This is a genomic window from Roseateles sp. P2_H4 (assembly GCF_056403315.1).
On sequence record NZ_JBFUFR010000009.1, the window covers coordinates 115,343 to 163,724 of the forward strand.

Sequence of the window (48,382 nt, forward strand, 5' to 3'; positions counted from 1 at the left end):
GGCGACCGGTCTCGTCGTGCTGCTGGCGGCCGTAGGCAGCACGCGCGAGGCGCGCACGCGGGAGTTCGGGCTGATGCGGGCCCTGGGCGCACCGTCGCGCCTGCTGGCCCAGGTGCAGCGTGCCGAGCTGCTGGGTGTGGGCGCCTTGGCCGGCTTCCTGGCCGGCGCCGTGGCCCTGGTGCTGGCGGCCCTGCTGGCGCGCTTCGTCTTCGAATTCGAATGGCATATGAAGCCGTGGGTGCCGCTGATCAGCGCCGTCTGCGGTGCGCTGCTGGCGTGGAGCGCTGGCTGGTGGAGCCTGCGCGGCGTGCTGCAGCGGCCCGTCGTGCAGACGCTGAGGGAGGCCCAGGCCGAATGAGCCTCGCACGCGCCCGCGAAATCGGTCGCTATCTGGCGCTGTCGGCGGCCGTCGTCGGCGTCTATTACCTGCTGGCCCGGCTGGGCCTGCTGATGGTGCTGCCGCCCTACCAGGTGGCGCCCATCTACCCGGCAGCCGGCTGGGGCCTGGCGGTGCTGCTGGTCTGGGGCCTGCGCTACACGCCAGCCGTGGCCCTGGGCTCCTTCATCGTGCAGGCCACGACGATGAACGAACAGGCCGGCGTGCTGCCGCTGGCCCTGGGCATCGGCCTGGGTGCCGCCACCCAGGCGGTGGTGGGCACGCTGCTGGTGAGGCGCTGGTGCGGCCGCCCGCTCGTGCTGGCCTCGCCGCGCGAGATCGCTGGTTATCTGGCGGCGGCGGCGCTGGCCGGCTGCATCAGCCCGAGTTGCGCGACGCTGCTGCTCAAGGTGTTCGGCGTCATCTCGACGGCGCAGGCCACGCTGGTCTGGACGGTGTGGTGGACCGGCGACCTGATGGGCGTGCTGATCGCCACGCCGATCACGCTGGCCCTGATCGGCCAGCCACGCGCGGCCTGGGCGACGCGGCGCTTCAGCGTCGGCCTGCCCATGCTGCTGACCACGCTGATGGTCGGCCTGGGTGTGGCAGCCACGATGGAATGGGACCGTCAGCGCAACCGCGCCGACTTCACGCGCGACGCGACGAGCGCGGCCCAGGACCTGGCCGGCCGCCTGCGCGAGCCGCTGCTGGCGCTGGAGGGCGTGCACGGCCTCGTCAAGGTCAAGCCGCGGCCGACGCGCGACGAGTTCGCCCGCGCCACGCGTGGCTTCCTGACCGAGGAAAGCCCGCTGATTGCCCTCGGCCTGACGCTGCGCGTCGCGCGCGCCGACGTCGACCGCTTCAACGCCGCGGCCGCGGCCGACGCCTTCCCCGGCGGCTACCAGGCGCGCGACCGCCTGCGCGCCGGCGACCTGCGCCCGCCGCCGGACGAGGACATGCTGGCCATCCGCCTCATCGAGCCGCTGTCGCGCAATGCCGGCGCGCTGGGCATCAATGTGCGCACCATTCCCGGCGCCCGCGCCGCCATCGAGAAGGCCGCGAGCCTCGGGCGGCCGCTCGCGTCGGCGGGCTTCCAGCTATCGCAGGACAAGGAGGCGGCGCTCGGCGTCGTGGTCTACCAGCCGCTCTACCGCGGCAGCGCCGCGCCGAGCGAGCAGGCCCTGGACGGCGTCGTCTTCGCGACGCTGCGCCCGGACCTGCTGCTGTCACGCCTGTCAGCCAACTGGCCCGAACACCTCGCCGCCTGCCTCGTCGACCTGGAGCCCGGCGCCCTCTTCCCGCGCCTGGGCGGCCGCGTGGGCTGCGAGGCGGTGCAGCGCGGCGACGATGCCACCCTGCCCCTGGTCAAGCTGCCGCTGGAATTCGGCGGCCGGCAATGGGAGGTGCGCGTCTACGACCTGCCCGGCCTGGTGCAGGCGCCGGGGCGCAGCTGGGCCTTCGCCCTCGTCGGCCTGCTGGCCACGGCCATGGTGGGGGCGCTGCTGCTGCTGATGTCGGGCCGCACCCAGCATGTCGAGGCCCTGGTGCGGGAGCGCACGGCGGCGCTGGAGCGCGAGGTGGCCAGCCGCACCCAGGGCGAGCGCGCGCTGAGCCAGAGCGAGCAGCGCTTTCACAGCATCTTCGAGACCGCGCCCATCGGCATTGCCTTCACCGACCTCAACGGCGGCTTCCAGGAGGTCAATGCGCACTTCTGCAACCTGATCGGCTATACGGCCGAGGCGCTGATGCGCCAACGTTCCATCGACGTGACGCATGCCGACGACCGCCGCGAGGACATCCGCCTGGCGCGCCGACTGATGCGTGGCGAGATCCCCTACTACCGGCGGCTGAAGCGCTACGTCCGCCCGGACGGCAGCCTGGCCCATGCGCGCGTGCTGGTCAGCCTGCTGCGCGGCGCCGACGGCCGGCCCCACCGCCTGGTGGGCGTCGTCGAGGACATTACCGACCAACTGCGCATCGAGGAACTGGACCGCGCCCGCGAGGCCGCCGAAGCGGCCAACCAGGCCAAGAACGAGTTCCTGTCGCGCATGAGCCATGAGCTGCGCACGCCGATGAACGCCATCCTCGGCTTCACGCAGCTGATGCAGATGGACGCGAGCGAGCCGCTGCCGCCCAGCCAGCGCGTGCGCGCCCAGCAGATCGCCCAGGCCGGCTGGCATCTGCTGGAGATGATCAACGACACGCTGGACCTGTCACGCATCGAGGCCGGCTCGCTGCGCCTGGAGCCGGTGCTGCTGGAGCTGCCGCCGCTGCTCGCCCGCGCGCTGGCGCTGGTGCAGGGCCAGGCGGCCGAGCGCGGCCTGGCCATCAGCCAGCGCGTCGACCCCGCGGCCGTGCGCCTCGTGGGCGACCCGACGCGGGTCACGCAGATCCTGACCAATCTGCTCAGCAACGCGGTCAAGTACAACCGCCCGGGCGGCAGCGTCAGCATCGAGGCGCGCAGCTGGGAGCCGGGTTGGGTCGAGATCGCCGTGCGCGACACCGGCCTGGGCCTCACCGCCGAGCAGCGCGCCGCCCTCTTCCAGCCCTTCAACCGCCTCGGCCGCGAACGCAGCGGCCTGCCCGGCACCGGCATCGGCCTGGTCATCAGCCAGCGCCTGGCCGAGATGATGGACGGCAGCCTGCGCGCCGAAGAGCAGGACGGCCCGGGTGCCTGCTTCGTGCTGCGCCTGCCGGCCAGCGGCGCTCCCGCCGCGCTGGCGAGCCGCGAGGCGCCCCCCGACGAGCCGACCAGTCCGCGCGCCAGCCCGCAGCGGCGCCTGCTCTATGTGGAGGACAACCCGCTCAATGCCGAGGTCATGCGCGGCATCCTGGACCAGCGCCCGGGGATCGAGCTGGAGATCGCCCCGACCGTGGAAGCGGGCTTGCGCGCGCTGCGCGAGCGCCCGCCGGCCCTGCTGCTGCTGGACTGGCAACTGCCCGATGGCGACGGGCTGACGCTGCTGAGCCGCATGCGCGACCTGGGCCGGACGCTGCCGCCCGTCATCGTCGTTTCCGCCAATGCCCAGCCGGAGCAGATCGCCGCGGCCCAGGTGGCGGGCGCCCAGCACTACCTGACCAAGCCGCTGGACGTGCGTGAATTGCTGGCCCTGGTCGACGAATTGTTGGCGGCAGGAGGCGGCCTGGCGGGGGCAGAATGAGGGCCCAGACCCCAACACGCATCAGCGCCCGATGAGTTCCACAGACCTCGTTCCCAGCACCGGTGCCCAGGCCGTGCAGGCCCTGGCACGCACCAATGGCCGCCAGTTCCTGACCTTCCGCATCGCCGAGGAGGAATACGGCCTCGACATCCTGCGCGTGCAGGAAATCCGCTCCTATGAGCCGCCCACCCGGGTTGCCAATGCGCCGGCCTTCGTCAAGGGCGTCGTCAACCTGCGCGGCGTCATCGTGCCCATCGTCGACCTGCGCATCCGCCTCGGTCAGGCCGGCGAGTACAACGCCTTCACCGTCGTCATCGTGCTGAACGTGGCCAACCGCGTCGTCGGCGTCGTGGTGGACTCGGTCTCCGACGTGCTGGAACTCAGCGCCGACGAGATCAAGCCCCGCCCCGAAGTGGCGGCCGCCCTGGACGCCCGTTTCATCACCGGCCTGGGCAAGCTCGGCGAGCGCATGCTCATCCTGCTGGACATCGAGGCGATGATCAAAAGCCCGGATTTCGGCCTCGTCGACTAGCCAGATCCGGCTGAAAGTTAGCGATCGCTGACTGTTTCACCGTTGGAAACATTGCATTCCACCGGATGCACGACTGGTCTTAGCACTCATCAAACCAGAGTGCTAATATCCTGCTCACCGCGGCATCCCGCGCCGCGGTTTAGCAAGGATTCATGACGATGTCCGCCTCTTCTGCCATTGCCGTCCGCGACCCCTGGGCCCTCGTGCCCTCGCTGGGCAATCTGGACGCATACATCTCCGCCGTCAACCGCCTGCCGCTGCTGACCGCCGAAGAAGAAGGTTCCGCTGCGCGCAGCCTGCGCGACAAGGGCGACCTGGAAGGCGCCGGCCGCTTGGTGCTGTCGCATCTGCGCCTGGTGGTGGCCATCTCCCGCCAGTACATGGGTTATGGCCTGCCCCAGGGCGACCTGATCCAGGAGGGCAATGTCGGCCTGATGAAGGCCGTCAAGCGCTTCGACCCCGACCAGGGCGTGCGCCTGGTGAGCTACGCCATGCACTGGATCAAGGCCGAGATCCACGAGTACATCCTGAAGAACTGGCGCATGGTCAAGGTCGCGACGACCAAGGCCCAGCGCAAGCTGTTCTTCAACCTGCGCTCGATGAAGCACCAGCTCAAGGCCGGCAATCCCGACGCTGCGACGCACCGCAACACGCTGACCGAAGCCGAAGTGGCCCATGTGGCCAGCACGCTGAACGTCAAGCGCGAGGAAGTGCTGGAGATGGAGACCCGCATGTCGGGCGGCGATGTGGCGCTGGAGCCGCAGACCGACGACGAAGGCGAGAGCTTTGCGCCCATCGCCTACCTCGCCGACGACAGCCATGAGCCGACCCGCGTCATCGAGGCCCGCTCGCGCGATGCGCTGGCCGGCGACGGCATCCAGCGCGCGCTGGAGGTACTGGACCCGCGCAGCCGCCGCATCGTCGAGGAGCGCTGGCTGAAGGTGAACGACGACACCTCGGGCGGCATGACGCTGCATGAGCTGGCCGCCGAGTACGGCGTGTCGGCCGAGCGCATCCGCCAGATCGAAGTGGCGGCGATGAAGAAGATGAAGAAGGCGCTGACCGAAACCGCCTGAGCTTGCGGTGCGCCAAACAAAAGGCCCCTCGCGGGGCCTTTTTTCATTTCTTGCCGGAGGAGGCCTCGGCCAGCAGCAGCTTGATGTCGTCCGCCAGCGGTTGGGCGCCGGCGCCGTAGCGGGCGTAGACGCGCACGCGGCCCTCGGTGTCGAAGATGAAGCTCGCCGCCGTGTGGTCCATCGTGTAGGTCTCGGGCGTCTTGCCCGGCACCTTGGCGAAGAAGACCTTGAACTCCTTGGCCGCGGCCTGGGTCTGCTCCTCGCTGCCACGCAGGCCGACGAAGCTCGGGTCGAAGCTGGCCAGATAGGCCTTCAGCAACTGGGCCGTGTCGCGCTCCGGGTCGATGGTGACGAAGACGCCCAGCACCTTGTCGCCATCGGCACCCAGGCTGCGCTTGACCTCGGCGACCTCGGCCATCGTCGTCGGGCAGACGTCGGGGCATTGGGTGTAGCCGAAGAAGACCACCAGCACCTTGCCCTTGAAGTCGGCCAGCGACCGGGCGCGGCCGTCCTGGTCGCTCAGGTTCAGCGTCCTCGCGTATTCGGCGCCGGTCAGGTCGATGCCCTTGAAGGCCAGCTTGTCGGGGCCGGACTTCTGGCAGCCGGCGAGAGCGAAGGTGATCAGCGCGGCCAGCGCGAAGCGACGGGTGTTCATGCGATGTAGTGGTCGATCAACAAGGCCGCAAACAGCAGCGACAGATGCCAGATGGAGAACCAGAAGGTCCGCCTTGCCAGCATCTCCGAATACGAGCGCCACAGCCTGAAGGCATAGCCGCAGAAGCCCAGGCCCAGGATGATGGCGCTGGCCAGGTAGAACCAGCCGCTCATGCCGGTCAGGAAGGGCAGCAGCGTGGCCGCGAACAGCACCCAGGTGTAGAGCAGGATCTGCAGCCGCGTGTAGTCGTTGCCGTGGGTCACCGGCAGCATGGGCAGGCCGGCGCGGGCGTAATCCTCGGCGCGGTACAGCGCCAGCGCCCAGAAGTGCGGCGGCGTCCACAGGAAGATGATGAGGCAGAGCAGCCAGGGCTCGGGGCCGAGGTCGCCGCGCAGCGCGGCCCAGCCCAGCACCGGCGGCATGGCGCCCGAGGCGCCGCCGATGACGATGTTCTGCGGCGTCATCGGCTTCAGGATGACGGTGTAGATGACGGCATAGCCGATGAAGGTGGCGAAGGTCAGCCACATCGTCAGCACGTTGACGTAGAAGCCCAGCAGCGCCATGCCGATCGCGCACAGTGCGGCCGAGAAGGCCAGCGTCTGCGGGCGGCTGAGCTCGCCCTTGGCCGTGGCGCGCCAGGCGGTGCGCTTCATGCGCGCGTCGATGCCATCCTCGATCAGACAGTTGAAGGCCGCCGCCGCGCCGGCCACCAGCCAGATGCCGGCTATTGCCGCGAGCATGGTCAGGCCCTGGGCCAGCGACGGCAGGCCGGGCACGGCCAGGGCCATGCCGATGGCGGCGCAGAAGACGATGAGCTGGACGACACGCGGCTTGGTCAGCTGGTAGAACTGCTGCCAGCGCGGGCTGTGCACGAAGGCGCTGGCGGTGGATGAAGAAGTGGAAGCCATATCAGTTGTCCAGGGCGATGGCGCGTTCCGGGCCGAGCGCCGGGCCGCTCCCTAGCCGGCCCGTCTGGCGATGTGCTTGCCGGTCAATCCGGCAAGCATCGCCGTCCCCGCGGGGGACCGACTGGGCTTGCCCGCGCGCAGCGGGGCAAGACTGGGCGAGGGGTCGTTTCATCTCAAGCGCGCGAGCAAGGTGGTGAGCAGGGCGAGCAGCACGGCGGCGCCGGCGGTGTGGGCCAGGGCAGCCACGATAGGCCAGTCGAGCACGACATTGGACAGGCCCGAGGCGAGCTGCCAGCCGGCAGCGGCGAGCAGCCAGCGTGACCAGTTCGAGGCATGCCGATGCAGCGCCCAGGCCAGCGCCAGGATGGCCGCGAAAACGAAGCCCGCGCCGATGCGATGGGCCATGTGGATGGCGGCCAACGCCTCGAAGCCCAGCCAGCCGCCGTCGGCGCGCTGGCCCAGCTCGCGCCAGAGCTGGAAGCCCTGGGCGAAGTCCAGCTGCGGCCACCACTGGCCGCCGTGGCAGGTCGGGAACTCATCACAGGCCAGCACCGCGTAATTGGTGCTGACCCAGCCGCCGAGGGCGACCTGAGCGAGGGCGAGCAGCAGCACGGCCGCGACGCCGAGCCGCAGCGCCGCCGGCAGCCGCAGCGGGCGCGGCTCGTAGGCCTCGTGCTGCCAGGCCAGCAGCATCAGCAGGCCCATGCCGAACAACAGGTGCAGGGTGACGATGGCCGGGAAGAGTTTCATCGTGACCGTCAGCGCGCCAAAGGCGCCCTGCACGCAGACCCAGACCAGCGTCAGCGTCGGCAGCCAGGGCGAAGGCGCGGCGGTTCGATCATGACGCTTCAGCCGCCAGCTCAACACCGCCATGACGAGGATGAGCAGGCCGACGCCGCTGGCCAGGTAGCGGTGGACCATCTCTATCCAGGCCTTGCCATGCGTGACCGGGCCGGTCGGCATCGCGGCCTGGGCGGCCTCGATGTGGCCGTGGGCACCGACCGGGCTGGCGGCGCTGTAGCAGCCCGGCCAGTCGGGGCAGCCCAGGCCCGAATCGGTCAGGCGCGTGAAGGCGCCGAAGACGATGAGGTCGAAGGTCAGGAACAGCGTCAGCAGCGTCAGCGCGCGCAGCCGCCCCGCCGGCGTCGCGCTGCGCGAGCGCTGGCGCCACCACAGCAGCGGACCAAGGGCGACCGCACCGCCGATGGCGGCGACCTGGCCGAGCGGGAGCAGCAGCTCGTTCATCTCGGTACCCCGGGCATTCCGGGCCGAGCGCCGGGCCGCTCCCTAGCCGGCCCGCGCTGGCGATGTGCATGCGGCTCGATGCCGCATGCATCGCCGTCCCCGCGGGGGCTGAGGCCGGACACATGGCGCCCAGCGGGCGGCATGTGCCTGCCGAAGAGCTGCAGCTCATGCCGCAGCGCGGTCTGCAAGACCGACCGGGCTCGCCCGCGTTCAGCGGGGCGAGATTGGGCGAGGGGCACGTTCATCTTCCCGCGGTGTCCCAGAAGGCGCTGGCCTTCAGCAGCTTGTCGAGGTCGGCCTTGAGCTTCTTGGGCTCGGGTTCGGCCGGCGCGCGCTCCATCCAGCGGTTCATCGGGTCGATGACGTAGAAATGATCGCTGGCCGCCTTGCCCACCGCAGGCTGCAGCCAGGTCGCGAGGCGCTCGGCCGGCACGCGCAGCACGGTGACCTCGGCGCCCTTCTGGCTGATGGCCGCCATGACCTCGGCGCGCGGCATGCCGGTGTCGGGAATGAGCCAGAGCTTGTCGACGCGCGCGCGCTCCTTGCCCAGCATCTCGCGCAGCTGGCGCTGCACGAAGAGCTGGCGTTCGCAGGCCGTCGGGCAGTCGGAACCCTGCACGACGGCCAGCAGCCACTGGCCACGCAGTGCAGCCGGCGCCACCGGGCGCCCCTGCAGATCGGTCAGCGGCAGGTCGGTGGGCATGTCGACGGCGGGCGCGATCAGCTCGCCATAGGCCGAACCGCTGGGCTTGATGACGTAGAAGGTGAAGTAGGACGCGACCACCGGCGCGGCGCACATGGCCAGCACGAGCAGCATCTTCCAGCGGCCGGCGCGCTGCTGCGGCACCGCGCGCGGGTCGGGCAGGCTGTGCACCGCGAAGCTCAGCGGCGTCATGGGATCACGGCTGCTTGCGGAGCCGGGGGCGGACGAGTTGGAACCAGACATAGAGACCGGCGATCAGCGCGCAGAGCGCGAACCATTGAAAGGCATAGCCATAGTGTTTTTGCAGGCCGAGATCGGGTGCCGGCCAGTGGCGCAACAGGCCATCGTCGGCCGGGGCGGTCTGGACGACGGTCAGCAGCAGCAGCCTCAGGCCCGACTCGACGGCGAAGGCCGCAGGGTCGAGATTTTGCCGGATCGCGCCGGACGAGCCTTCGCCGAGCTCGAAAAGCCTCGACGGTGACGCCGCCAGCCGGCCCTCGACGACGACCTCGCCCGCGGGCGTGACCAGCGGCGGCAGCTGCTGGCGGTCGCGCTGGTTGCGCGGCGCCCAGCCACGCTGCACGAGGATGGCTTCGCTGCGGCCCGCGAGCCGCAGGGGCGTCACGACGAAGAAGCCCGCGTGGCCGTCCATGGATCGGTTGTCCAGCCAGACGGTGCGCTCTGCGAGCCAGGTGCCGCGCAGCGCCACGCGGCGATGCAACGGCCCCGCACCGCCCAGGGCGGCGTTGTCGATGGCGGGCTTGACGGCTTCGGTGTCGATGGCCGCCTGCAGTGCGATCTTCTGCGCGGCGCGGTCGAGCTGCCAGACACCCAGCCGCGCCGTCAGCGCGGCACCCAGCAAGGCCGCCAGCAGCACCAGCCAGCGTCTGCCGGTCATGCGGGGACCCCGAGCGGATAATTCGACACCATGAAATTCGTGATCCTGATCGCCTTCATCGGCATCCTCGGCGCGCTGGCAGCAGCGGGCTTCTTCATGCTGCGCAAGGGCGGCAACAAGCGCAGCCCCAATATGGCAAAGGCGCTGACGGTGCGTGTCGGCGTGTCGGTGGCGCTTTTCCTCATCATCCTGCTGAGCTGGAAGATGGGGTGGATACAGCCCACGGGCCTGCCAGTGAAGAGTGCATAAAAAAAGCGCCGCGACTGCGGCGCTTTCTCATTGCGGTGACGTCACAGCCAGTAGACGATGACGTACAGGCCCAGCCAGACCACGTCGACGAAGTGCCAGTACCAGGCCGCGCCTTCGAAGCCGAAGTGGCGCTCGGGCGTGAAGTGGCCCTTCATCAGGCGGATGGTGATGAACAGCAGCATCAGGGCGCCCACGCAGACGTGGAAGCCGTGGAAGCCGGTCAGCATGAAGAAGGTCGAGCCGTAGATGCCGGAGTTCAGCTTGAGGTTGAGCTCGGTGTAGGCGTGGTGGTATTCATAGGCCTGGAAGCCCAGGAAGGTCGCGCCCAGGATGACGGTGATCCACATCCAGGCAATCGTCTTGGCGCGGTTGCCGGCGATCAGCGCGTGGTGGGCGATGGTCAGCGTGACGCCCGAGGTCAGCAGCAGGGCGGTGTTGATCGTCGGGATGGGCCACGGACCCATGGTGCTGAAGGCTTCGACGGTACCGGCCGGCGCGGCGGTGAAGCCGGGCGCGGTGCTGGGCCAGACGGCCTTGAAGTCGGGCCACAGCAGCGCGTTCTCCAGGCTGCCGAGCACCGGCACCGAGTACAGGCGGGCCCAGCCCAGTGCGCCGAAGAAGGCGGCGAAGAACATCACCTCCGAAAAGATGAACCAGCCCATGCTCCAGCGGAAGGAGACGTCGATGCGGTCGCTGTACAGGCCGCCCTCGCTCTCGCCGATGGCCTGGCGGAACCACTGCTGCAGCACGAAGGCCCAGAAGGCCAGGCCGCCGAACAGCGAGTACATGCCCCAGCCGTGGCCGTTGACCCATTGGCCGGCGCCGAGGATGACGAAGAACAGGCCGGTGGCGGCCAGCACCGGATGCCGCGAAGGCGCCGGGACGAAGTAGTACGGGGCTTTGCCCGGGGAAGTCGCTGCCGACATATTGTTCTCCTAGTACTCGCTCGTTCTGAACTTTGTTGCGGCGCGGGCCCTCAGGCCCCCGCCACGCCACTGCTGATGACCCAACGGACCAGCAGCACCAGCACCAATACAAACAGGGCGGCGCCAAGCACGCCCGCGATCAATACATGCACCGGGTTGAGCTTGGCCATGTCTCTCTCATGGTCCCGGCCCCGGCGCACGCCGAAAAAACTCCAGGCCACGGCCGAGATCGTCTGGGCGAACGAGGCCTTGCGGCCCACCGCTTCCTTCAGATCCTGACCGGGTTCGCTCACAGCGCCGCTCCCATGGCCTTGGGCGCCTGGCCCAACTTCACACCGCCCTTGCCCGCCACCTCGAAGAAGGTATAGGACAGGGTGATGGTCTTCACATCCTTGGGCAGCTTGGGGTCGATGACGAACACGACCGGCCACTGCTTGCTCTCGCCCGGCTTCAAGGTGTACTCGTTGAAGCAGAAGCATTCCAGCTTGTTGAAATGCGCGCTGGCCTGCATGGGCGCATAGCTGGGAATAGCTTGCGCGGCCATGGTGCGGTCCTGCTTGTTGCGGAACTCGTACATGACCTGGGTCAGCTCACCCGGATGCACCGTCAGGTGGCGCACCGCCGGCTTGAAGTCCCAGGGGCCGCGGGCGTTGGTGTCGAACTCGACCGTGATCTCACGGCTGAAATCGATCTGGCCATTGCCATCGGCGATGCCCTTGCCGGCCAGCGCCGTCTGGCGTTCGGCCAGCGACAGCACGTTGATGCCCAGGGCATTGCAGATCGCCCTGTACAGCGGCACCAGCGCATAGCCAAAGCCGAACATCAGCGCGACGATCACCGCCAGCTTCATGACGAGCTGGCGGTTGTCGCGGTGAAGTGCAGCCAGGAAGCGCATGTCAGTGGGCCAGCATCACCATCTTGGCGACGAAGCCGACGCCAAAGACGAGGGCGATCGACAACAGGATCAAACCCAGTCGGCGGTTGGCCTTGCGCTGTTCGGGCGTCATGACGATCAAGCGACGATCTTCGTGGCCGAAGCATTCAGCTTGGGCGGGGTCTCGAAGGTGTGGAAAGGGGCCGGCGACGGCACTTCCCACTCCAGGCCTTCAGCGGCTTCCCAGGGCTTCTGCGGCGCCTTCTCACCCTTGCCGCGCATCGCCGGGACAACCACGAACAGGAAGAAGTAGACCTGCATCAGACCGAAGCCGAAGGCGCCGATGGACGCGATCATGTTGAAGTCGGCGAACTGCATCGGGTAGTCGGCATAGCGACGTGGCATGCCGGCCAGGCCCAGGAAGTGCATCGGGAAGAAGGTGATGTTGAAGAAGATCAGCGAGCCCCAGAAATGGATCTTGCCGCGCGTCTCCGAATACATCACGCCGGTCCACTTCGGCGCCCAGTAGTAGTAACCGGCGAACATGCCGTACAGCGAACCCGCCACCAGCACGTAGTGGAAGTGGGCCACGACGTAGTAGGTGTCCTGCAGCTGGATGTCGACCGGCGCCATGGCCAGGATGAGGCCGGTGAAGCCGCCCATCGTGAACACGAAGATGAAGCCGACGGCGAACAGCATCGGCGTCTCGAAGGTCATCGAACCGCGCCACATCGTCGCCAGCCAGTTGAAGATCTTCACGCCCGTGGGCACGGCGATCAGCATGGTCGCGTACATGAAGAACAGCTGGCCCGTCACCGGCATGCCGGTCACGAACATGTGGTGGGCCCACACGATGAAGGACAGGATGGCGATCGACGCCGTCGCATACACCATGGACGCATAGCCGAACAGGCGCTTGCGGGCGAAGGCCGGCACGATCTGGCTGATGATGCCGAAGGCCGGCAAGATCATGATGTAGACCTCGGGGTGGCCGAAGAACCAGAAGATGTGCTGGTACATGACCGGGTCGCCGCCGCCAGCCGGGTTGAAGAAGGCGGTGCCGAAGTGGCGGTCGGTCAGCGTCATCGTGATGGCGCCGGCCAGCACGGGCATGACGGCGATCAGCAGATAGGCCGTGATCAGCCAGGTCCACGAGAACATCGGCATCTTCATCAGCGTCATGCCGGGGGCGCGCATGTTGAGGATGGTCACGATGATGTTGATCGAGCCCATGATGGACGAGGCGCCCATGATGTGCATCGCGAAGATGCCGGCGTCCATCGACGGGCCCATCTGCAGCGTCAGCGGCGCGTACAGCGTCCAGCCGGCGGCGGGGGCACCGCCCGGCATGAAGAAGCTGCCGACCAGCATCAGGGCCGCGGGGATCAGCAGCCAGAAGCTGAAGTTGTTCATCCGCGCAAAGGCCATGTCGGCGGCGCCGATCTGCAGCGGGATCATCCAGTTCGCGAAGCCGACGAAGGCCGGCATGATGGCGCCGAACACCATGATCAGACCGTGCATGGTCGTGAACTGGTTGAAGAGTTCCGGGTTGAAGAACTGCAGGCCAGGCTGGAACAGCTCCGCGCGGATGCACAGGGCCAGGATGCCGCCGATCATCAGCATCGTGAAGGAGAACAGCAGGTAGAGGGTGCCGATGTCCTTGTGGTTGGTCGCGAACACCCAGCGGCGCCAGCCGTGGGGTGCATGGTGATCGTCGTGATGGTCGTGATCGTGGGCGTGGCCGTCATGGCCACCGACCGCGCCGTGGGGGGGGAGCACTGCACTCATGTGATTTCCTCTGATTCGGCGTTCGGTCGATTACTTGCGGGCGGCCAGCACTTCGGCCGGCTGCACCGTCTGACCCGTCTTGTTGGACCAGCTGTTCTTCGTGTACGTGATCACGGCGGCGATGTCGGTGTCGCTGAGCTGCTTCCAGGCGGGCATGCCCTTGTCCATGCGGCCGTTCAGCACGACGTTGATCTGCTGCAGCTTGTCTTCGGCAAGCACCACGGGCGACTTGTCCAGCGGCTTGATCGGGCCGGCGCCGGAGCCATCGGCCTTGTGGCAGACCGCGCAGTTGGCGGCGTAGACCTTCTCGCCACGGGCGACCAGGGCGGCCTGTTCCCAGACCTTGTTCGGGTCGTCGGCCTTGGCGGCGATTTCCTTCTTCTTGCCATCCACCCACTTGGTGTAGTCCTCGGCGGACACGACCTTCACGTGGATGGGCATGTAGGCGTGTTCCTTGCCGCACAGCTCGGCGCACTGGCCGTAGTAGTCACCGATCTTCTCGGCCTTGAACCAGGTGTCGCGCACGAAGCCGGGGATGGCATCCTGCTTGACGCCGAAGGCCGGCACCATCCAGGCGTGGATGACGTCGTTGGCCGTCGTGATGATGCGGACCTTCTTGTCCACCGGCACGACCAGCGGGTTGTCGACCTTCAGCAGGTAGTTGTCGACCGGCTCGGGCTTGCCGGTGTTGGATGACTCGCGTTGGGCGGTGTCCAGCGTGGCCAGGAAGCCGATGCCCTCGCCTTCGCCCTTCAGGTAGTCATAGCCCCACTTCCACTGGTAGCCGGTGGCCTTGATGGTCACATCGGCGTTGGTGGTGTCCTTCATCGCGACGACCACCTTGGTGGCCGGCAGGGCCATGCCGATGACGATCAGGAAGGGCACGACGGTCCAGGCGATCTCGACGGCCACGCTCTCGTGGAAGTTGGCCGACACCGCACCCTTGGACTTGCGGTGCTTGAAGATGGAATAGAACATGACGCCGAACACGGCGACGAAGATGACCAGGCAGACGATCATCACGAAGTTGTGCAGCCACATCTGGTCGTGGGCGATGCGCGTGACCGGCTCGTGCAGATTGAGCTGATTGACGCCGGGGCCGCCCTTGAGGTCGTTGACCGCCAGGGCCGGGCCCGCTGCCAGGGCCGCCATCGCCGCCGTGGCCCAACGGCCCCAAGCGCGTGAGGCGCTATGCACTCGTGCGTTCATCATCGTCATGGTTGTCACTTGGTTCTTTGAAGAGCGGGGCTTGCAAACCAGCCCAACGGCCGGATTTGGGAGGCAAGTTCCGTGGATTGGGCCGGGTGTTGCCCCAAAGCCCTCTATGCGGCGCGGGATTTTAGCCCAGGCTCCGGGAGGGACGACCCAGGCCGCCCCCGGGGATTCACCCCCTTCATCCCGATTCGCGCCCCTTGCGCAGCGTCGCACGCATGGCGTCGATGGAAACATGGGTCTCGGCAGCCATTGTGAGGCGTGGCGCGGCCTTGAACGCATGGCCGAAAACAAGTTCCAGCGTCAGCGCCAGCCGCCCGTCCGCATCGCGCAGCGTTTCCAGCCGGGCCAGCAGGGCGGCCTTCCAGGCGCGGCCGCGCAAACCGGCAAAGCGGGTCGGTGCCAGATTGCCACCCAGGCTGCGCAGATCGGCCAGCAGGCTTTCGGGCGTGGCCCAGGTCAGGCGCAGCCGCTGCTGGTCCATGACGGGATCGGCAAAGCCGGCCTTGAGCACCAGATCGCCGATGTCGTGCATGTCCCACCAGTCCGGGGCCGGTCGGCCCCAGCCGGCGCGGGCATACAGCGTGCGCAGCTCGACGAAGCTGTCCGGGCCCAGGCAGGAGAACATGACGAAGCCGCCGACCGCCACGCTGGCCTGCCAGGCGTCGAGCAGGGCCGGCAGGTCGGCGCAGGCGTGCAGGGCCATGTTGGACCACAGCAGGTCCACCGGCGGCTGAGCCGGCAGCGCATCCATCTGCCCCGACGAGGCGCCGCGCAGCTTCTGCCACCAATTGCGCTGGCGCTTTTCAGCCGCGCGCGCCGCCAGCGCGGGGTCGGCTTCATGCCAAAGCACTTCGGCGTTCGGGTAGGCCAGGCGCAGCAGCTCGCCACTGGCACCCAGGGCGGGCGAAGCATCCAGCACGCGCGCCGGCTGCAGCTTGATATAGGTCAGGCGCTCGGCCATGCGGCTGGCGACCTCGCCATGCAACCAGGGCGGCTCTGCGGCGGCTGCAAGCCGGCGCGCCTGGTGGCGCACGGCTTCGGCGTCGAGAGCCTGGGGCCGCGGCCCCTTGTTTGAAGTAGGGGTCGATGCCGGTTCACTCATGGAGCGGTCAGTATATTGAGCCGATGCCCGAGCGCTCCCTGTCGGCAACCAAGCCTGCGTTGATCGAGAAAGTCCTGCTGCGCTGCGCGGGCCAGTGCGCCGTCTGTCGTGCCTGGAGCCACCAGACCATCTGCGAGTCCTGCCTGGCCCTCTACGCCCGACCCCAGCCGCGCTGCTGGACCTGCGCCGCCAGGCTGCCGCTCGAACTCGTCGGCAAGCCTCGCCCCCAATGCGGGCGCTGCCTGCACGCCGCACCGCCGCTGGACCGCACCGTCGCGGCGCTGGACTACCGCTTCCCCTGGGACGGCCTGCTGCAGCATTTCAAGTACCACCAGGCCCTGGAGCTGCGCGAGAGCCTGCTGGAGCGGCTGAACACCGCGCTGAATGCGGCCGAAGTGGGCGCGCCCGACTGGCTGCTGCCCGTGCCCCTGTCGGATCGACGCCTGCGCGAGCGCGGCTACAACCAGGCCCATGAACTCACCAAGGCCCTGGCGCGGCGCCGCGGCCTGCGCTGCGAGCCCGACCTACTGCTGCGCGTGCGCCACAACGAGCGCCAGGCGGGCCTGAAGCTGGAGGACCGCGCGGCCAATGTGCGCGGCGTCTTCGCCGTCGAGCCGCTGCGAGCGGTTCGACTGCGCGGCACCAATGTCGCCCTGCTGGACGACGTGATGACCAGCGGCGCGACGCTGTTCGAACTCGCCAGCGTGCTGCTGCAGGCCGGCGTCATGAGCGTGCAGGCCTGGGTCATTGCGCGGACCCCTGAACCCGGCGACGAATGAGGCCCCTCGCCCAGGTTCGCGCCGCTGAACGCGGCGAACCTGATCGGTCCCCCGAGGGGACGGCGATGCACGCGGCCTCGAGCCACGTGCACATCGCCAAGCGGGCCGGCTAGGGGCGGCCCGGCGCTCGGCCCAAATGCACGCGCGAGATACTGCGGCGATGTTCAACATCGTCCTCGTCCAGCCGGAAATCCCGCCCAACACCGGCAACGTCATCCGGCTTGCGGCCAACACCGGCTGCAGCCTGCACCTGATCGAGCCGCTGGGCTTTTCGATGGAAGACAAGCTGCTGCAACGCGCGGGGCTGGACTATCACGAGTACGCCCGCGTGCAGCGCCATGCGGACTGGGCGGCCTTCCTGGCGGCCGAGACGCCCGACCCGGCGCGCCTGTTCGCCTTCACGACGCGCGGCAGCCGGCCCTTTGGCGAGGTGGCCTGGCAGCCGGGTGACTACTTCGTCTTCGGCAGCGAGACCGCCGGCCTGGCGCCCGCGCTGCGCGAGACCTTCCCCGCCGAGCAGCGCGTACGGCTGCCGATGCGCGAGGGCCAGCGCAGCCTCAATCTGAGCAACAGCGTGGCCGTGGCGGTCTTCGAGGGCTGGCGGCAGAACGGCTACGCCGGGGGCGGCTGAGCTATTCGGCGCGCGCCTCGCGCCCCATCAGGTGCTCGACCGCCTCGCCAACGCGCAGGCGCCCGTCCAGCAGCGCCACCATGCCCTCGGTGATGGGCATCTCGACACCCGCCTCGCGAGCCCGCGCCAGCACCGTCGGCGCGCTGTAGACGCCTTCGGCCACATGGCCGAGCTGCTGCAGGATTTGCGGCAGGGCCAGGCCCTGGGCCAGCATCAGGCCGACGCGGCGGTTGCGCGACAGGTCGCCGGTCGCCGTCAGCACCAGGTCGCCCAGGCCGGACAGGCCCATGAAGGTCTCGGCCTTGGCACCCAGGGCCAGGCCCAGGCGCAACATCTCGGCCAGGCCACGCGTGATGAGGGCGGCGCGGGCGTTCAGGCCCGGCGCGTCCGGGGCCGCGGCCGACAGCCCGTCGCAGACACCGACCGCGATGGCCATGACGTTCTTGACGGCGCCGCCCACCTCGACGCCGACCGGGTCGCTGGACGTGTAGACCCGCAGCCTGTCGCCATGGAAGGCATCGACGGCGGCCTGGGCCAGGTCGGCGTCCTCGCTGGCCGCGACCAGGGCCGTGGGCCGGCCGGCGGCCACTTCCTGCGCGAAGCTGGGGCCGGACAGGATGCCCACGCGCATCGCCGGCTGCAGTTCGCGGGCGATCTCGTGGCCCAGCCGCCCGGTGCCGGCCTCGAAGCCCTTGCACAGCCACAGCACGCGCTGGCTGGACGGCAGGGCGGCGAGGGTCTCGCGCAGGCCGGACATCGGTGTCGCGACGATGGTCAGCCCCGCGGCGGCATGGGCAATGGATGCGCTGCGATCCGCCGTCAGGCCAAGGGTGGCCGGCAGTTCGCTGTCCGGCAGATAGGCCGCATTGCGGCGGCTGGCGCGCATCTGCCCGATGGCCGCGGCATCGCGCCCCCACAGGCTGACGTCATGGCCGGCCTGCGCAGCCTGGATGGCCAGCGCAGTGCCCCAGGCACCGGCGCCGAGCACGCTGATCTTCATCGTCGTCATGCGCAGAGTTTCACCCAAGTAAAACGCCCCGCACTCGGCGGGGCGTCGTCAGCGAAGCCGCTGAATCAGTTGACCGCTTGGCCGCCTTGCGCAGCGCGTTGCGCCTGCTGGGCCTCGAACATGGCCTGGAAGTTCACTTCCGTCAGCAGCACGGGCGGGAAGCCGGCGCGGGTGCAGACGTCGGACACGATGGCGCGCAGATAGGGGTAGACCATCTGCGGGCAGACGATGCCCAGGATGCCTTCGAGCTGGTCCTGCGGCACGTTGCGGATCTCGAAGATGCCGGCCTGCTTGGCTTCGACCAGGAACAGCGTCTTGTCGCCGACCTTGGTATTGACCGTGGCGGTCACGCAGCATTCGAAGATGCCGTCGGTGACATTCTCGGCCGACAGCGTCAGGTTGATGTCGACTTGCGGCTGCGATTGCTCCAGCAGGATGTGCGGCGCGTTCGGCTGTTCCAGCGACAGATCCTTCAGGTACATGCGCTGGATCTGGAACACGGGGGTGCCTTCGGCGGCAGCTTGGATCTCGTCGGCCATGGAATTCTTTCTAGCGAAGCGTCAAACAAAAGCCCGCAGGCGGCGCGCTGCGGGCGGTGGCTGGATTATGGGCGAGGCCCCATGACAAAGCGCCGGGGGCTTGCCCGGGCTTGAAATCAGGCAGCCTGGAGCAAGGGCAGCAGTCCGCCCTTCTGGTCGAGGGCGATGAGGTCGTCACACCCCCCGACATGGGTGTCGCCGATGAAGATCTGCGGCACGGTGCGCCGGCCGGTCCTGGCCATCATGTCCTGGCGCTCGGCGGGGTTGAGGTCGACGCGGATCTCGTCGATCTGCTCGACGCCACGCTGCTTGAGCAGCATCTTGGCGCGCACGCAGAACGGGCAGACCAGCGTGGTGTACATCTTCACGGACGCCATCTTCAAATCTCCTTCGGGCAAAAACCGCTTACGCAGTTTTCTCCACCGGCAAATTGGCCTCCCGCCAGGCCTTGAGGCCGCCGGCCAGCACCTGGGCCTTCTCATAGCCCAGCTTGCGCAGCATGCCCGCAGCGCGGCCGGCGCGTGCGCCCGTCGGGCACACCAACACCAGCGGCAGGGCCTTGTTGGAAGGCAGGGACTTGTGGCTCTCGATCTGGCCAAAGGGGATGTTGCGGGCGCCCACCGGATGGCCCTTGGCGTACTCCTCGGGCTCGCTGACATCGATCAGCACGCCCTTCTCGCGGTTGACCAGCTGCACCGCCTCGGCAGGGCTGACGCCGCCGCCTTGGGCGCCCGACATCAGCAGGGGGTAGATCAGCATGCCGCCGGACACCAGCGCGGCGACGATCAAAAACCAGTTCTCGATCAGGAAGTTCAAGCAAGCATCCCGTGTAATTCAACGAAGCCGAGCATTATCGCTGGAGCCGATAATCCGCCGCCTTCCACCACCTGTGCGTTCTTGCCCATGTACAAGCTCGTCCTCATCCGCCACGGCGAATCGACCTGGAATCTGGAAAACCGCTTCACCGGCTGGACCGATGTGGACCTGACGCCCACCGGCGTCGAACAGGCCAAGAACGCCGGCCGGTTGCTGAAGGAAGCGGGCTATGACTTCGACATCGCCTACACCTCGGTGCTCAAGCGCGCCGTCTGGACGCTGTGGCACTGCCTGGACCAGATGGACCGCACCTGGCTGCCGGTGCGCCACGCCTGGCGCCTCAACGAGCGCCACTACGGCGGCCTGCAGGGCCTGAACAAGGCCGACATGGCCAAGCAGTACGGCGACGAGCAGGTGCTGATCTGGCGCCGCAGCTACGACACGCCGCCGCCGGCGCTGGAAGCGACCGACCCGCGCAGCGAACGCAGCGATCCGCGCTACGCCAAGCTCGACCCGAACGACGTGCCGCTGACGGAATGCCTGAAGGACACGGTCGCCCGCGTGCTGCCGTTCTGGAACGACACCGTTGCGCCGACGATCAAGAGCGGCCAGCGCGTCGTCATCGCCGCCCATGGCAACAGCATCCGCGCGCTGGTGAAGTACCTCGACAACATCGCGGACGACGCCATCGTGGGCGTCAACATCCCCAACGGCATCCCGCTGGTCTACGAGCTGGACGAGAACCTCAAGCCCATCAAGAGCTACTACCTCGGCGACGCGGAAGCGGCCGCCAAAGCAGCCGCAGCCGTCGCGAATCAGGGCAAGGCCTGATCCACGGCTGAGATGACCTCATCGACGCTGACCCACTCGGTGGGACCGCGTCGCATGAGCGTCACCGTCGAGCCCCACGGCGCCCAGCGCGCCGGGTCCACGGGGCCCCAGATGCTCAGCAGCCGCGCGCCGACGCCCGCAGCCATATGGGCCGGGCCGGTGTCGTTGGCCACCACCACACCCGCCAGCTGCAGCAGCGCGTTGTAGACGCCCAGCGCCACGCCGTCGAGGCGGATGGCGTCCGGGTAGAGATCCTTCGCACCTTCGACCTCCGCCGGCCCCGGCACGATGACGACCCGCCGACCGGCCGCATGCAGGCGCCGCACGAAGTCCGGAAAGGCCGGCCAGCTGCGGTCGAGGAACTCGATGCGGCCGTTCGCAAACGGGCAGATCAGCACGCAGCGCGCCGGCTCCACGCCCTGCGCCGCCAGCAGCGCCCGCGCCTGCGCTCGCTGCGCCTCGCTGACCTGCATGGCTATGTCCCGCGGCGGCTCGGCCTGCATGCCGAGGAAATCGCAGGCCAATTCCCAGTACTCGACCAAGGTGTGCCGGCCTTCGCGCTTCGGATGGCCGCGTCGCAGCAGCCAGGTGCGGCCGTCGCCCGCATGGCCCTCCGGCTTGAGCCCGGCAAAGCGCGCGTCCAGGGCTGCGGAGAAGGCATAGGGAAACAGCAGCATGTTGGAACGGCCGTCAAAGCCCGGGTCCTCCTGCCGAATCTGGCGTCGCATCACCCGCAACTGCCCGATGCGGTCATGCAGGCCTGCCGGCCGCACATGCACGGGCCAGCCCTCGGCCTCCAGCAGGCCACGCGCCCAGCCCTTGCCCACCAGTTCCAGCCGGTAGCCGTGGCTTTCGAGCAAGCGCAGTGCCGGAATGCTCAGCACCGTGTCGCCGACGAAGTTGCGCAGGCGAACGATGAGCGGGCGTGCTTCTATCATCAGCAATTCTTTACAAGTGGCGCGGGATTCTCCCTGCGCGGATGCCCTCTTCATGTCCGAGATCACCCTGCCCTCCGCCGCCGAAGTGATCGCCGTGCATGACGCGGCCCTGGCGCGTGCGCCGCAACCCGCGCAGGCCAGCGATCTGCGCGGCTGCATTGCCGCCAACCACTTCCACAACAGCAGCCTGTGGGCCCAGGAGGACCTGGCCCGCCGCACCCAGGCGCCCGATGCGGAGATCGTCGCCAACAAGCGCGCCATCGATCGCCACAACCAGGCCCGCAACGACGCCATCGAGCGCATCGACGAGTTCCTGCTGAGCGCGCTGGGCCTGGTGGACCCGACGACGATCGCCAGCGCCCTGCCCCGCTCCACCATCTCGCACGGCGCGCGCCTGAACAGCGAGACGGCCGGCTCCATGCTGGACCGCATCTCCATCCTCGGCCTGAAGATCGCCGCGATGCGCGAGCAGACCCTGCGCACCGACGTCGACGACGCCCACCGCCAGTCCTGCGCCGAGCGGCTGGAACGCCTGACCCAGCAGCGTGCCGATCTCGGCAACTGCTATGACGAACTGCTGGCCGACGCACGCGCCGGGCGGGCCTACTTCAAGGTCTACCGCCAGTTCAAGATGTACAACGACCCACGGCTCAACCCGGCCCTGGTGGCGGAGTCCAGGTGATCCCGGCGCCAATCGCGCCACGTTTTGCGGCCAACCTGGACTGGCTGTACGGCGAGCACCCCTATCTCGACCGCCCGGCGGCGGCAAGGGCTGACGGCTTCGCGGCCGTGGAGCTGCAGCAGCCGCATCTGCATGACGGCTCGGCGCTGAAGGCCGCGCTGGCCGGGCTGCGCGTCGTGCTCATCAACGCGCCGGCCGGCGACTGGGCGGCCGGGGAACGCGGCTTCGCCGCCCTGCCCGGCCGCGAAGCCGAGTTCCGCGACGCGACGCTGCGCGGGCTGGACCTCGCCACCCAAATCGGCGCGGCGCGCGTCCACCTGCTCTCGGGCCTGGCGGACGACAGCGCCGAAACACGGCTCACCTGGTTGAACAATCTGCGCTGGGCAGCCGAGCAGTCGTCCCTGCCTCTCGTCGTCGAGCCCATCAACCGCCGCGACATGCCCGGCTATTTCCTGCACCGCCAGGGCCAGGCGCTGGAATTGCTGGCCGCGCTGGACACGCCGCGCGTGCAACTGCAGCTGGACCTCTATCACTGCCGTGTTGCCGAGGGTGAATCGCTGACGCATCTGACGCGCGCACTGGAGCAGGGCCTGCTGGGCCATGTCCAGGTCGCTGGCGTCAAGGGCCGCAACGAGCCCGCGGCCGGCGAGTACGCAGCCGAGTTCAAGCTGCTGGAAGAACGCGCCTGGCCAGGCGCCATCGGCCTCGAATACCGGCCGCTTGCCGGCACATCGGCCGGCCTGGCCTGGTTTACAAGCGCGCGCTGATCACGCCGCGCAGCGTCTCGCCGAGGGCGCGACGGTCCCGGCCTTCCGTCATCACGCTGGGCAGGATCTGCACGTCGATGCCCAGGCCCCGGGCAGAGGCGATGCTCCACAGGCTCTGGGTCAGCGTCATGTCGCCGATGAAGCGGGCCGACGGGCTGAAGCGCTCCCCTGGCTCGTACCAGCGCAAGACAAGAGGCAGCACCGGCGCACCCGTCGACACGGCCGCCTGCAGCAGGTTGGCATGGAAGTGCAGCAACTCGGGGCCTGCACCCGTCGTGCCTTCGGGGAAGACGGCGACGCAATCACCCGCCTGCAAGGCCGCGGCCGTCTGGTGGACGACGCGCAGCGCATCGCGCTTGCTGGTGCGCTCGATGAAGAGGGTGCCGGCACCTTCGACGAGAGCGCCCACCAGCGGCCAATGCTTCACGTCGGCCTTGGACACGAAGCGGGCCTGCGGCAGCACCGCGTGCACGGCGGCGATGTCCAGCCAGGAGATGTGATTGGCCACCATGAGGTGACCCGTGGGCAGGGCCTGGCCCTGGGACTTGATTTCAATACCGAGGATGCGCAGCGTCTTCACCGACCACCACTGGATCTGCCCATGCTTCTCGGCGGCCGTCATCAGTTCGAAGCGGCGTCTGACGATCCACAGCCCGTGCAGCACATGCGGCACAAGGCGCGCGAGGCGCCAGGTGGCGATCAAGGCCCTCATTCAGCCCCCCGCCGGGCCGCCCCAAGGGAGGCTGCGCCCCCTCGGGGGGCAGCGTGCGAAGCGCGCGTGGGGGCTGTCATCCTTCGTATGCGACGTGGCCGGCGACGAGGGTGCAACGCACGCGCGCCGGCAGCTCGAAGCCGCTGGAGGCGAAAGCAAACGGGGTGTGCTTGCCCTGGCTGGCGAGCGCTTCGGGCGTGACGGCCCAGCTCGCGTTGGCGTCGAAGACGCAGACATCGGCGACACCGCCTTCCACGAGGCGGCCCGCGCTCGCCGACAGCGAGCCGAGGGCGTTGCCGAGCACGCGCACCGGCTCGGCGGTGACGACGGCGAGCGCGCGCTGCATCGGCAGCTCCGCGTCCCGCGCCCAGCGCAGCGCGAGGCTCAGCAGCAGCTCCAGGCCCGTCGCACCCGGCGTCGCTTCGGCGAAGGGCACGGCCTTTTCGTCGATGGTCACGGGCATGTGGTCGGACACCAGCGCGTCGATCGTTCCATCGGCAAGACCCGCGCGCAGCGCATCGCGGTCGCGCCCCTGGCGCAACGGCGGCGTCAGGCGCATGGCCGAGTCGAAGTAGCCGATGTCGACATCGCTGAGGTGCAGCGAGTTGATGGACACATCGGCCGTGACGGGCAGGCCTTCGCGCTTGGCGGTGCGCACCAACTCCACGCCGGCGGCGCTGCTGAGGCGGCAGATGTGCACGCGGGCGCCCGTCGCGCGAACCAGTTCAAAGATCGTGTGCAAGGCCACCGTCTCGGCGCTGACCGGCACGCCGGACAGGCCCAGCCGCGTCGCCACCGCACCGCTGGCGGCCACGCCGCCACCGAGGAAGAAGTCCTGCGGGCGCAGCCAGACGGTGTAGCCATAGGTGGCCGCGTACAGCAGCGCGCGGCTCAGCACCAGCGTGTCCTTGATCGGCACCTCGGCCTGCGAGAAGCCGATGCAGCCGGCCTCGGTCAGCTCGGCCATCTCGGTCAGGGCCGTGCCCTGCAGCTGGCGCGTCAACGCGCCGAGCGGAAAGAGGCGGCAGCGGCTGAGCTTGCGGGCGCGGAACTTCAGCATCTCGACCAGGCCGGGCTCGTCGAGCACCGGGTCGGTGTCGGGCGGGCAGACCAGGCTGGTCACGCCGCCGGCGGCCGCGGCGGCGAGCTCGCTTTCCAGCAGACCTTCGTGCTCGTGACCGGGCTCGCGCAGGCGGGCGCAGAGGTCGACGAGGCCAGGCGCGACGATGAGGCCGCTCGCGTCCACCGTGCGGTCGGCGCCGAAGTCCGACACTTCGCCCAGATGCACGATGCGGCCGTTGGCGATGGCCACGTCGCCGACGCGGTCGAGATTGCTTGCCGGGTCGATCAGCCGGCCGCCTTTGATGAGGATCTTCATGCTTCGTTCCCTGCCAGGATGGCCATGACGGCCATGCGCACCGCGATACCGAAGGTGACCTGCGGCAGGATGACGCTGCTCTTGCCGTCCGCCACTTCGGACGCGATTTCGACGCCACGGTTGATGGGCCCCGGGTGCATGACGATGGCGTCGGGCTTGGCCAGGGCCAGCTTCTCGGGCGTCAGGCCGAAGTGCTTGAAGAACTCGCCGCTGCTGGGCAGCATGCCGCCGTTCATGCGCTCGTTCTGCAGGCGCAGCATGATGACGACGTCGGCGCCTTTCACGCCCTCAGCCATGTCGTGGCAGACGCGCACGCCCATGTCGCGCAGGTCGCCGGGCACCAGCGTCTTCGGCCCGACCGCGCGGATCTCGGGCACGCCGAGGATGTTGAGCGCATGGATGTCGCTGCGCGCGACGCGCGAATGCACGATGTCGCCAACGATGGCCACCGTCAGGTTGCGGAAGTCGCCCTTGAAGTGCCGGATCGTGTACATGTCCAGCAGGCCTTGCGTCGGGTGCGCATGGCGGCCGTCGCCGGCGTTGACGACGTGCACATGCGGCGCGCAGTGCTGGGCGATCAGGTGAGGTGCGCCGCTCTCGCTGTGGCGCACGACGAACATGTCGGCGTGCATGGCACTGAGGTTGGCGACCGTGTCGAGCAGCGTCTCACCCTTGGCGGTGGAGGAGCGCGCGATGTCCAGGTTGATGACGTCGGCGGACAGGCGCTTGGCGGCGATCTCGAAGGTGGTGCGGGTGCGGGTGCTGTTCTCGAAGAACAGGTTGAACACCGACTTGCCGCGCAGCAGCGGCACCTTCTTGACSTCGCGGTCGTTGACGGACAGGAAGCTGCCGGCSGTGTCCAGGATCTGCTCCATGACCGCGCGCGGCAGGCCTTCGRTGGACAGCAGRTGGATSAGTTCGCCGTGCTTGTTGAGTTGAGGGTTGCGTTTGCTGAGCATCACAGGACTCCCGCCGGGCCGTCCCAAGGGAGGCCTACGCCCCCTCGGGGGGCAGTGAACGAAGTGAGCGTGGGGGCCATTACTTCACCTCGAACTTGAAGCGTCGGTCCTCGCCCTGCGCGAGGCGCAGGCTCTTGCCGGCGGCCAGCGTCACCCGGGCCGCCGAGAACGCCGGCTCGATCGGCAGTTGACGCCCGCCCCTGTCCACCAGCACGGCCAGTTGCACGCTGGCCGGGCGGCCGAAGTCGAACAGCTCGTTGATGACGGCCCGCGTCGTGCGGCCGGTATAGAGCACGTCGTCGATGAGCAGGATGTCGCGGCCGTTGACGTCGAAGGGCAGCGAGGTGTGGTCGGCCTTGGCCAGGCCGCGCGAGCCGAAGTCGTCACGGTGCAGCACGCTGGAAATGGTGCCGGCGTCGGCCAGGCCCAGGTCGACGGCCAGCCGCTCGGCCAGCCAGGCGCCGCCGCTCCAGATGCCCACCAGGGCGGTGTCGGGCGTCAGCAGTCGCTGCACGCCTTTCTTGAGCTCGAGGTACAGCGCCTCGGCATCGAGCAGCAATTCACTCAACTTAAAAACCTCCGTGCGCAAGCACTGCGGTGTGAGCCCTTCGGGCGGCCGGGCGGGCTCACGGGTGTTCTCGAAAAAACTGTTCCAGGATCAAGGCTGCGGCCGCAGCGTCCACATCGTGCGCGCCTTCGGCCTCGGCCTCGACGCTGGTATAGCGCTCGTCCACTTCGAAGACCGGCAGGTGGTGGCGCCCGGACAGCCGCCGGCCAAAATTCTGCGCCTTGGCCGTCATCTCGTGGGGCGCGCCGTCGGGGTAAAAGGGCACGCCGATGACGAGGGCGTCGGGCTGCCAGGTCTTGATGAGAGCGGCAATCGCGTCGAAATCGCCACTCTTGATGGTCGCGCGCGGCTCGGCCGCGCCGAGCATGCGGGTACCCGAGGCCACACCGATACGGCGGGTACCGAAGTCGAAAGCTAAAAAGGATTGATGCGCCGGCGTGAGGGCGGGCGCCTTCATCACGCGTGTCCCGCGTCCGAACTGAGCATGCGCGGGTCTACGCCCAGCAGCGCCAGCGCGCGCTCGTAGCGTTGCTCGACCGGCGTGTCGAAGATGATTTCCGGCGCCGCGTCCACCGTCAGCCAGCCATTGCGGCCGATCTCTTCCTCGAGCTGGCCGGCGGCCCAGCCGCTGTAGCCCAGCGTGACGAAGATCTTCCTCGGGCCGGCGCCGTTGGACAGGGCCTCCAGCACGTCGCGGCTGGTGGTCATCTCCAGGCCGCCGGGCACGGCCAGCGTGGCGTTGTAGTGGCCGCCCTCTTCGTCCAGCGGCTCGTGCAGCACGAAACCGCGGTCGGTCTGCACCGGGCCGCCGTAGAAGACGGGGCTGTCGGCCAGGGCTTCGGCCGGGGGGCTGAGCTCGACCTTTTCGAACAGATTGCCCAGCGTCAGCGAGGTCGGCTTGTTGACCACGAGGCCCAGGGCGCCGTTGTCGTTGTGCTCGCAGAGGTAGACCACGGTGCCTGCGAAGGCCTCGTCGGCCATGCCGGGCATGGCGATGAGGAACTGGTTGGTCAGGACGATCCGGTCGGCAGGCATGGCCGGCATTTTATTCTGTGGGTATGACTGCCCCCGCAAAACATGCGTTGGTCTGGTTCCGCCGCGATCTGCGCGTGGACGATCAGACCGCGCTTTACCAGGCGCTGAAGGCCGCCGACCAGGTCTTCTGCGCCTTCATCCTGGACCGCGACATCCTTGACGCCCTGCCCCGCGCCGACCGGCGCGTGGAGTTCATCCTGGGCGCGCTGCGGGTGCTGGACGAGGACCTGCGCAAGCTGGGCGGTGCGCTCATCGTGCGACATGGCTTCGCGGCCGACGAGATCCCGCGGCTGGCGGCGGAACTGGGCGTGCAGGCCGTGTTCACCAACCACGACGACGAACCCCAGGCGCTGATGCGGGATGCGCGGGTGGCCGACCTGCTGAAATCCGTCAACGCCGAGCTGCTCAGCTTCAAGGACCATGTCGTCTTCGAGCGCCGCGAGGTGATGACGGCCGCCGGCGGGCCGTACGGCGTGTTCACGCCCTACAAGAACGCCTGGCTGCGCAAGGTGGACGAGTTCTATCTGAGCAGCTACCCGGTGGAGCGCCATGCGCAAGCGCTGGCAAAGAGCGAACTGGCCGTGGGGGTTCCCAGCCTCGAGGACATTGGCTTCGAGCCCGCCGGGCTGATCGCCCACGTCGGCCAGGGCAGCCGCGGCGCCGAAGCCCTGCTGGACGATTTCCTGGACCGCATCGCCGACTACGACAGGAAGCGTGACTTCCCGGCGGCCAAGGGCCCGAGCTATCTGAGCGTGCACCTGCGTTTCGGCACGGTGTCGATACGCCGCTTGGCTCGCATCGCCCACCAGCTGATGCAAGGCGGCGACCATGGCGCCGAGATCTGGCTGTCGGAGCTGATCTGGCGCGACTTCTATCACCAGGTCATGCACCACCACCCGCATGCGATGACGTCGGCCTTCAAGCCCGAGTACGACGCCATCCGTTGGGAGACCGGCGCTCAGGCCGATCAGCTCTTTGCCGCCTGGTGCGAGGGCCGCACCGGCTTCCCGCTGGTCGATGCGGCCATGCGCCAGCTCAACCAGACGGGCTATATGCACAACCGCCTGCGCATGGTGGTGGCCAGCTTCCTGACCAAGGACCTGGGGCTGGATTGGCGCCGCGGCGAGGCCTATTTCGCCCGGCAGCTGCTGGACTTCGACCTGGCCGCCAACAACGGCGGCTGGCAATGGGCCAGCAGCAGCGGCTGCGACGCCCAGCCCTATTTCCGCATCTTCAACCCGACCAGCCAGAGCGAGAAATTCGACGCCGACGGCCGCTTCATCCGGCGCTACTGCCCGGAGCTGGCCGGACTGCCTGCCAAGGCCATCCACGCGCCCTGGGAGCGGGCTCCCTTGGAGATGCAGGGCAGCGCCTACCCACGGCCCGTCGTCGACCATGCCATCGCTCGCGAGCGCACGCTGGCGCGCTACGCGGTCGTCAAGCGCTCAGCCTGACGCGGCCCCGCACAAGCCCTCAAAGCGCGCCAAAGGCGGTGGCCTGGGCCAGCGTCAGCAGGCCGCGCGGCGAGACCGCATCGGCGGGGAAGAGCGCCATGCCAAGCTCGATGCCCAGGCTGTAGTCACGCCCACCCACGTGGAAGGGCTCGCTCATCAGGGTGACCAGGCTGCGCGCATGGGCTGCCGCCTGCTCGGCCTGGTCCAGGCGGGTCTGCACGATGGCGAACTGGTCGGCCGAACTGCGCGCGACGATGTCGGACTCGGCGCTGGCCTCCTTGAGCCGCACGGCCACCTGGCGGGCCACCGCGTTGGCGATGTCATCCGGCAGCGCGGCCAGCCCCGCCAAGCGCAGCACATAGACGGCGAGGTCGACGCCGTCACGGGTGGCGCAGCGCGAGACCTGGTCCAGACGCTCGTGCAGGGCTTGCTCGTTGAAGAGGCCGGTCAGGCCGTCGCGCAACTGCACGGCCGGCTTGTCGTCCAGCGTCGCGGGCAGCGTCACGGCGTACTCGGCGAGGTCGTCGAACAGCGTCTCCAGGCCGCTGGCCTTGTCGTAGAAGGCGTCGGCGCCGGCGTCCAGGCAGGCACGGCGGTAGGCGTCCACGTCCTGGGCCGTCAGCACGGCGATATGGCCGCCGTAGCCGGCGCGGCGCAGCTGCGTCACCAGGCTCAGGCCGCTGCCGGTGGCCAGGGACAGGTCCAGCAGCACGACGTCGGGCTGGGTCCACTGGATCAGCGCCAAGGCCTGGCGTTCGCCACCGGCCTCGCCGACGACCCGCATGCCCGGCATGGCGTCCAGTCGACGCACGAGCAGGCGACGGATGGAAGCGGAGTCTTCGACGAGGAAAATGTTCATGGACGCGATCTTCAGCTTGCGTCGGTTTTGTCGGCAGCGGGCGATGCCAGCAGCGCAGCAGCGGGATTGCCGCGACGTCGTGTAGGGAGATTGCCTACACGCCCGCACAACGCGTTAGAGCTCTGTCAACCCGTGCTGCACGCAGTATTTGGTCAGCTCGGTGTTGTTGGCCCAGCCAGCCTTCTCGAGGATGCGGGCCCGGTAGCTGCCCACCGTCTTGACCGACAGATGCATGGCTTCGGCGATCTGGGCCGGGGTCTGGCCGGCGGCGATCAGCAGCATGACGCGGTGCTCCTGCGCCGACAGCTGCTCATGCGGCAACGCATCGGGCGCCTTGCCGCTGAGCAGGCCCAGCAGGTGGTCGGCCATGGCCGCCGTGACGTAGCGCCCGCCTTCGGACAACCGACGCAGCGCGGTGCGCAGCTCCTCCGGCGCGCGGTCCTTGGGCAGATAGCCCGCGACGCCCATCTGCATCAGCCGCGCGGCATAGGCGGCTTCGGCATTGAGGCTGAGCACCAGCAGGGGCACCCCTGGCAGCACGCGCAGCAATTTGCTGGCGCCTTCGGTGCCGCGGGAGTCGGGCAGGGACAGGTCCAGCGTGACGAGGTCGGGCCGCGCGGCGGCGATGCGCGTCAGCGCCTCGGCAATGGTCGGCGCCTCGTCGATCTGGGCACCGGGCCACTCCTGCAGCACCAGCTGGGTGATGCCCATGCGCATCAGCGGGTGGTCATCGACGATGAGCAGTCTCACAACCAGGCCTCCTCTTCCTTGGCTGCCGCAACGGCCGGCAGGGCCGGCTCCAGCGGCAGCCAGACGCGCACGCAGGTGCCGGCGCCGGGAGCAGGCCCGAAGTCGAAGCTGCCGCCGGCCAGCTCGGCGCGCTCACGCATATTGCGCAGGCCGGCAGCGTCGGGCCGCGTGTCGCCGGGGCCGCGACCGTCGTCGACGACCTCGAGCTCATAACCCTCCCGTGCGCCGACGGCCAGGCTGCGTCCGGCCACGCGCAGCGTGCGCGCCTGGGCATGCCGGAGCACATTGGTGCAGGCCTCCTGCACGATGCGGAACAGCGGGCTGGCCTGCTCGGGCGGCAGCAGCTCGGCCTCGCCGAGGTCGAGCTTGGTGGTCAGGCCGGACTGGCGCGCCAACGTCTGCAGATAGTGGCCCAGGGCCGCCTCCAGGCCGAGTTCATCCAGCAGCGGCGGGCGCAGCTCGGCCGAGATGTGGCGGGCCGCACGGATGGCTTCGTCGGCCATGCCCTGCAGTTCGTCCACCAGCGGCTCGCTGCGCGGCGCCAGCCTGGCGCGCAGCGACAGCGTCAGCATCTTGATGGCCGTGCCGACCTGGCCGACCTGGTCGTGCACCTCGCGGGCGAGGCGGCGGCGCTCGGCCTCGATGCCGCGGTCCATCTCGACGGCGAAGCTGCGGATGCGCGCCAGCGCCAGGCTCAGCGCCTCGGTGCGCTGGGATACCTGCTGTTCCAGGCCGGCATTCGCGTCGCGCAGCGCCGCCTCGGCCACATCGCGCAGGCGGCGCTCCCGCAGCATCAGGGCCACCGCCACCGCCAGCGTGAGGAGGCCGACGCCGGGCAGCAGGCGGGTCAGCCGCGTCGTGCGCTGGCGCACGGCCCGGGTGGCCTCGTCGGCCGTGGCCACGCGGCGTTGCTGCTCGCGGCCGAGTTGCTCGATCTGGAAGCGCAGTTCGTCCATGACGCGCTTGCCATCCACATAGGCGCTGAGGTCTCGCGTGACGGTGCTGCCCTCGCCGAGGCGGCGTGCGACGGTCTGCCGGGCCTGGGCCAGCCTCTCGTCGATGAGGGCGTCCAGCCGGGCCAGCGTCAACGCGTCCGAGCCCTGCTGCGGCAGACGCTCGCGCAGGCCGGCGCGCACGGCGGCGAGCTCGCCGAGAGCTTCCTCATAGGGACGCAGAAAAGGTTGCTGGCCCGTGATGATGAAGCCGCGTTGGCCGGTCTCGATGTCGACCAGCAACATCAGCAGGTGCTGCAGTTCGGTCTGCGTGCGCAGCGCCTGGCTGCGCTCGGCGTCACGCTCCAGCAGCGCCGCGAGGCTCTGCGAGGCGCCCACGGCCGTGCCGACGAAGGCCAGGAAGGCCGCGACCAGCAGGCTCAATGGAAGCCAGGAATAACGCATGCACGACCCGCAACACGCCACAAACCGGGAGATCGCTGCGGGCGCCGCGCGATGGCGACAACCAGCCCAAGCCACCCCCGCACTGGGCCGCCCGCCAGCGTCTGCAACGCGCCGGTCGGGCGATGGGCCCTAGGCTAGGGCTGCCGTGGTGGGAAAGTCAAGCCGCGGTGTTGCCGCATGCAACGGCGGCGTTAGCACGCCACAGGCTCAGAACAGCTCGACGTCGCTGAGCTGCTGGGCGGCTTCCTGGATCACGCCGCTGGCCACCAGGGCCGCATAGTTGTGGACCTGGTTGCGGCCATGGCCCTTGGCGTGATAGACGGCCTTGTCGGCGCGCTCGAAGGCGCCCGCCGGGGAGTCGCCGGCGCGCACCTCGGTGAAGCCGATGCTGACGGTGATGCGACCCACCTGGGGGAAGGCATAGCGCTCGGTGTTCACGCGCAGGCGCTCGAAGGCCTCGCCGGCGTGGATTTCCTCGTCGCAGCGCATCAGCACGACGAACTCCTCGCCACCGAAGCGATAGAGCATGTCGTGAAAGCGGAAGGAGCCGCGCATCAGGCGCGACAGCAGCAGCAGCACCTCGTCGCCGATCAGGTGGCCGAAGCGGTCGTTGACGGACTTGAAGTGGTCGATGTCGATGACGCCGAGCACATAGTGCGGCGTGGCCGTCTCGTGGCGGCGATCCTCGGCCTCGTGCTTCACGTCCGTGCGCGTCGGGATGTCCGACAGCACCTTCAGGAAGCTCTCGTCGAAGGTCTTGCGGTTCAGCAGCCCGGTCAGGGTGTCGCGCTCGGAGTAGTCGAGCAGGCCCTGGAAGTTGTGATAGATCCGCAGCACGCTGCTGACCATGCGCTGGGCCCCCGTGCCGAGGCGGCGCGTRGACAGGATCTCGATGACACCGATGACGTCGCGGTCGGTCGCGATCGGGAACAGGTAAAGCCACTGGCCGCCCTGGGCCACCTGCGTCACGCTGCGGCTGCGCATGGCCTCCAGGCGCAGCGGGTGGTCGACCACCTTGGGCAGGGCCGCCGGCTTGGCCCACAGCGGGTCGGCCGACGCGACGGCGTCACCCGCCCGCAGATGGGCGCGGGTCAGCCAGCGCTCGTCACCCGGCTCACCGACGCTGCGGTAGATCGCGACCGACTCGGGCTCGAGCAAGTCACGCAGCGCCATGACCAGGGTGACGTCCATGACGTCACGGTCACGGAAACCGGTCAGCTCTGCGAGGTGGTCGACAACCTGTGACATGGATGAGATCAGGCCGCGGCGGCCTGCTGGGTGAACTGCTTGATCAAGCCGAGCAGGTATTCCTCATCGTAGGGCTTGCCGAGGTAGTGGTCGACACCCAGTTGAGCCGCGTAGTCGCGGTGCTTCTGGGCGATGCGCGAGGTGATCATGATGACGGGCAGCGCCGCCAGCCGCGAATCGGCGCGCATATTGCGCACCAGGTCGAAGCCGTCCATGCGCGGCATCTCGATGTCGGACAGCACGACCGACGGCAGTTCGTCGCTCGACAGCTTCTCCATCGCATCCAGGCCGTCCTTGGCCAGCATGACGCGCAGGCCGACACGCTCCAGGAAGCGCTGGGTCACGCGGCGCACCGTCAGCGAGTCGTCGACGACGAGCACCAGCGGCGCCTGCGTGACCGTCTCGACGACGGACACGACCTGCTGCGTTGGCACCTGGCCCTGCGCGATGGCATGGGCCGCTGCCAGGCGGGCCTGGGCATCCAGGCCATACCAGTCGGCGAGTGCGACGACGTTGTAGATCAGCGCGACCTCGCCCGAGGCCAGCAGGCTGATGCCCGCCAGGCCCGGCACGCGGTTGAGCTGGGCGCCCAGGTTCTTGACGACGACTTCCTGGTTGCCGATGACTTCGTCGACGTGCAGGGCCAGGGCCGATTGCGCCGTCTTCACCAGCACGACGTGGGTGAAGCGACCATGGACATGGCCGCGGCCGGCGTGGCCGAGCAGGCCGCCCAGCCAGTAGAAGGGCAGCTCGGCGCCGCCATGCTGCAGCTTGCCGGTGGCGTAGGCCGCCTCGACCGCATCGACCGGCACGCGCTGCACGGACGCCATCAGCGCCGCGGGGACGGCGATGACCTGATCGGCGCTCCTCAGCAGCACGACCTGGGTCAGTGCCGTCGTCAGCGGCAGGCGCAGCAGGAAGCTGGTGCCCTGGCCGGCGGTGGACGTGGTCTCGATGGTGCCGCCGAGCGTGCCGACCTCGGCGCGCACGACGTCCATGCCGATGCCACGACCGCTGAGCTCGGTGATCTGGCTGGCCGTCGAGAAGCCCGGGGCGAAGATCAGGCGCTTGAGCTGGGCATCATCGGGCTCGGCATCGGCCGAGATGAGGCCGAGTTGCAGGCCGCGCTCGCGGATGCGGGCCAGGTTGAGGCCAGCACCGTTGTCGGAGAAGTTCAGCAGCACTTCGTTGCCATGCTGGCCGACCTCGATGCGCAGCGTGCCGCTGGCGTCCTTGCCGGCTGCCGTGCGCGCCTCGGGCATTTCGATGCCGTGGGCGACGCTGTTGCGCAGCAGATGCTCGAAGGCGCCTGCCGTGCGCTCCAGCACCGAGCGGTCCAGTTCGGTCTGGCCGCCGCTGATCTCGAGCTTGACCTGCTTGCCGCTGTCACGCGCGGCCTGGCGGACGACGCGGTGCATGCGCTCGCCGATGGAGTCGAACTCCACGAGGCGGGTGCGCAGCAGGTCATCCTGCAGCTCGCGCGTCAGCCGCGACTGGGCGGCCAGCTCATCTTCACCGGTCTGGACGTTGCGGCCCAGCGTGCGCTGCAGCGTGGCCACGTCGCCGACCGACTCGGTCAGCATGCGGGTCAGTTCCTGGAAGCGGGTGTAGCGGTCGAACTCCAGCGGGTCGAACTCGCGGCCGCCCTGCTGCGCCGCCTCTTGCTGGGCGTGCATCTGGGCCTCGGCCTGCAGATCCAGCTCGCGCAGCTGGGTGCGCAGGCGCTCCAGGTTGTCGTCCAGGTCGAGCAGGGCGCCCTTCATCTGGACCAGCTCGGACTCCATCCGCGCACGGCGGATGCTGACCTCGCCGGCCTGGGTGGCCATGCGCTCCAGCAGGCTGCCGCGCACGCGCACCAGGGCCTGGCCGATGGCGAGGTTGTCGCTGCCGGCGGCGATCTCGGCGGTGTCGGTGAAGCGGCTCCAGTCGATTTCGCGCGCCGGTTCGGCAGGCTTCTCGACGAAGGTCGACGCCACCGGGCGCACCGGGGTTTCGGCCAGCTCGACCACCGGGCGTTCGGCTTCGGGCGCCTGGGCAACGGGCAGCGGCTTGGCGGCGGGTGCAGGCGGCGGTGCGACGACGGCCGGCGCGGCCGGCATGGCAGCGGCGGACGCCAGGCGGCGACCCAATTCCTCGAAAGCGTGCTCGAGGGCGTCGCCCTCGTGCTGCAGGGCCTGCACCTGGCCATGGTCGGCAGTGCCGGCCCGCAGCAGGTCTTCGATGGCGGATTCGAGGTGGTGGGCCTGTTCGCCCAGGCGCATGGCGCCGGCCAGGCGGGCGCCACCCTTGAAGGTGTGCAGGGCCCGCATGCAGGCGTCGGAGCGGCCCAGCTCGCCCGGATGGGCCAGCCAGTCGCGCAGCGCGCCATGCAGTTCTTCCAGCAGCTCGCGGCCTTCTTCTTCGAAGATGGGGTAGAGGTCGGCCTCGATGTGGTCGGGCAGACCCGGCTCGGGCTCGTCCTCGGCCGCCAGCAGCGGGGCCGGCTGGGGTTCGGGTTCGGGTTCCGGTTCGGGCTGAACCTCGGCTACCGGCTCGATGACCGGCTCGACAACGGGTTCCGCAACCGGCTCGGCAACGGCCTCGACGACCGGTTCGGCCACGTCGGCCAGATCGACGACGGATTCCGGCAGGTCGGCAGCGATGGTGACCGCCGAGTCCAGATCGCCTGCGAATGTGTCGTGCAGGGCCGGCACGGGCAGCGCATCCAGGGCCGCGGCCGCCGTGTAGACCTCTTCCTGCGGCTCGTAGGCATGCAGTTGAGAGAGGACCTCGGGGTCGTTGGGCTTCAGGAAACCGGCAGCGAACTGGTGCAGCAGGCGACGGATGTCGTCGGCGGCGCGCACGAAGAGCTCGGCGTCGGCCGTCTCGTAGCCCACGGCGCGCTGGGCGCGGCTGAGGGTGTGCTCGAGTTCGCGGGCCAGGGCGGAGAGATCCTCATAGCCCACGGTGGCGGCATTGCCGGCCAGCGCGTGAGCCTGCACTTCGCAGCTCTGCGGCACGGGCTCGTTGAGCTCCAAGGCCCATTCGGCCAGGCCGACGGACAGCTTGCGCGACAGCTCGTCGGCCTCGTTCAGGAAGATGTTGAACAGCGCGATGCTGATGCGCAGCGGGCCGATGACCTTGAAGCCTTCGTCGGGGTCGACAGGCTCCGGCTCGGGTTCCGGCTCGGCGGCCGTGACCAGGCTGAGCGCCGGCGCGGCCGGCTCCTCGTCCTCGTCGAGCAGCTGGTGCATCGCCAGCGTGGATTCCTCCGGGCGGACCGGCGGCTCGCCAACAGGCTCGGCGACGACGATCTCGGCCTCGTCCAGATCCAGCACCACGCCGAAGTTGGCCAGCGTCGGCTCTTCGTCGGGCATGGCCGGCAGCGGCAGGGGTTCGGTCGGCGCGTGATCGGCATCGACCGCGCCGGCCAGYTCGGCAGGCAGTTCGGTCGGGTCCAGGTCCAGCGTGACCTCGGGCAAGGCGAGCAGGCCCTCGGCCTCGACCTGGGCCTCGTCGGCCGGCGCATCGAGTTCGAGAACGAAATCGGGCTCCAGCGCCGGCGTCTGCTCCATCTCGGCCGGCAGCGCGGCGACGATGGGTTCGGCTGCCGGTTCGGCCAAGGCCTCGGGGCCGCGCTCGTCGACACCTTGGGCCTCGACGGTCTCTGCGGTCAGCGGCAGGTACTGGCCGTGCAGGCGCAGGGAATCGGCGCTGAGGCGCACCGGGTCGGGCAGGCTGTGGCCTGGCTCCGTGCCGGCGATCTGGTTGCGCCAGTGGGCGAAATAGTCCAGCGCCTCGGCGGTGAAGCCCAGCAGGGCGGCGTCGGCCTGGGGATTGGCTTCGGCAAGGCGGGCGTTGTAGAGCTGCTCGCAGGCCCAGGCACCCTCACCGAAGGGGTCCAGCCCGACCATGCGGGCGCTGCCCTTGAGCGTGTGGAAGGCGCGGCGCACGACGGTCAGCTGGCCGTGGTCGGCCGGCGCCTCGCGCAGTTCGTCCAGCGCGGCTCGGGCATTGCCGATGACCTCGTCGGCTTCCTCGAGGAAGATCTCGCGCATCTCGGGGTCGTCGGCGACGCTGGGCGCGGGTGCAGGCGCGGGCGGCGGCGGAGCGACAACGGGGGCGGGAGCGGGAACGGCAGCCGGCTGCGACAGGTCGACATCCGGCAGGCTGAGGTCGGGCAGGTCCAGGCTGCCGAAGTCGACGCGCAGTGGCTGGGTGGCCTCGTAGGACGGCGGCGCGATCTCGGGCGATTCGTCGCCCAGATCGACGTGGAAGCCGCTGGCCTCGAAGCTGGGCAGCTCGACAGCGCCTTCGCGGCGGCCCATGACGGCGTCCAGGCGGCCGCTGGCATCGTCGAACTGGAACATGCGCTTGGCCAGGGCCGGCTGCACGCTCAGCATGTCGATCAGGAAGCCGAGGGCGCCGAGGTTGTTGGCCAGGCGTTCGAAGACGTCGCGCGCGCCGGGGCGGTTGAAGTCGATCTCGGTGTTGGCGAGGCCGTCGACCTCGTCACGCATGCGGACCGTGGCCTGGGCGGCCTGGTCCAGGCCCAGCACGCTGAGCACGCCGCGCATGGCCTGCAACTGGCCGGGCACGGGGATCAGCAGCGCACGCTGAGTCGGGTCGCGGAAGTATTCGTCGCACTGCTTCTCGACTTCCGAGAGGCTGGCGCGCAATTCGTGGACGACGCTGCCCAGGGTCTGGCGGTCGGAGACGCGGCGATACAGCTCCTCCATCCAGTCTTCGAGGGGCTCGGCCGGCTGGCCATGGGCCACGGCCTCGACGCGGCGCGCCAGGCGGCGCACGCGGTCGGCCTGCTCGGGCTGGTCGAAGGCGGCGTCTTCCAGCGCGGCTTCAACGTAGAGCAGGCTGGTGGCGATTTCCATCGCCAGTGCGGGCGGCGGTGTGCTGCGCGAGCGCAGCGTCGCGACGACGGCGCGCTGCAGCGTCTGGGCCAGCACTTCACCGCTGGGGAAGAGGCGGGTCAGCGAATCGGCCAGACCGGCGAACTGCTCATCCAGGCCGGCCAGGCGATGCTGGTCGCCCTCGGCGGCACTGGACCAGCTCTCCTTGGCCGACATGACGCGGCGCTTGGCCTGCACGACCCAGGCCGGGTCGATGCGACCGAGGCTGGCGTCCTCGTAATCGCCGCCATGCTCGTCGGTGAGGCGATAGGCCTCGTGCACGGCGGTCAGGCGCGGGCCCGCACCCCTGGCGACGCGGCACTGGGCGCAGAAGAACAGCAGGTCCTGGGCGAGGCGGTCGCGCGCCGGATCCATCTGGTCGCCGTGGCCGACGAGACGCAGCTCATGCAGCAGCTTGGAGCCCAGGCGCTTGGCATAGGCGTCGCTCGGGATCAGCTTGAGGGCCTGGCCTTCGAAGACGGCGGCGGCGAGCTGCCACAGCGTGCGCGTCGTGCCGGCCGGCAATGCAGCGGCCAGGCCGGCGCACAAGCCGGACAGATTGGCGGCATGCGCCGAACTGGGCTCGCGCATATGGCGCAGCAGCGCGGCCTCGAAGGGCGCACGCACGGCCTCGGGCGAACGCGGCAACACGCCGGCCTCGGGCGCGATGCTGCGCCAGGACCAGTCGTACTGCCAGAGATCGGCCGGATGGATGCGTTCGGCGCCGTTGAGTTGCTGCAGCGCGCGATAGCCCGGATAAAGGGCCAGCGACGAGGTCTTGTTGCCAGCCAGCAGGCGGGCGACATAGGCCAGCAGCGCGAAGTCGGCGCGCTCGATGGTGTCGACCGTGGTGGCCTCGACCTCGAGCGGGCGCTCGGCCAGGCGCGCGACGGCCGCTTCGGCGGCACGCAGCACGCTGGCGCCGGCCGGCAGGCCGACCAGCGACAGCACGCCGCTGACCTGGTGCAGCTGGGACGCGGCCTGCTGCAGCGGTGCGCTCGGCTGGGCGTCGCCGCCAAAGGCCGAGAGGCGGTTGTCGCCGCCGTCGCGCACATGGCGACGCAGGGTCTTGTGCACCGTCTCCAGGGAGCGGCGCAATTCCTCCTGCACCCAGGCCAGGGGGCTGAGGTCGGCCGGGAGTTCGGAGTCTCGCAGGGAGCTGTCCATGCGTTGAGGCTTTCTCGCTCGGTGCGGTGTGCTGTGGGGTCAGGGGCCGGTCAGGCGACCTTGAATCGGGACACGGAAGTGCGCAGCGCTTCGGCAGAGCGGGACAGCTCATGCACCATCTGGGCGGTAGAGCGCGTGCCCTCCGACGTCTGCTCGGTCACCGCGAAGATGTGCTGGATGTTGGAGGCCACCTCGTTGGCGTGCTCCGCTTCCGCTTGAGCCTGCGTCGAAATCTGTCCGATCAGATCGTCCAGCTGACGCGACACGCTGTCGATGTCTTCCAGCGCCTTGCCGGCCGCGTCGGACAGTTGCGTACCTTCCACCACACCGCGCGTCGAGCGCTCCATGGCGGCCACCGCGTCGTGGGTGTCGGTCTGAATGGTCTTGACCAGGGCCGCGATTCGCCGCGTCGCGTCGCCGGAGCGTTCGGCCAGTCGCTGCACTTCTTCCGCAACCACCGAGAAGCCGCGACCGGCTTCACCGGCGGACGCCGCCTGAATGGCCGCGTTCAGCGCCAGCACGTTGGTCTGTTCCGTAATGTCCGAGATCAGCTCCGTGATCTCGCCGATTTCCTGAGACGACTCGCCCAGCCGCTTGATGCGCTTGGAGGTCTCCTGGATGGAGTCACGGATGGTGTTCATACCGGCGATGTTGTTCTGCATCGCGGAGAGACCCTGCTCGGCAGCCTGCCGGCTCTGGCGCGCCACGCCGGCCGTCGTCTGCGCCTGCGCGGACACGTCGGTGATTCGACCCGCCATGCCGAGCACGGCCTCGCCGGTGGCGCGAATCTCGTGCAGCTGTTCCTTGGAGGCCGCCAGCAGGTCGGTGGACGTCTGGTCCACCGCGCCGGTCGTGTCAGTCACGCGGGCTGCCGTGGCCTGCACCTGGCCGACCAGGTTGCGCAGCTCTTCCACGGTGTAGTTCACCGAGTCGGCAATCGCGCCCGTGATGTCTTCCGTCACCGTCGCCTGTTGCGTCAAATCGCCTTCAGCGACGCTGGCCAGTTCGTTCATCAATCGCAGAATGGCGGCCTGGTTGGCGTCATTGACGCGCTTGGCTTCCTGCTCCTGGGCTTCGGCATCGCGGCGCGAGGCTTCAGCAAGCGCGGCGCGCTCGGACTGGTCGGCCACGAAGAGGCGCAGGAAACCGAAGGCACCAGCCACCAGGGCAATCAGCGACAGCACCATGAAGCTGATCAGGCCCCAGCCCGCGCCGCCCGACTTTTCCAGTTCGCCGGCGGCCTGTTCCAGGCCTTTGCGCAGCGGTTCGGAGTCGTTCAGGATGGCCGTCTGGGCTTCACGAGCCGACACCAGGCCCTGCAGGTTGCCCAGAATGGCGGAGGCTTGCGTGCGGGTCTGCTCGTACTGCTTGAGCAGGGTCTGCAGGCGTTCCTTCAGCTGCGGGTCACGCGCGGCGTTCAGGCGCAGCTCGGGGCTGCCGCTGATCAGCGCTTCGGTGATGAGCTTGAAGGAATTCAAGTCCTTGCCCAGCAGGAACACGGCTTCGGGGCTGACGCCTTCCTGGGTCAGGAATTCGTTGGCGCTCTTGCCGATACGCTGGGTCAACATGACAAGCTGACCGACCGCAGAAACTTCACCGGCGGAGGAGCCGATCTGCAGGGCTTGAGACGACACCGCTTCGGCGCTTTCCAGCAGGTCGCTGGACTGGCGGTTGATGGCGCGCAGGGCCTGGCCGACCTGGGTCAGGATCTTTTCCTGGGCCTGCACGACCTTGCCGTTCTTCTCGGCGCGCTCGACCAGGGGCTTGAGGGAATCCAGCGTCGGCTGCACGGCGGCCGGCGCGATCGCCAGATCACCCTCGCCGGTGCGCAGGTTGTTGACGACGCCGCTCAGGGTGCTGACCGACTCGCGCAGTTCCGCGAAGGCGGCCGGGTTGCCGACCAGGGCCGCGGACACGGACTTGGCCATACGCTGCGAATGCATCAGCGCCTGACCGGAGGCACGCACCTGGGCCGCGCTGCGGTTGGAGCTCGCCAGCACCAGGCTGACGGAGGCCGCCGTACCGACGAGGCCGAGAACCACGAGGCCGGTCAGCACGCGCTGACGGTGGCGGCCGAAGAGGTCGGTCAGTTTTTCGGCACCGGTGGCGGCCGCGGGCGGCAGCATGGTGGGATCGGCGGCTTGCGTCGTCGGCGCGAAGCTCATCGTGCTGCTGGGCGGGAACTCGCTGTTCGGGCCCGGCTCCGTCGGCACGGCCGGCGAAATGATGGATGGTGCCTCGGTGCGAGGGTAGATCTCGGTGCGGGCGGGGATCTCCACGCCGGCAAGCGTCGAGTCGGCATTGCGGGTGGCGTCGAAGCCGGCGCTACTGCGCGAATCGATGGTCGTGTCGACACCTTCCGGCGGCGGCAGCGTCAGATCATCGGCTTCGGACTTTCCCCTGATTTTGTCCAGCAGGCTCATCTCACCCTCGTCCTTCAGTGTTTGTGATTCCGCGTTCACACGACGCGGCTTGAAGCTTGGAAACAGATGCGCGCATCACGCGACGATATGCAGGAAATTCTCCTGCCGCGACAACGCTTCGAGATTGATTTCCTGCCAGTTGCGGCCGGCCTCGTCGCGGCGCAGCGCGCCAGCGAATCGAGGCAGCGGCCCGGCGGGCTGTTGCGGCGCCAGCGGCAGTTGTTCGTCGCTGCGCAGGCCGGCCAGGCGGTCCACCAGCAGCGCGCAGTTCAAATTCAGGTCGCTGCCCAGCGACACCAGGCGGCTTTGCGCCGCCGCGGCGCGGCCGGGCGCGGGGTCGCGCAGGCCCAGGTAGACGGCCAGGTCGACGACGGTGAACAGGCCGCCGCGCAGATTGGCCACGCCAGCCAGCCAGGGCTTGGCATAGGGCACGGGCTTGATTGGCACGGGCGCGAAGATTTCGCTGGCCTGCTTCAGCGAGAACAGCAGGCCGGCGCCGGCGCATTCGACAGCCAGCCAGTTCGCGATGAGCGTCTGCTCACGCGCCGCCGCCATGCGCTCGGCCAGGCGCTGCTGGAGCTCGCGGAGTGCCGTTTTGTTTGCCATGCCCTTGTCGCCTCAGCCGAGGGCCTTGATCTTGGCCAGCAGTTCTTCGGCCTTGACGGGTTTGACGACATAGTCGCTGGCGCCCTGGCGCATGCCCCAGACCTTGTCGGTTTCCTGGTTCTTGCTCGTGCACATGATGACCGGCACGCCGGCATAGCGCTCGTCACGCGTGATGGCACGGGTCAGCTGGAAACCGTTCTGGCCGGGCATGACGACGTCCATCAGGATCAGGTCGGGCTTGGCCTCGGCCAGGCGCTTCATGGCTTCTTCGGCGTTCTCGGCCGTGCGCACATTGAAGCCGCGCTTGACCAGCATTTCCGACAGAGCGTGCAGCTCGGTCTTGGAGTCATCAACCAGCAGGATGTTTTGAATGCTCATGGCAGTTCTCTCTCAAAAGGTGCTTCTTACGGCCGGTGCTGAATCACCGCCTGGAGCAGCTGGTCCTTGGTGAAGGGCTTGGTCAGATAGTCCTGCGAGCCCACCATGCGCCCGCGGGCCTTGYCGAAAAGGCCGTCTTTCGACGACAGCATGATCACCGGCACTCCCGAGAACTGCGGGTTGCGCTTGATGATGGCGCAGGTCTGATAACCGTCAAGGCGCGGCATCAGGATGTCGCAGAACACGAGATCGGGATGGAAGTCGCCCAATTTGGCCAGCGCGTCGAAGCCGTCCTCAGCCAGGGCCACCTCATGGCCGCCCTGTTTCAGGAAGATCTCCGCGCTGCGGCGAATGGTGTTGCTGTCGTCGATGACCAGGATGCGGGTCGGCCCCGCACCGGAAACTTGCTCGTTCAAACGTCGTCTCCTCGGAACTTCAGCTCGGGACCTGGCCCTTCCGGCCCCCTGTGAGGCTTTTGAGGCCGAGTCAGATGCGCACCATCTCGAAATCCTCTTTGCGCGCACCGCAGTCGGGGCAGGTCCAGTTCATGTCCACATCGGCCCAGGCGGTACCGGCGGCGATCCCATGCTCAGGATCACCCGTTGCTTCGTCATAGATCCATCCACAGATCAGGCACATCCAGGTACTGGGTTCGCTCACGGTGCTTAGAGTTTGCTCACTACAATCGAATCATTCTAGCCAGGGCCCGAGAGCGCAATGCTGAGGGCAAACGCCTGTGCCCAGGGCCTCGGAAGCGGCCTTTTAGCGGCAGACTCCACGCTTTGCGGCACCATTTGACCGCATTCGGCATGACCTTCCCATGAGCCCAACACCCCTCCCCGCCGACCCCGAGGTCGATGAAACCCAAGACGAACAGGAAAGCCCGCCGCCGGCTTGCGTGCTGAGCTTCAATGCCAGCGACGCTTCCGGCGCAGGCGGCCTGGCCGGCGACGTGGCCACGATCGCGGCCATGGGTGCGCACTGCCTGCCCGTCGTCACCGCCATCGTGCTGCGCGACACGGCCGAGATCTTCGAGCACGAGAACCTCGACGCCGACACCGTTGCCGAGCAGGCCCGCCACATCCTCGAGGACGTGCCCATCACCGCCTGGAAGGTCGGTTTCCTCGGCAACGCCGAGGCCGTGGCCGCCGTCGCCGAGGTGCTGAGCGACTACCCGGACGTGCCGCTGGTCACCTATCTGCCCTCGGTCGCCTGGATCGACGAGGACGACCAGCAGCAATACCTGGACGCGCTGCGCGAGCTGGTGCTGCCGCAGACGGCCGTGCTGGTGGGCAACCACAAGACGATGACCGACTTCCTGTTGCCCGACTGGGACAACGAGCGCGCGCCGTCGGCCCGCGAGCTGGCCGTGGCCGCGGCCCAGGCCGGTGCCCAGCATGTGCTGGTGACGGGCATCCAGTTGCCCAACCAGTATGTAGACAACGTGCTGGCGAACGCCCAGGGCCCCATCACCGGCGAGAAGTTCGAGCGCTTCGAGACGGCCTTCGTCGGCTCCGGTGACACGCTGGCCGCCGCCCTGGCCGCCCTGCTGTCGGTGGGCGCCGAACTGCACTCGGCCGTCAGCGAGGCCCTGTCCTTCCTGGACCAGTCCCTGGACGCGGGCTTTCGACCCGGCATGGGCAATGTCATCCCCGACCGCTTCTTCTGGGCCCTGCCCGCCGCGGACGAGGAAGGTGGCGAGCCGCCCGACTTCGAGCCCGAACCCGAACCCGAGCAGCCGCCCAAGACGCCGCGGCGCATGCATTGATTTCCTGATTTCCCTGTCATGGCCAGCAATTCAGAGCTCTTCGAGCGCGCCGCGCGCGTCATTCCCGGCGGCGTGAACTCGCCCGTGCGCGCCTTCCGCGCCGTCGGCGGCACGCCGCGCTTCATCGCCCGCGGCGATGGYGCCTATATCCATGACGCCGAAGGCCGGCGCTATGTCGACTACATCGGCTCCTGGGGCCCGATGATCCTCGGCCACGGCCACCCGGCCGTGCTGGAGGCCGTCACGAAGGCCGCCGCCGAGGGCTTCTCCTTCGGCGCGCCGACCGAGCGCGAGATCGAGCTGGCCGAGGAGATCCTCAAGCTCGTGCCCAGCATGGACCAGGTGCGCCTGGTCAGCTCGGGCACCGAGGCGACCATGAGCGCCATCCGCCTGGCTCGCGGCGCCACCGGCCGCGCCAAGTTCATCAAGTTCGAGGGCTGCTATCACGGCCACACCGACGCCCTGCTCGTGAAGGCCGGTTCAGGCCTGGCCACCTTCGGCCACCCGACCAGCGCCGGCGTCACGCCCGGTGCCGCGGCGGACACCGTGGTGCTGGAATACAACAACATCGAGCAGCTCGAGGCTGCCTTCGCCCAGTACGGCAGCGAGCTGGCCTGCGTCATCGTCGAGCCCATCGCCGGCAATATGAACTTCGTGCGCTCGTCGCTGGACTTCATGAGCGCGATGCGCCGCTTGTGCAGCCAGCATGGCGCGCTGCTGGTGCTGGACGAGGTGATGACGGGCTTCCGTGTCGGCCTGGGTTCCGCACAGGCCCATTACGCCAAGCTCATCCCTGGCTTCGCACCCGACATCTCGGTCTTCGGCAAGGTCATCGGCGGCGGCATGCCGCTGGCGGCCTTTGGTGCCAGGCGCGAGGTCATGCAACACCTGGCACCGCTGGGCGGCGTCTACCAGGCCGGCACGCTGTCGGGCAACCCGGTGGCCACGGCCTGCGGGCTGGCCACGCTGCGCGAGATCCAGAAACCCGGCTTCTTCGAATCGCTGTCGGCCAAGACCCGCCAACTCGTGGATGGTTTGAAGGCAGTGGCCAAGGAGAACGGCGTGCCCTTCAGCGCCGATTGCGAAGGCGGCATGTTCGGCTTCTTCCTGATGCCGGAACTGCCGCAGAACTACACCACCGTCATGACGACGGACAAGGAGCGCTTCAACCGCTTCTTCCACGCGATGCTGGACGCCGGCATCTATCTGGCCCCGGCCCTGTACGAAGCGGGCTTCGTGTCGGCGGCCCACAGCCAGGCCGACATCGACGCCACGCTTTCGGCCGCGCGCACCGCCTTGCGCTGACTCCTTGACGCCCTGCAGGGCGCGCTGACATGCATCTCCACATCCTCGGCATCTGCGGCACCTTCATGGGCGGCCTCGCGGCCCTCGCGCGCGAAGCCGGCCACAAGGTCACCGGCTGCGACGCCAATGTCTACCCGCCGATGAGCACCCAACTCGAGGCCCTGGGCATCGAGCTGATCACGGGTTTTGGCGCCGAGCAGTTGGAGCTCAAGCCCGACGTCTTCGTCATCGGCAATGTCGTCACGCGCGGCGAGCGCTTCCCGCTGATGGAAGCCATCCTGGACGCCGGCCTGCCCTACACGTCCGGGCCGCAATGGCTTTCCGAGAACGTGCTGCAAGGCCGTCACGTGCTGGCCGTGGCAGGGACTCATGGCAAGACGTCGACGACGTCCATGCTGGCCTGGATCCTCGAGCACGCCGGCCAGAAGCCCGGCTTCTTGGTCGGCGGCGTGCCGCAGAACTTCGGCGTGTCGGCTCGCCTGGGCGAAGGCAAGCCCTTCGTCATCGAGGCCGACGAGTACGACACGGCCTTCTTCGACAAGCGCAGCAAATTCGTCCACTACCGGCCGCGCACCGCGGTGCTGAACAACCTCGAGCACGACCACGCCGACATCTTCCCGGACCTGGCCGCCATCGAGACCCAGTTCCACCACCTCGTGCGCACCGTGCCGGCCAGCGGCCGCCTCGTCGTCAACGCCCGCGAGGAAGCGCTGCAGCGCGTCATCGCACGCGGCTGCTGGAGCGAGGTGCTGCGCTTCGGCGCCAAGAAGGAAGAAGCCGGCATGCTGCGCGCGCGCGGCGAGCCGCAGGCCTTCGACGTGCTGCGCGGCAGCCTCAAGGTGGCGCGCGTCGAATGGGGCCTGATCGGCGAGCACAACCAGCTCAACGCGCTGGCGGCCATCGCCGCGGCCGAGCATGTCGGCGTGTCGCCCGAGCAGTCGGCTGCGGCCCTGGCCGAGTTTCAGAACGTCAAGCGGCGCATGGAACTGCGCGGCGAAGTGCGCGGCATCAAGGTCTACGACGATTTCGCCCATCACCCCACGGCCATCCGCACCACCGTCAACGGCCTGCGCCGCCGCATCGCGCCGCAGGAGCGCATCCTGGCCATCTTCGAGCCGCGCTCCAACACGATGAAGCTGGGCACGATGAAGGCCCAGTTGCCGTGGGCGCTGGAGGAGGCCGATCTGGCTTTCTGCAATCAGCAGGGGCTGAGCTGGGATGCGAAGGAGGCGTTGGCGCCGATGGGCGCTCAGGCCTTTGTTGGCGCTGATGTCGATGCGCTGGTGGCTGCGATCGTCAAGGCAGCCAAGCCGGGCGACCACCTGCTGTGCATGAGTAATGGTGGGTTCGGCGGCATCCACGAAAAACTGCTGGCTGCGTTGGCCAAATAGCGACTGCGGCGCCACGCACCATTGCCATGACAGGCCACGATTCAGTTCGCGCAAGTCTTACTTCCATCGTCTTCCTGACGGGCGTCGCGTTGTCGACCGCCTCCTCAGCGAACGACACGACTGCACGCGTCGGCGTCGGCGGCCTTGTCTTCACGAAGACACAAGCGGTCGCCATGGAAGTGGAGCACTTGGTCATTTCGCCAAGCCGCATCCGTGTTGCCTACATCTTTCGCAACACCACCCATCAGGATGTACGCACAGTTGTTGCGTTCCCTACGCCTGCCTATCCCGGCTGCCTTTCAGAGGCGCAGACTGAGCAAAATCAGAGGCCGGTGGAAGGCCTTGCGACGCAAGTCGATGGCAAACCCGTCACGACGACACTGGTGCGATCAGCCGTTGTCGGCAGCGTTGACGTCACTCAGAAATTGAGGGCCGCCGGACTCCCCGAGACCTGGATCTTTCCGCCGATGCGGCTGCCGTATTGCCTGAATCTTCCTGAAGAGGACGAGCTCAGTCCTGCTCAGCGCCGGCGCCTCAAGGCGGCATCGCTGCCCAAAGGCGAAATCCGAACCACTGACACCTACCACTGGACGCAAACCTTCCCTGCAGGCGGCCAAGTGAAGGTTACCCATGAATACGCGCCGTTCCCTGGTGGGATCTATGGCTTTGCAAGCCCTGGCAGCACTGACGAATTCCGTTGGGTTCCCATCTCATCACTGCAGGATGACAGAATTGATCGCGCATGCGTTGACGAGAGTGCGCGAGCGATCATCGTTGCCCGCGTCAAGAGCTTGCTGAACGCCGGCGCATCGGACGTCCAAGTCACGCTAAGGGATGTCGAGTACATCCTCGGCACAGCAAAGAATTGGAAAGGTGCCATCGGCAGCTTCGCACTGGACTTGGTGAAGGAAGATCCGGAGGAAGTGGTTTCGCTATGCTTTCCAGGCCGCGCAAAGAGGCTGGACGCCACCACCTTGCGATTCGAGCACCGCAACTTCGTCCCGCCGGATCGCATCCATGTGAATTTCTATTCCATCACCGCGTCCAAGCGGTAGGTGGCCAAGCCGGGAGACCATCTGCTGTGCATGAGCAATGGCGGGTTTGGTGGCATTCACGAGAAGCTGTTGGCTGCTCTGGCGAAGTAGGCGCCTCATCGATGCATTGCCGGGAGTCCGTCCCGGCGGCCGGGTAACTTTCTTCTGCGGGGCCAGAAGAAAGTCACCAAAAGAAGAGGCCCTGAACCGCACACCATCGCGACGCCGCCATGAGCAGCGCGCGAAAACAGCCGGCGGCATTGCGACAAGAAGCGAGCCGCTGCGCTCTCGCACACGACTTGTGACGAGCCCGATGCATCGCACCAGCGGCCCGTTCGACGCGCGGCTGCACGCCGGGCTCATC

General features: G+C 68.5%; 48 protein-coding genes (1 of these 48 only partly in view). 15 read left to right on the forward strand and 33 right to left on the reverse strand.

What is annotated here, in order from left to right; all coding sequences use genetic code 11:
- The 4 genes from AC1DW3_RS09325 to rpoH form a co-directional block, all read left to right on the forward strand.
- On the forward strand, nt 1–358 hold the 3' end of the coding sequence (locus tag AC1DW3_RS09325; RefSeq protein ID WP_477930733.1) for an ABC transporter permease. It extends 2,204 nt beyond the left edge of the window; only the last 358 of its 2,562 coding nucleotides appear in the window; its start codon lies off the left edge, out of view; its stop codon occupies nt 356–358.
- Nucleotides 355–3,537 carry a CHASE domain-containing protein gene (locus AC1DW3_RS09330; protein WP_477930735.1) on the forward strand — a complete coding sequence of 1,061 codons (3,183 nt, stop codon included), beginning with the start codon at nt 355–357 and terminating at the stop codon, nt 3,535–3,537. Before AC1DW3_RS09325 ends, AC1DW3_RS09330 begins: the two co-directional genes overlap by 4 nt.
- Nucleotides 3,538–3,568: 31 nt before the next feature.
- Nucleotides 3,569–4,069 (forward strand): chemotaxis protein CheW, encoded by a 501-nt coding sequence (locus AC1DW3_RS09335; protein WP_477930737.1) that lies wholly within the window; start codon nt 3,569–3,571, stop codon nt 4,067–4,069.
- 158 nt (nt 4,070–4,227) lie between these two features.
- The gene (rpoH, locus tag AC1DW3_RS09340) at nt 4,228–5,145 is read left to right on the forward strand and encodes an RNA polymerase sigma factor RpoH (protein WP_477930739.1); all 918 of its coding nucleotides are present in this window, start codon (nt 4,228–4,230) and stop codon (nt 5,143–5,145) included.
- Between the two features lie 43 nt (nt 5,146–5,188).
- Here rpoH and AC1DW3_RS09345 read toward each other — a convergent pair whose 3' ends face one another.
- From AC1DW3_RS09345 to AC1DW3_RS09365, 5 genes are all read right to left on the reverse strand, one after another.
- Entirely contained in the window at nt 5,189–5,800 is a 612-nt protein-coding gene (locus AC1DW3_RS09345; protein ID WP_477930741.1) for an SCO family protein, read from the reverse strand.
- Nucleotides 5,797–6,708 carry a heme o synthase gene (gene cyoE, locus AC1DW3_RS09350; protein WP_477930743.1) on the reverse strand — a complete coding sequence of 304 codons (912 nt, stop codon included), beginning with the start codon at nt 6,706–6,708 and terminating at the stop codon, nt 5,797–5,799. Before cyoE ends, AC1DW3_RS09345 begins: the two co-directional genes overlap by 4 nt.
- Nucleotides 6,709–6,876: 168 nt before the next feature.
- Entirely contained in the window at nt 6,877–7,953 is a 1,077-nt protein-coding gene (locus AC1DW3_RS09355; RefSeq protein WP_477930745.1) for a COX15/CtaA family protein, read from the reverse strand.
- Between the two features lie 241 nt (nt 7,954–8,194).
- The gene (locus AC1DW3_RS09360) at nt 8,195–8,848 is read right to left on the reverse strand and encodes an SCO family protein (protein WP_477930747.1); all 654 of its coding nucleotides are present in this window, start codon (nt 8,846–8,848) and stop codon (nt 8,195–8,197) included.
- A 4-nt stretch (nt 8,849–8,852) separates the two neighbouring features.
- The gene (locus AC1DW3_RS09365) at nt 8,853–9,554 is read right to left on the reverse strand and encodes an SURF1 family protein (RefSeq protein ID WP_477930749.1); all 702 of its coding nucleotides are present in this window, start codon (nt 9,552–9,554) and stop codon (nt 8,853–8,855) included.
- 30 nt (nt 9,555–9,584) lie between these two features.
- On the opposite strand from AC1DW3_RS09365, the gene AC1DW3_RS09370 reads away from it, so the two are divergent.
- Nucleotides 9,585–9,803, forward strand: coding sequence for a twin transmembrane helix small protein (locus AC1DW3_RS09370; RefSeq protein ID WP_477930751.1), 219 nt, complete (start codon nt 9,585–9,587; stop codon nt 9,801–9,803).
- Nucleotides 9,804–9,844: 41 nt separating this feature from the next.
- Here the strand turns inward: AC1DW3_RS09370 and AC1DW3_RS09375 are convergent, their stop codons facing one another.
- The 7 genes from AC1DW3_RS09375 to AC1DW3_RS09405 form a co-directional block, all read right to left on the reverse strand.
- Nucleotides 9,845–10,729 carry a cytochrome c oxidase subunit 3 gene (locus AC1DW3_RS09375; RefSeq protein ID WP_477930753.1) on the reverse strand — a complete coding sequence of 295 codons (885 nt, stop codon included), beginning with the start codon at nt 10,727–10,729 and terminating at the stop codon, nt 9,845–9,847.
- Nucleotides 10,730–10,779: 50 nt separating this feature from the next.
- Entirely contained in the window at nt 10,780–11,022 is a 243-nt protein-coding gene (locus tag AC1DW3_RS09380) for a DUF2970 domain-containing protein (protein ID WP_477930755.1), read from the reverse strand.
- The gene (locus AC1DW3_RS09385) at nt 11,019–11,624 is read right to left on the reverse strand and encodes a cytochrome c oxidase assembly protein (RefSeq protein WP_477930757.1); all 606 of its coding nucleotides are present in this window, start codon (nt 11,622–11,624) and stop codon (nt 11,019–11,021) included. Before AC1DW3_RS09385 ends, AC1DW3_RS09380 begins: the two co-directional genes overlap by 4 nt.
- A 1-nt stretch (nt 11,625) precedes the next feature.
- Nucleotides 11,626–11,736 (reverse strand): cytochrome oxidase small assembly protein, encoded by a 111-nt coding sequence (locus AC1DW3_RS09390; RefSeq protein ID WP_477930759.1) that lies wholly within the window; start codon nt 11,734–11,736, stop codon nt 11,626–11,628.
- A 5-nt stretch (nt 11,737–11,741) separates the two neighbouring features.
- Nucleotides 11,742–13,391 (reverse strand): cytochrome c oxidase subunit I, encoded by a 1,650-nt coding sequence (gene ctaD / locus AC1DW3_RS09395; protein WP_477930761.1) that lies wholly within the window; start codon nt 13,389–13,391, stop codon nt 11,742–11,744.
- A gap of 30 nt (nt 13,392–13,421) precedes the next feature.
- A complete protein-coding gene (coxB, locus tag AC1DW3_RS09400; protein ID WP_477930824.1) occupies nt 13,422–14,600 on the reverse strand; it encodes a cytochrome c oxidase subunit II in 1,179 nt (392 codons plus the stop codon).
- Nucleotides 14,601–14,784: 184 nt separating this feature from the next.
- Complete coding sequence (locus AC1DW3_RS09405; RefSeq protein ID WP_477930763.1) at nt 14,785–15,708, reverse strand: methyltransferase domain-containing protein; 924 nt, start codon at nt 15,706–15,708, stop codon at nt 14,785–14,787.
- A gap of 23 nt (nt 15,709–15,731) precedes the next feature.
- Here AC1DW3_RS09405 and AC1DW3_RS09410 point away from each other — a divergent pair, with 23 nt between their 5' ends.
- Nucleotides 15,732–16,487 (forward strand): ComF family protein, encoded by a 756-nt coding sequence (locus tag AC1DW3_RS09410; RefSeq protein ID WP_477930765.1) that lies wholly within the window; start codon nt 15,732–15,734, stop codon nt 16,485–16,487.
- 160 nt (nt 16,488–16,647) lie between these two features.
- Nucleotides 16,648–17,118 (forward strand): tRNA (uridine(34)/cytosine(34)/5-carboxymethylaminomethyluridine(34)-2'-O)-methyltransferase TrmL, encoded by a 471-nt coding sequence (gene trmL, locus AC1DW3_RS09415; protein ID WP_477930767.1) that lies wholly within the window; start codon nt 16,648–16,650, stop codon nt 17,116–17,118.
- A gap of 1 nt (nt 17,119) precedes the next feature.
- On the opposite strand, the gene AC1DW3_RS09420 is transcribed toward trmL, so the two are convergent.
- The 4 genes from AC1DW3_RS09420 to AC1DW3_RS09435 all read right to left on the reverse strand — a co-directional run bounded on the left by AC1DW3_RS09420 (nt 17,120) and on the right by AC1DW3_RS09435 (nt 19,482).
- Nucleotides 17,120–18,118: an NAD(P)H-dependent glycerol-3-phosphate dehydrogenase gene (locus AC1DW3_RS09420; protein ID WP_477930826.1), complete on the reverse strand. Its 999-nt coding sequence runs from the start codon at nt 18,116–18,118 to the stop codon at nt 17,120–17,122.
- A gap of 74 nt (nt 18,119–18,192) precedes the next feature.
- Complete coding sequence (gene secB / locus AC1DW3_RS09425; RefSeq protein WP_477930769.1) at nt 18,193–18,666, reverse strand: protein-export chaperone SecB; 474 nt, start codon at nt 18,664–18,666, stop codon at nt 18,193–18,195.
- 116 nt (nt 18,667–18,782) lie between these two features.
- Nucleotides 18,783–19,043, reverse strand: coding sequence for a glutaredoxin 3 (grxC, locus tag AC1DW3_RS09430; protein WP_477930771.1), 261 nt, complete (start codon nt 19,041–19,043; stop codon nt 18,783–18,785).
- 28 nt (nt 19,044–19,071) lie between these two features.
- Nucleotides 19,072–19,482 (reverse strand): rhodanese-like domain-containing protein, encoded by a 411-nt coding sequence (locus tag AC1DW3_RS09435; RefSeq protein WP_477930773.1) that lies wholly within the window; start codon nt 19,480–19,482, stop codon nt 19,072–19,074.
- Nucleotides 19,483–19,569: 87 nt separating this feature from the next.
- Between AC1DW3_RS09435 and gpmA the strand changes: the two genes are divergently transcribed.
- Nucleotides 19,570–20,313, forward strand: coding sequence for a 2,3-diphosphoglycerate-dependent phosphoglycerate mutase (gene gpmA, locus AC1DW3_RS09440; protein WP_477930775.1), 744 nt, complete (start codon nt 19,570–19,572; stop codon nt 20,311–20,313).
- Here gpmA and AC1DW3_RS09445 read toward each other — a convergent pair.
- Nucleotides 20,298–21,251 (reverse strand): glycosyltransferase family 9 protein, encoded by a 954-nt coding sequence (locus AC1DW3_RS09445; protein ID WP_477930777.1) that lies wholly within the window; start codon nt 21,249–21,251, stop codon nt 20,298–20,300. The two genes, gpmA and AC1DW3_RS09445, sit on opposite strands and share 16 nt — an antisense overlap.
- Before the next feature lie 52 nt (nt 21,252–21,303).
- Here AC1DW3_RS09445 and AC1DW3_RS09450 point away from each other — a divergent pair, with 52 nt between their 5' ends.
- A complete protein-coding gene (locus AC1DW3_RS09450) occupies nt 21,304–21,933 on the forward strand; it encodes a DUF4254 domain-containing protein (RefSeq protein ID WP_477930779.1) in 630 nt (209 codons plus the stop codon).
- Nucleotides 21,930–22,700 (forward strand): hydroxypyruvate isomerase family protein, encoded by a 771-nt coding sequence (locus AC1DW3_RS09455; RefSeq protein ID WP_477930781.1) that lies wholly within the window; start codon nt 21,930–21,932, stop codon nt 22,698–22,700. The genes AC1DW3_RS09450 and AC1DW3_RS09455 overlap by 4 nt, the downstream gene beginning before the upstream one ends.
- Here AC1DW3_RS09455 and AC1DW3_RS09460 read toward each other — a convergent pair.
- The 6 genes from AC1DW3_RS09460 to AC1DW3_RS09485 form a co-directional block, all read right to left on the reverse strand.
- Nucleotides 22,684–23,412 (reverse strand): lysophospholipid acyltransferase family protein, encoded by a 729-nt coding sequence (locus AC1DW3_RS09460; RefSeq protein WP_477930783.1) that lies wholly within the window; start codon nt 23,410–23,412, stop codon nt 22,684–22,686. The genes AC1DW3_RS09455 and AC1DW3_RS09460 overlap by 17 nt on opposite strands.
- A 76-nt stretch (nt 23,413–23,488) precedes the next feature.
- Nucleotides 23,489–24,790 carry a dihydroorotase gene (locus AC1DW3_RS09465; RefSeq protein WP_477930785.1) on the reverse strand — a complete coding sequence of 434 codons (1,302 nt, stop codon included), beginning with the start codon at nt 24,788–24,790 and terminating at the stop codon, nt 23,489–23,491.
- Nucleotides 24,787–25,749, reverse strand: a complete 963-nt coding sequence (locus AC1DW3_RS09470; RefSeq protein ID WP_477930787.1) for an aspartate carbamoyltransferase catalytic subunit — start codon at nt 25,747–25,749, stop codon at nt 24,787–24,789. The genes AC1DW3_RS09465 and AC1DW3_RS09470 overlap by 4 nt, the downstream gene beginning before the upstream one ends.
- Before the next feature lie 79 nt (nt 25,750–25,828).
- Complete coding sequence (gene pyrR, locus AC1DW3_RS09475) at nt 25,829–26,317, reverse strand: bifunctional pyr operon transcriptional regulator/uracil phosphoribosyltransferase PyrR (RefSeq protein ID WP_477930789.1); 489 nt, start codon at nt 26,315–26,317, stop codon at nt 25,829–25,831.
- Between the two features lie 58 nt (nt 26,318–26,375).
- On the reverse strand, nt 26,376–26,774 hold the full coding sequence (gene ruvX, locus AC1DW3_RS09480; protein ID WP_477930790.1) for a Holliday junction resolvase RuvX: 399 nt from the start codon (nt 26,772–26,774) through the stop codon (nt 26,376–26,378).
- Nucleotides 26,774–27,361 (reverse strand): YqgE/AlgH family protein, encoded by a 588-nt coding sequence (locus tag AC1DW3_RS09485; protein ID WP_477930792.1) that lies wholly within the window; start codon nt 27,359–27,361, stop codon nt 26,774–26,776. The genes ruvX and AC1DW3_RS09485 overlap by 1 nt, the downstream gene beginning before the upstream one ends.
- 14 nt (nt 27,362–27,375) lie before the next feature.
- On the opposite strand from AC1DW3_RS09485, the gene AC1DW3_RS09490 reads away from it, so the two are divergent.
- Nucleotides 27,376–28,806, forward strand: coding sequence for a cryptochrome/photolyase family protein (locus AC1DW3_RS09490; RefSeq protein ID WP_477930794.1), 1,431 nt, complete (start codon nt 27,376–27,378; stop codon nt 28,804–28,806).
- Between the two features lie 19 nt (nt 28,807–28,825).
- On the opposite strand, the gene AC1DW3_RS09495 is transcribed toward AC1DW3_RS09490, so the two are convergent.
- The 10 genes from AC1DW3_RS09495 to AC1DW3_RS09540 form a co-directional block, all read right to left on the reverse strand.
- Complete coding sequence (locus AC1DW3_RS09495) at nt 28,826–29,665, reverse strand: response regulator (RefSeq protein WP_477930796.1); 840 nt, start codon at nt 29,663–29,665, stop codon at nt 28,826–28,828.
- A gap of 114 nt (nt 29,666–29,779) precedes the next feature.
- Nucleotides 29,780–30,415 (reverse strand): response regulator, encoded by a 636-nt coding sequence (locus AC1DW3_RS09500; protein WP_477930798.1) that lies wholly within the window; start codon nt 30,413–30,415, stop codon nt 29,780–29,782.
- Nucleotides 30,412–31,812 carry a CHASE3 domain-containing protein gene (locus AC1DW3_RS09505; RefSeq protein WP_477930800.1) on the reverse strand — a complete coding sequence of 467 codons (1,401 nt, stop codon included), beginning with the start codon at nt 31,810–31,812 and terminating at the stop codon, nt 30,412–30,414. Before AC1DW3_RS09505 ends, AC1DW3_RS09500 begins: the two co-directional genes overlap by 4 nt.
- A gap of 207 nt (nt 31,813–32,019) precedes the next feature.
- Nucleotides 32,020–33,060 carry a GGDEF domain-containing protein gene (locus AC1DW3_RS09510; protein WP_477930802.1) on the reverse strand — a complete coding sequence of 347 codons (1,041 nt, stop codon included), beginning with the start codon at nt 33,058–33,060 and terminating at the stop codon, nt 32,020–32,022.
- 8 nt (nt 33,061–33,068) lie between these two features.
- Entirely contained in the window at nt 33,069–39,113 is a 6,045-nt protein-coding gene (locus AC1DW3_RS09515) for a hybrid sensor histidine kinase/response regulator (protein WP_477930804.1), read from the reverse strand.
- 50 nt (nt 39,114–39,163) lie between these two features.
- Nucleotides 39,164–41,536, reverse strand: coding sequence for a methyl-accepting chemotaxis protein (locus tag AC1DW3_RS09520; RefSeq protein WP_477930806.1), 2,373 nt, complete (start codon nt 41,534–41,536; stop codon nt 39,164–39,166).
- 75 nt (nt 41,537–41,611) lie between these two features.
- Nucleotides 41,612–42,142, reverse strand: coding sequence for a chemotaxis protein CheW (locus AC1DW3_RS09525; RefSeq protein WP_477930808.1), 531 nt, complete (start codon nt 42,140–42,142; stop codon nt 41,612–41,614).
- A 12-nt stretch (nt 42,143–42,154) separates the two neighbouring features.
- The gene (locus AC1DW3_RS09530; RefSeq protein ID WP_477930811.1) at nt 42,155–42,520 is read right to left on the reverse strand and encodes a response regulator; all 366 of its coding nucleotides are present in this window, start codon (nt 42,518–42,520) and stop codon (nt 42,155–42,157) included.
- Between the two features lie 26 nt (nt 42,521–42,546).
- Nucleotides 42,547–42,936, reverse strand: a complete 390-nt coding sequence (locus tag AC1DW3_RS09535; protein ID WP_477930813.1) for a response regulator — start codon at nt 42,934–42,936, stop codon at nt 42,547–42,549.
- A gap of 70 nt (nt 42,937–43,006) precedes the next feature.
- Nucleotides 43,007–43,159 (reverse strand): rubredoxin, encoded by a 153-nt coding sequence (locus AC1DW3_RS09540; RefSeq protein WP_477930828.1) that lies wholly within the window; start codon nt 43,157–43,159, stop codon nt 43,007–43,009.
- A 181-nt stretch (nt 43,160–43,340) separates the two neighbouring features.
- Here AC1DW3_RS09540 and thiD point away from each other — a divergent pair, with 181 nt between their 5' ends.
- Genes thiD through AC1DW3_RS09560 form a run of 4 tightly spaced genes read left to right on the forward strand, consistent with a single transcriptional unit; the run spans nt 43,341 to nt 48,039 of the window.
- Nucleotides 43,341–44,288, forward strand: a complete 948-nt coding sequence (thiD, locus tag AC1DW3_RS09545) for a bifunctional hydroxymethylpyrimidine kinase/phosphomethylpyrimidine kinase (RefSeq protein ID WP_477930815.1) — start codon at nt 43,341–43,343, stop codon at nt 44,286–44,288.
- A gap of 18 nt (nt 44,289–44,306) precedes the next feature.
- Entirely contained in the window at nt 44,307–45,593 is a 1,287-nt protein-coding gene (hemL, locus tag AC1DW3_RS09550) for a glutamate-1-semialdehyde 2,1-aminomutase (RefSeq protein ID WP_477930817.1), read from the forward strand.
- A gap of 29 nt (nt 45,594–45,622) precedes the next feature.
- Nucleotides 45,623–46,984 carry a UDP-N-acetylmuramate:L-alanyl-gamma-D-glutamyl-meso-diaminopimelate ligase gene (mpl, locus tag AC1DW3_RS09555; RefSeq protein ID WP_477930819.1) on the forward strand — a complete coding sequence of 454 codons (1,362 nt, stop codon included), beginning with the start codon at nt 45,623–45,625 and terminating at the stop codon, nt 46,982–46,984.
- A 26-nt stretch (nt 46,985–47,010) separates the two neighbouring features.
- A complete protein-coding gene (locus tag AC1DW3_RS09560) occupies nt 47,011–48,039 on the forward strand; it encodes a DUF4424 family protein (RefSeq protein ID WP_477930821.1) in 1,029 nt (342 codons plus the stop codon).
- Nucleotides 48,040–48,382 lie beyond the last annotated feature (343 nt).

What these genes read in the sequence shown, in the direction of transcription:
- AC1DW3_RS09335 (WP_477930737.1), top strand. Translation starts at nt 3,569, where the DNA reads ATGAGTTCCACAGACCTCGTTCCCAGCACCGGTGCCCAGGCCGTGCAG.
- AC1DW3_RS09465 (WP_477930785.1), bottom strand. Translation starts at nt 24,790, where the DNA reads ATGAAGATCCTCATCAAAGGCGGCCGGCTGATCGACCCGGCAAGCAAT.
- AC1DW3_RS09520 (WP_477930806.1), bottom strand. Translation starts at nt 41,536, where the DNA reads ATGAGCCTGCTGGACAAAATCAGGGGAAAGTCCGAAGCCGATGATCTG.
- AC1DW3_RS09505 (WP_477930800.1), bottom strand. Translation starts at nt 31,812, where the DNA reads ATGCGTTATTCCTGGCTTCCATTGAGCCTGCTGGTCGCGGCCTTCCTG.
- AC1DW3_RS09490 (WP_477930794.1), top strand. Translation starts at nt 27,376, where the DNA reads ATGACTGCCCCCGCAAAACATGCGTTGGTCTGGTTCCGCCGCGATCTG.
- mpl (WP_477930819.1), top strand. Translation starts at nt 45,623, where the DNA reads ATGCATCTCCACATCCTCGGCATCTGCGGCACCTTCATGGGCGGCCTC.
- AC1DW3_RS09525 (WP_477930808.1), bottom strand. Translation starts at nt 42,142, where the DNA reads ATGGCAAACAAAACGGCACTCCGCGAGCTCCAGCAGCGCCTGGCCGAG.
- AC1DW3_RS09495 (WP_477930796.1), bottom strand. Translation starts at nt 29,665, where the DNA reads ATGAACATTTTCCTCGTCGAAGACTCCGCTTCCATCCGTCGCCTGCTC.
- AC1DW3_RS09530 (WP_477930811.1), bottom strand. Translation starts at nt 42,520, where the DNA reads ATGAGCATTCAAAACATCCTGCTGGTTGATGACTCCAAGACCGAGCTG.
- ruvX (WP_477930790.1), bottom strand. Translation starts at nt 26,774, where the DNA reads ATGAAGGCGCCCGCCCTCACGCCGGCGCATCAATCCTTTTTAGCTTTC.
- AC1DW3_RS09540 (WP_477930828.1), bottom strand. Translation starts at nt 43,159, where the DNA reads ATGTGCCTGATCTGTGGATGGATCTATGACGAAGCAACGGGTGATCCT.
- coxB (WP_477930824.1), bottom strand. Translation starts at nt 14,600, where the DNA reads ATGAACGCACGAGTGCATAGCGCCTCACGCGCTTGGGGCCGTTGGGCC.
- AC1DW3_RS09365 (WP_477930749.1), bottom strand. Translation starts at nt 9,554, where the DNA reads ATGACCGGCAGACGCTGGCTGGTGCTGCTGGCGGCCTTGCTGGGTGCC.
- gpmA (WP_477930775.1), top strand. Translation starts at nt 19,570, where the DNA reads ATGTACAAGCTCGTCCTCATCCGCCACGGCGAATCGACCTGGAATCTG.
- AC1DW3_RS09330 (WP_477930735.1), top strand. Translation starts at nt 355, where the DNA reads ATGAGCCTCGCACGCGCCCGCGAAATCGGTCGCTATCTGGCGCTGTCG.
- thiD (WP_477930815.1), top strand. Translation starts at nt 43,341, where the DNA reads ATGAGCCCAACACCCCTCCCCGCCGACCCCGAGGTCGATGAAACCCAA.
- AC1DW3_RS09450 (WP_477930779.1), top strand. Translation starts at nt 21,304, where the DNA reads ATGTCCGAGATCACCCTGCCCTCCGCCGCCGAAGTGATCGCCGTGCAT.
- AC1DW3_RS09445 (WP_477930777.1), bottom strand. Translation starts at nt 21,251, where the DNA reads ATGATAGAAGCACGCCCGCTCATCGTTCGCCTGCGCAACTTCGTCGGC.
- AC1DW3_RS09345 (WP_477930741.1), bottom strand. Translation starts at nt 5,800, where the DNA reads ATGAACACCCGTCGCTTCGCGCTGGCCGCGCTGATCACCTTCGCTCTC.
- secB (WP_477930769.1), bottom strand. Translation starts at nt 18,666, where the DNA reads ATGGCCGACGAGATCCAAGCTGCCGCCGAAGGCACCCCCGTGTTCCAG.
- AC1DW3_RS09460 (WP_477930783.1), bottom strand. Translation starts at nt 23,412, where the DNA reads ATGAGGGCCTTGATCGCCACCTGGCGCCTCGCGCGCCTTGTGCCGCAT.
- AC1DW3_RS09485 (WP_477930792.1), bottom strand. Translation starts at nt 27,361, where the DNA reads ATGCCGGCCATGCCTGCCGACCGGATCGTCCTGACCAACCAGTTCCTC.
- cyoE (WP_477930743.1), bottom strand. Translation starts at nt 6,708, where the DNA reads ATGGCTTCCACTTCTTCATCCACCGCCAGCGCCTTCGTGCACAGCCCG.
- trmL (WP_477930767.1), top strand. Translation starts at nt 16,648, where the DNA reads ATGTTCAACATCGTCCTCGTCCAGCCGGAAATCCCGCCCAACACCGGC.
- AC1DW3_RS09375 (WP_477930753.1), bottom strand. Translation starts at nt 10,729, where the DNA reads ATGTCGGCAGCGACTTCCCCGGGCAAAGCCCCGTACTACTTCGTCCCG.
- AC1DW3_RS09420 (WP_477930826.1), bottom strand. Translation starts at nt 18,118, where the DNA reads ATGAAGATCAGCGTGCTCGGCGCCGGTGCCTGGGGCACTGCGCTGGCC.
- AC1DW3_RS09405 (WP_477930763.1), bottom strand. Translation starts at nt 15,708, where the DNA reads ATGAGTGAACCGGCATCGACCCCTACTTCAAACAAGGGGCCGCGGCCC.
- AC1DW3_RS09370 (WP_477930751.1), top strand. Translation starts at nt 9,585, where the DNA reads ATGAAATTCGTGATCCTGATCGCCTTCATCGGCATCCTCGGCGCGCTG.
- rpoH (WP_477930739.1), top strand. Translation starts at nt 4,228, where the DNA reads ATGTCCGCCTCTTCTGCCATTGCCGTCCGCGACCCCTGGGCCCTCGTG.
- AC1DW3_RS09410 (WP_477930765.1), top strand. Translation starts at nt 15,732, where the DNA reads ATGCCCGAGCGCTCCCTGTCGGCAACCAAGCCTGCGTTGATCGAGAAA.
- AC1DW3_RS09355 (WP_477930745.1), bottom strand. Translation starts at nt 7,953, where the DNA reads ATGAACGAGCTGCTGCTCCCGCTCGGCCAGGTCGCCGCCATCGGCGGT.
- AC1DW3_RS09385 (WP_477930757.1), bottom strand. Translation starts at nt 11,624, where the DNA reads ATGCGCTTCCTGGCTGCACTTCACCGCGACAACCGCCAGCTCGTCATG.
- AC1DW3_RS09390 (WP_477930759.1), bottom strand. Translation starts at nt 11,736, where the DNA reads ATGACGCCCGAACAGCGCAAGGCCAACCGCCGACTGGGTTTGATCCTG.
- grxC (WP_477930771.1), bottom strand. Translation starts at nt 19,043, where the DNA reads ATGGCGTCCGTGAAGATGTACACCACGCTGGTCTGCCCGTTCTGCGTG.
- ctaD (WP_477930761.1), bottom strand. Translation starts at nt 13,391, where the DNA reads ATGAGTGCAGTGCTCCCCCCCCACGGCGCGGTCGGTGGCCATGACGGC.
- AC1DW3_RS09560 (WP_477930821.1), top strand. Translation starts at nt 47,011, where the DNA reads ATGACAGGCCACGATTCAGTTCGCGCAAGTCTTACTTCCATCGTCTTC.
- AC1DW3_RS09360 (WP_477930747.1), bottom strand. Translation starts at nt 8,848, where the DNA reads ATGACGCCGCTGAGCTTCGCGGTGCACAGCCTGCCCGACCCGCGCGCG.